The organism is Hadarchaeum sp. (SeqCode) (assembly GCF_038871235.1).
GTDB lineage: Archaea > Hadarchaeota > Hadarchaeia > Hadarchaeales > Hadarchaeaceae > Hadarchaeum.
The window spans coordinates 56753-112534 of record NZ_JAVZIN010000001.1 but is presented as its reverse complement, the minus strand read 5'-3'; the positions used below and the strand labels follow the sequence as shown (position 1 = coordinate 112534).

Annotated in this window: 61 protein-coding genes, 8 tRNA genes, 1 rRNA gene and 1 pseudogene (2 of these 71 only partly in view); 52 read left to right on the top strand and 19 right to left on the bottom strand. The window is 51.2% G+C overall.

Translation table 11 applies throughout. The features are described from left to right. Window positions 1-561, bottom strand: the 5' portion of a protein-coding gene (locus tag QXT02_RS00655) for an ABC transporter ATP-binding protein (RefSeq protein WP_342811378.1). It extends 126 nt beyond the left edge of the window; only the first 561 of its 687 coding nucleotides appear in the window; its start codon is at window positions 559-561; the stop codon falls past the left edge of the window. Between the two features lie 144 nt (window positions 562-705). On the opposite strand from QXT02_RS00655, the gene QXT02_RS00650 reads away from it, so the two are divergent. The 7 genes from QXT02_RS00650 (at window position 706) to QXT02_RS00620 (ending at window position 5166) form a co-directional block, all read left to right on the top strand. After that, a tRNA-Ile gene (locus QXT02_RS00650) sits at window positions 706-818 on the top strand. 113 nt (window positions 819-931) lie between these two features. Next, a complete protein-coding gene (locus tag QXT02_RS00645; RefSeq protein ID WP_342811376.1) occupies window positions 932-2053 on the top strand; it encodes an ABC transporter substrate-binding protein in 1122 nt (373 codons plus the stop codon). A 2-nt stretch (window positions 2054-2055) separates the two neighbouring features. Then, the gene (locus QXT02_RS00640) at window positions 2056-3027 is read left to right on the top strand and encodes an iron ABC transporter permease (RefSeq protein ID WP_342811374.1); all 972 of its coding nucleotides are present in this window, start codon (window positions 2056-2058) and stop codon (window positions 3025-3027) included. Further along, complete coding sequence (locus QXT02_RS00635) at window positions 3027-3815, top strand: ABC transporter ATP-binding protein (protein ID WP_342811372.1); 789 nt, start codon at window positions 3027-3029, stop codon at window positions 3813-3815. Before QXT02_RS00640 ends, QXT02_RS00635 begins: the two co-directional genes overlap by 1 nt. A 4-nt stretch (window positions 3816-3819) precedes the next feature. Continuing rightward, window positions 3820-4350 carry a nucleoside-triphosphatase gene (locus QXT02_RS00630; protein ID WP_342811371.1) on the top strand — a complete coding sequence of 177 codons (531 nt, stop codon included), beginning with the start codon at window positions 3820-3822 and terminating at the stop codon, window positions 4348-4350. Continuing rightward, complete coding sequence (locus QXT02_RS00625) at window positions 4337-5041, top strand: DUF364 domain-containing protein (RefSeq protein WP_342811370.1); 705 nt, start codon at window positions 4337-4339, stop codon at window positions 5039-5041. Before QXT02_RS00630 ends, QXT02_RS00625 begins: the two co-directional genes overlap by 14 nt. A gap of 47 nt (window positions 5042-5088) precedes the next feature. Continuing rightward, window positions 5089-5166 (top strand) — tRNA-Glu (locus tag QXT02_RS00620). Window positions 5167-5243: 77 nt separating this feature from the next. On the opposite strand, the gene QXT02_RS00615 is transcribed toward QXT02_RS00620, so the two are convergent. After that, window positions 5244-6719 (bottom strand): hypothetical protein, encoded by a 1476-nt coding sequence (locus QXT02_RS00615; RefSeq protein ID WP_342811368.1) that lies wholly within the window; start codon window positions 6717-6719, stop codon window positions 5244-5246. A 136-nt stretch (window positions 6720-6855) separates the two neighbouring features. Between QXT02_RS00615 and QXT02_RS00610 the strand changes: the two genes are divergently transcribed. The 14 genes and pseudogenes from QXT02_RS00610 (at window position 6856) to QXT02_RS00545 (ending at window position 15111) form a co-directional block, all read left to right on the top strand. Then, window positions 6856-7683: a methyltransferase family protein gene (locus tag QXT02_RS00610; protein ID WP_342811367.1), complete on the top strand. Its 828-nt coding sequence runs from the start codon at window positions 6856-6858 to the stop codon at window positions 7681-7683. A 70-nt stretch (window positions 7684-7753) separates the two neighbouring features. Beyond that, window positions 7754-8971, top strand: a complete 1218-nt coding sequence (locus QXT02_RS00605; RefSeq protein WP_342811366.1) for a S1C family serine protease — start codon at window positions 7754-7756, stop codon at window positions 8969-8971. A 63-nt stretch (window positions 8972-9034) separates the two neighbouring features. Next, window positions 9035-9334: an Hsp20/alpha crystallin family protein gene (locus QXT02_RS00600; RefSeq protein ID WP_342811365.1), complete on the top strand. Its 300-nt coding sequence runs from the start codon at window positions 9035-9037 to the stop codon at window positions 9332-9334. A 54-nt stretch (window positions 9335-9388) separates the two neighbouring features. Further along, window positions 9389-9577 (top strand): hypothetical protein, encoded by a 189-nt coding sequence (locus QXT02_RS00595; protein ID WP_342811364.1) that lies wholly within the window; start codon window positions 9389-9391, stop codon window positions 9575-9577. A gap of 48 nt (window positions 9578-9625) precedes the next feature. Beyond that, a tRNA-Leu gene (locus tag QXT02_RS00590) sits at window positions 9626-9713 on the top strand. Between the two features lie 71 nt (window positions 9714-9784). After that, on the top strand, window positions 9785-10024 hold the full coding sequence (locus QXT02_RS00585) for a DUF3096 domain-containing protein (protein WP_342811363.1): 240 nt from the start codon (window positions 9785-9787) through the stop codon (window positions 10022-10024). Window positions 10025-10142: 118 nt separating this feature from the next. Continuing rightward, window positions 10143-10508, top strand: coding sequence for a 50S ribosomal protein L18e (locus QXT02_RS00580; protein WP_342811362.1), 366 nt, complete (start codon window positions 10143-10145; stop codon window positions 10506-10508). Window positions 10509-10515: 7 nt separating this feature from the next. Next, entirely contained in the window at window positions 10516-10941 is a 426-nt protein-coding gene (gene rplM, locus QXT02_RS00575; RefSeq protein WP_342811430.1) for a 50S ribosomal protein L13, read from the top strand. Continuing rightward, window positions 10941-11339 carry a 30S ribosomal protein S9 gene (locus QXT02_RS00570; protein WP_342811361.1) on the top strand — a complete coding sequence of 133 codons (399 nt, stop codon included), beginning with the start codon at window positions 10941-10943 and terminating at the stop codon, window positions 11337-11339. The genes rplM and QXT02_RS00570 overlap by 1 nt, the downstream gene beginning before the upstream one ends. 9 nt (window positions 11340-11348) lie before the next feature. After that, window positions 11349-11540, top strand: a complete 192-nt coding sequence (locus QXT02_RS00565; protein ID WP_404980393.1) for a DNA-directed RNA polymerase subunit N — start codon at window positions 11349-11351, stop codon at window positions 11538-11540. 33 nt (window positions 11541-11573) lie between these two features. Beyond that, window positions 11574-12869, top strand: a pseudogene (gene rbcL, locus QXT02_RS00560) (type III ribulose-bisphosphate carboxylase); the annotation flags it as partial. 17 nt (window positions 12870-12886) lie between these two features. Further along, window positions 12887-13828, top strand: a complete 942-nt coding sequence (locus QXT02_RS00555; protein WP_342811359.1) for a hypothetical protein — start codon at window positions 12887-12889, stop codon at window positions 13826-13828. Between the two features lie 102 nt (window positions 13829-13930). Continuing rightward, window positions 13931-14935 carry a potassium channel family protein gene (locus QXT02_RS00550; RefSeq protein WP_342811358.1) on the top strand — a complete coding sequence of 335 codons (1005 nt, stop codon included), beginning with the start codon at window positions 13931-13933 and terminating at the stop codon, window positions 14933-14935. 98 nt (window positions 14936-15033) lie between these two features. Next, a tRNA-Pro gene (locus QXT02_RS00545) sits at window positions 15034-15111 on the top strand. 82 nt (window positions 15112-15193) lie between these two features. Here the strand turns inward: QXT02_RS00545 and QXT02_RS00540 are convergent. After that, window positions 15194-15796, bottom strand: coding sequence for a cytochrome c biogenesis CcdA family protein (locus QXT02_RS00540; protein ID WP_342811429.1), 603 nt, complete (start codon window positions 15794-15796; stop codon window positions 15194-15196). Here QXT02_RS00540 and QXT02_RS00535 point away from each other — a divergent pair. Further along, a complete protein-coding gene (locus tag QXT02_RS00535) occupies window positions 15770-15892 on the top strand; it encodes a hypothetical protein (protein ID WP_342811432.1) in 123 nt (40 codons plus the stop codon). The genes QXT02_RS00540 and QXT02_RS00535 overlap by 27 nt on opposite strands. Here QXT02_RS00535 and QXT02_RS00530 read toward each other — a convergent pair. Beyond that, window positions 15884-16162 carry a TlpA family protein disulfide reductase gene (locus tag QXT02_RS00530; RefSeq protein ID WP_404980399.1) on the bottom strand — a complete coding sequence of 93 codons (279 nt, stop codon included), beginning with the start codon at window positions 16160-16162 and terminating at the stop codon, window positions 15884-15886. The genes QXT02_RS00535 and QXT02_RS00530 overlap by 9 nt on opposite strands. Continuing rightward, window positions 16125-16256, bottom strand: a complete 132-nt coding sequence (locus QXT02_RS06735; protein ID WP_404980398.1) for a hypothetical protein — start codon at window positions 16254-16256, stop codon at window positions 16125-16127. Before QXT02_RS06735 ends, QXT02_RS00530 begins: the two co-directional genes overlap by 38 nt. On the opposite strand from QXT02_RS06735, the gene QXT02_RS00525 reads away from it, so the two are divergent. Next, a complete protein-coding gene (locus QXT02_RS00525) occupies window positions 16194-16331 on the top strand; it encodes a hypothetical protein (RefSeq protein ID WP_342811356.1) in 138 nt (45 codons plus the stop codon). The genes QXT02_RS06735 and QXT02_RS00525 overlap by 63 nt on opposite strands. A 249-nt stretch (window positions 16332-16580) precedes the next feature. Then, complete coding sequence (locus tag QXT02_RS00520; RefSeq protein WP_342811355.1) at window positions 16581-17060, top strand: ferritin-like domain-containing protein; 480 nt, start codon at window positions 16581-16583, stop codon at window positions 17058-17060. Between the two features lie 148 nt (window positions 17061-17208). On the opposite strand, the gene QXT02_RS00515 is transcribed toward QXT02_RS00520, so the two are convergent. Both QXT02_RS00515 and QXT02_RS00510 read right to left on the bottom strand, forming a co-directional pair. Further along, window positions 17209-18192 carry a radical SAM protein gene (locus QXT02_RS00515; protein WP_342811354.1) on the bottom strand — a complete coding sequence of 328 codons (984 nt, stop codon included), beginning with the start codon at window positions 18190-18192 and terminating at the stop codon, window positions 17209-17211. A gap of 93 nt (window positions 18193-18285) precedes the next feature. Beyond that, a complete protein-coding gene (locus QXT02_RS00510) occupies window positions 18286-19305 on the bottom strand; it encodes a zinc-dependent alcohol dehydrogenase family protein (RefSeq protein ID WP_342811353.1) in 1020 nt (339 codons plus the stop codon). A 133-nt stretch (window positions 19306-19438) separates the two neighbouring features. On the opposite strand from QXT02_RS00510, the gene QXT02_RS00505 reads away from it, so the two are divergent. From QXT02_RS00505 to QXT02_RS00460, 10 genes are all read left to right on the top strand, one after another. Then, a complete protein-coding gene (locus QXT02_RS00505) occupies window positions 19439-19762 on the top strand; it encodes an ArsR family transcriptional regulator (protein ID WP_342811352.1) in 324 nt (107 codons plus the stop codon). 36 nt (window positions 19763-19798) lie between these two features. Beyond that, the gene (locus tag QXT02_RS00500) at window positions 19799-21292 is read left to right on the top strand and encodes a radical SAM protein (RefSeq protein WP_342811351.1); all 1494 of its coding nucleotides are present in this window, start codon (window positions 19799-19801) and stop codon (window positions 21290-21292) included. 82 nt (window positions 21293-21374) lie between these two features. Beyond that, window positions 21375-22160, top strand: coding sequence for a hypothetical protein (locus QXT02_RS00495; RefSeq protein WP_342811350.1), 786 nt, complete (start codon window positions 21375-21377; stop codon window positions 22158-22160). A gap of 60 nt (window positions 22161-22220) precedes the next feature. Then, window positions 22221-23042, top strand: coding sequence for an aspartate dehydrogenase (locus tag QXT02_RS00490; protein WP_342811349.1), 822 nt, complete (start codon window positions 22221-22223; stop codon window positions 23040-23042). A 37-nt stretch (window positions 23043-23079) separates the two neighbouring features. Continuing rightward, window positions 23080-24012, top strand: a complete 933-nt coding sequence (gene nadA / locus QXT02_RS00485; protein ID WP_342811348.1) for a quinolinate synthase NadA — start codon at window positions 23080-23082, stop codon at window positions 24010-24012. Continuing rightward, complete coding sequence (nadC, locus tag QXT02_RS00480) at window positions 24005-24856, top strand: carboxylating nicotinate-nucleotide diphosphorylase (protein WP_342811347.1); 852 nt, start codon at window positions 24005-24007, stop codon at window positions 24854-24856. Before nadA ends, nadC begins: the two co-directional genes overlap by 8 nt. A 100-nt stretch (window positions 24857-24956) precedes the next feature. Continuing rightward, a complete protein-coding gene (locus tag QXT02_RS00475) occupies window positions 24957-25172 on the top strand; it encodes a transcriptional regulator (RefSeq protein ID WP_342811346.1) in 216 nt (71 codons plus the stop codon). Between the two features lie 169 nt (window positions 25173-25341). Beyond that, the gene (locus QXT02_RS00470; protein ID WP_342811345.1) at window positions 25342-26451 is read left to right on the top strand and encodes a DUF763 domain-containing protein; all 1110 of its coding nucleotides are present in this window, start codon (window positions 25342-25344) and stop codon (window positions 26449-26451) included. Between the two features lie 46 nt (window positions 26452-26497). Then, the gene (locus QXT02_RS00465) at window positions 26498-27238 is read left to right on the top strand and encodes a proteasome assembly chaperone family protein (RefSeq protein ID WP_342811344.1); all 741 of its coding nucleotides are present in this window, start codon (window positions 26498-26500) and stop codon (window positions 27236-27238) included. 19 nt (window positions 27239-27257) lie between these two features. After that, a complete protein-coding gene (locus QXT02_RS00460) occupies window positions 27258-27689 on the top strand; it encodes a CoA-binding protein (RefSeq protein WP_342811343.1) in 432 nt (143 codons plus the stop codon). A gap of 7 nt (window positions 27690-27696) precedes the next feature. Here the strand turns inward: QXT02_RS00460 and QXT02_RS00455 are convergent, their stop codons facing one another. Continuing rightward, a complete protein-coding gene (locus QXT02_RS00455; protein WP_342811342.1) occupies window positions 27697-28593 on the bottom strand; it encodes an MBL fold metallo-hydrolase in 897 nt (298 codons plus the stop codon). 108 nt (window positions 28594-28701) lie between these two features. Between QXT02_RS00455 and QXT02_RS00450 the strand changes: the two genes are divergently transcribed. The 6 genes from QXT02_RS00450 to QXT02_RS00425 all read left to right on the top strand — a co-directional run bounded on the left by QXT02_RS00450 (window position 28702) and on the right by QXT02_RS00425 (window position 32867). Further along, window positions 28702-28838, top strand: a tRNA-Tyr gene (locus QXT02_RS00450). Window positions 28839-28876: 38 nt separating this feature from the next. Then, window positions 28877-28997 (top strand): 5S ribosomal RNA (rrf, locus tag QXT02_RS00445). 154 nt (window positions 28998-29151) lie between these two features. Beyond that, window positions 29152-29250, top strand: a tRNA-Asp gene (locus QXT02_RS00440). Between the two features lie 114 nt (window positions 29251-29364). Next, window positions 29365-30153: a DNA-directed RNA polymerase subunit D gene (locus tag QXT02_RS00435; RefSeq protein WP_342811341.1), complete on the top strand. Its 789-nt coding sequence runs from the start codon at window positions 29365-29367 to the stop codon at window positions 30151-30153. Window positions 30154-30186: 33 nt separating this feature from the next. Continuing rightward, window positions 30187-30294: transfer RNA gene (locus tag QXT02_RS00430), tRNA-Leu, on the top strand. A 155-nt stretch (window positions 30295-30449) separates the two neighbouring features. Beyond that, entirely contained in the window at window positions 30450-32867 is a 2418-nt protein-coding gene (locus QXT02_RS00425) for a plasma-membrane proton-efflux P-type ATPase (RefSeq protein WP_342811340.1), read from the top strand. A 130-nt stretch (window positions 32868-32997) separates the two neighbouring features. Here the strand turns inward: QXT02_RS00425 and QXT02_RS00420 are convergent, their stop codons facing one another. From QXT02_RS00420 to QXT02_RS00410, 3 genes are all read right to left on the bottom strand, one after another. Beyond that, a complete protein-coding gene (locus QXT02_RS00420; RefSeq protein ID WP_342811338.1) occupies window positions 32998-33732 on the bottom strand; it encodes a SagB/ThcOx family dehydrogenase in 735 nt (244 codons plus the stop codon). A gap of 269 nt (window positions 33733-34001) precedes the next feature. Next, on the bottom strand, window positions 34002-34370 hold the full coding sequence (locus QXT02_RS00415; RefSeq protein WP_342811337.1) for a hypothetical protein: 369 nt from the start codon (window positions 34368-34370) through the stop codon (window positions 34002-34004). A 49-nt stretch (window positions 34371-34419) separates the two neighbouring features. Then, a complete protein-coding gene (locus QXT02_RS00410; RefSeq protein ID WP_342811336.1) occupies window positions 34420-35562 on the bottom strand; it encodes a radical SAM protein in 1143 nt (380 codons plus the stop codon). A gap of 137 nt (window positions 35563-35699) precedes the next feature. Between QXT02_RS00410 and QXT02_RS00405 the strand changes: the two genes are divergently transcribed. After that, a complete protein-coding gene (locus QXT02_RS00405) occupies window positions 35700-36635 on the top strand; it encodes an ExsB family transcriptional regulator (RefSeq protein ID WP_342811335.1) in 936 nt (311 codons plus the stop codon). Between the two features lie 19 nt (window positions 36636-36654). After that, a complete protein-coding gene (hpt, locus tag QXT02_RS00400; protein WP_342811334.1) occupies window positions 36655-37245 on the top strand; it encodes a hypoxanthine/guanine phosphoribosyltransferase in 591 nt (196 codons plus the stop codon). A gap of 12 nt (window positions 37246-37257) precedes the next feature. On the opposite strand, the gene QXT02_RS00395 is transcribed toward hpt, so the two are convergent. Further along, window positions 37258-38298, bottom strand: coding sequence for a deoxyhypusine synthase (locus tag QXT02_RS00395; RefSeq protein ID WP_342811333.1), 1041 nt, complete (start codon window positions 38296-38298; stop codon window positions 37258-37260). Between the two features lie 72 nt (window positions 38299-38370). Then, entirely contained in the window at window positions 38371-40596 is a 2226-nt protein-coding gene (locus tag QXT02_RS00390; protein ID WP_342811332.1) for an ATP-dependent DNA helicase, read from the bottom strand. Window positions 40597-40621: 25 nt separating this feature from the next. Here QXT02_RS00390 and QXT02_RS00385 point away from each other — a divergent pair, with 25 nt between their 5' ends. The 4 genes from QXT02_RS00385 to cofE are packed head-to-tail and all read left to right on the top strand — an operon-like array spanning window position 40622 to window position 45867. Further along, on the top strand, window positions 40622-42241 hold the full coding sequence (locus QXT02_RS00385) for a tRNA uridine(34) 5-carboxymethylaminomethyl modification radical SAM/GNAT enzyme Elp3 (protein WP_342811331.1): 1620 nt from the start codon (window positions 40622-40624) through the stop codon (window positions 42239-42241). Window positions 42242-42271: 30 nt separating this feature from the next. Then, entirely contained in the window at window positions 42272-44179 is a 1908-nt protein-coding gene (locus tag QXT02_RS00380; RefSeq protein ID WP_342811330.1) for a phosphoenolpyruvate carboxykinase (GTP), read from the top strand. A 52-nt stretch (window positions 44180-44231) separates the two neighbouring features. Beyond that, window positions 44232-45116, top strand: a complete 885-nt coding sequence (locus QXT02_RS00375) for a dihydropteroate synthase (RefSeq protein ID WP_342811329.1) — start codon at window positions 44232-44234, stop codon at window positions 45114-45116. 4 nt (window positions 45117-45120) lie between these two features. Then, the gene (cofE, locus tag QXT02_RS00370) at window positions 45121-45867 is read left to right on the top strand and encodes a coenzyme F420-0:L-glutamate ligase (protein WP_342811328.1); all 747 of its coding nucleotides are present in this window, start codon (window positions 45121-45123) and stop codon (window positions 45865-45867) included. An 81-nt stretch (window positions 45868-45948) separates the two neighbouring features. Here the strand turns inward: cofE and QXT02_RS00365 are convergent, their stop codons facing one another. Then, window positions 45949-46893 carry a DUF2877 domain-containing protein gene (locus QXT02_RS00365; protein ID WP_342811327.1) on the bottom strand — a complete coding sequence of 315 codons (945 nt, stop codon included), beginning with the start codon at window positions 46891-46893 and terminating at the stop codon, window positions 45949-45951. 169 nt (window positions 46894-47062) lie between these two features. Here QXT02_RS00365 and speD point away from each other — a divergent pair, with 169 nt between their 5' ends. The 3 genes from speD to QXT02_RS00350 are packed head-to-tail and all read left to right on the top strand — an operon-like array spanning window position 47063 to window position 48677. Next, window positions 47063-47410, top strand: a complete 348-nt coding sequence (gene speD / locus QXT02_RS00360) for an adenosylmethionine decarboxylase (protein ID WP_342811326.1) — start codon at window positions 47063-47065, stop codon at window positions 47408-47410. Then, entirely contained in the window at window positions 47397-48461 is a 1065-nt protein-coding gene (locus QXT02_RS00355; RefSeq protein WP_342811325.1) for a bis-aminopropyl spermidine synthase family protein, read from the top strand. The genes speD and QXT02_RS00355 overlap by 14 nt, the downstream gene beginning before the upstream one ends. 33 nt (window positions 48462-48494) lie before the next feature. Then, window positions 48495-48677, top strand: coding sequence for a hypothetical protein (locus QXT02_RS00350; protein ID WP_342811324.1), 183 nt, complete (start codon window positions 48495-48497; stop codon window positions 48675-48677). Here QXT02_RS00350 and QXT02_RS00345 read toward each other — a convergent pair. Continuing rightward, on the bottom strand, window positions 48674-49150 hold the full coding sequence (locus tag QXT02_RS00345; protein WP_342811323.1) for an ATP-binding protein: 477 nt from the start codon (window positions 49148-49150) through the stop codon (window positions 48674-48676). The two genes, QXT02_RS00350 and QXT02_RS00345, sit on opposite strands and share 4 nt — an antisense overlap. Window positions 49151-49211: 61 nt before the next feature. Here QXT02_RS00345 and QXT02_RS00340 point away from each other — a divergent pair, with 61 nt between their 5' ends. Continuing rightward, entirely contained in the window at window positions 49212-50009 is a 798-nt protein-coding gene (locus tag QXT02_RS00340) for an S-adenosyl-l-methionine hydroxide adenosyltransferase family protein (protein ID WP_342811322.1), read from the top strand. 6 nt (window positions 50010-50015) lie between these two features. Here the strand turns inward: QXT02_RS00340 and QXT02_RS00335 are convergent, their stop codons facing one another. From QXT02_RS00335 to QXT02_RS00320, 4 genes are all read right to left on the bottom strand, one after another. After that, window positions 50016-50549 carry an archaemetzincin family Zn-dependent metalloprotease gene (locus QXT02_RS00335; RefSeq protein WP_342811321.1) on the bottom strand — a complete coding sequence of 178 codons (534 nt, stop codon included), beginning with the start codon at window positions 50547-50549 and terminating at the stop codon, window positions 50016-50018. Between the two features lie 35 nt (window positions 50550-50584). Continuing rightward, a complete protein-coding gene (locus QXT02_RS00330) occupies window positions 50585-50872 on the bottom strand; it encodes a hypothetical protein (RefSeq protein ID WP_342811320.1) in 288 nt (95 codons plus the stop codon). A gap of 73 nt (window positions 50873-50945) precedes the next feature. Then, window positions 50946-51020: transfer RNA gene (locus tag QXT02_RS00325), tRNA-Val, on the bottom strand. A 32-nt stretch (window positions 51021-51052) separates the two neighbouring features. Further along, window positions 51053-51289 carry a hypothetical protein gene (locus tag QXT02_RS00320; RefSeq protein ID WP_342811319.1) on the bottom strand — a complete coding sequence of 79 codons (237 nt, stop codon included), beginning with the start codon at window positions 51287-51289 and terminating at the stop codon, window positions 51053-51055. Window positions 51290-51398: 109 nt separating this feature from the next. Between QXT02_RS00320 and QXT02_RS00315 the strand changes: the two genes are divergently transcribed. Together QXT02_RS00315 and QXT02_RS00310 are read left to right on the top strand one after the other, a co-directional pair. Then, the gene (locus QXT02_RS00315; protein ID WP_342811318.1) at window positions 51399-52583 is read left to right on the top strand and encodes an FprA family A-type flavoprotein; all 1185 of its coding nucleotides are present in this window, start codon (window positions 51399-51401) and stop codon (window positions 52581-52583) included. A gap of 465 nt (window positions 52584-53048) precedes the next feature. Beyond that, window positions 53049-55782: the 5' portion of a nitrous oxide reductase family maturation protein NosD gene (locus tag QXT02_RS00310; RefSeq protein ID WP_342811317.1), read on the top strand. 548 nt of this gene lie beyond the right edge of the window; the window shows 2734 of its 3282 coding nt (coding positions 1-2734); the start codon lies at window positions 53049-53051; its stop codon lies off the right edge, out of view.

Sequence of the window (55782 nt, the reverse complement as noted above, 5' to 3'; positions counted from 1 at the left end):
TAATAGGTCAATGATTTCTCTGCCCGAACGGGAGTCGAGGTTGCCGGTGGGCTCGTCGGCAAGCACGATCTTGGGGTTATTTGCCAAGGCTCTGGCTATGGCCACTCTCTGCCTCTCGCCTCCGCTCAGCTCGGAGGGCCGGTGTTTCATCCGATCCTTCAGGTTTACCAGCTCCAGAAGCTCGGCGGCGCGTTTTTTTCTCTCGCTTTCATTCACACCCGCGAACATCATGGGCAGTTCCACATTTTCCAAGGCGTTCAGCGTCGGGATGAGGTAAAAGAACTGGAAGACGAAGCCAATTTTGTGTCTTCTGATCTCGGCCAGCTTAGTGCCATTGAGCTGCGAGGTGTCAACACCGTCGATGTAGATCCTGCCACTGGTCGGCCTGTCCAGGCAGCCCATCAGGTGCAGCAGGGTGGACTTTCCCGATCCCGAGGGACCGATTATCGATAGATTTTCTGAGGGCATGATCTTTAAGCTCACTCCGTCCAGCGCCCGCAGGTCAACCTCACCCATGCGGTAGATCTTGGTTACCTCATCAACCTTGACCACTTCTTTCATCCGGCCCACCAGGCTTTTTACCATCAACCTATGTGGCGATGTCTATAAATATGTAGTATGGCTACATAACAGGTACGACTACTTTTTCAGCAGGGCTAGAGATTTGCAAACTTTTTTTAGCAGTGATTGCATATGGCTTTTTGTGGGCCCGTAGCTCAGCCTGGTGGAGCGCCCGACAACTGAAGAAGTTGGGCGAGGCTCATAGGTTGACCGGGGAAACCGGGTGGTCGAGGGTTCGAAGCCCTCCGGGCCCACCATCTGATTTTGAGTGCTCCAGCTGTAAACCTTTTTTAATTAACATATCTTTTTTTATACTATTATTGTTTAACAAAAAGTAGTGTTTGAAAATTAAGGAACTTGGTGTAAGGGAATGAAAAAGAATCTTATCTCTCCGATTGTCCTGATACTGGTCGTGGTGGTGGCCGCCTATCTGGTTATCGGACAGACATCCTATCCCCCGTTAACGGGGCCAATTTCCGTTGTCGATGCTCTCGGCAGGACGGTTCAGGTCGAGCTTCCCGTTGATCGTGTCATCATCACCGGCAAGAGCGCCTTTCCCATCACCAGCGTGGCCTACATGTTTTCCAGTGCCAGAAGTGTGTTGTATGGACTGGACCAGCGGACCGCCAGCGTGCCGCTTTTCCGTGCGGTCGATCCATCAATTGACGCCAAGACGGTGAGCAGTGATCTGGGCGCCGGCTCTGATGCCCCTAACGTCGAGGAGCTGGCCAAGCTGAACCCTGATCTGGTGATATTCAAGACGGTGGTAAAACTCCAGGTCGCTGAGTCCCTAGAGTCCCTCGGCATCAGCGTGGTCTATGTTGATCTGGAGAACATCGACAGCTATCTCCGCGATGTCAGGCTGATGGGGAAGTTGTTTGGTGAAGAGCCTCGAGCCAACAAAATCGCTGGCTACTATGAGGAGAAATACCGCTACGTTCTCTCCAAGACCTCCTCCTTACCGCTGTCGAATAGACCTCGAACTCTCTTCCTATTTTACAGCGTCAAGGGAGGAACCATCTCGTTCAACGCGCCGGGATCTCGCTGGCTGCAGACAATGATGATTGAAGTGGCCGGAGGTTACCCGCTGTCCAAAGAACTCGGCGGCGGGGGATGGAACACAGTGTCATTCGAACAGATTGCACAGTGGAATCCGGAGATCATCTTCATCGTTACCTATTCTGATAATCCTTCTCCAGCCAGCGTCAAGGAAAACATCCTCCATGATCCACTCTGGAGAGATGTGGCCGCGGTTAAGGAGGGCCGGGTTTATGCGGTACCGGATGATTCCCATTTGATCGCGATTGGAAGCTGGGATACTCCAAACTCCCGGTGGATACTGGGACAGCTTTGGATGGCCAAGAAAATCCAGCCTACCATCTTCACGGAGCTGGATCTGACGGCTGAGGTGAGGCAGTTCTACAGGGAAATGTATGGTCTCGATGAGGTAGGGGCCGGTGAGATCATGCAGCAGATCACCGGGGATTTGTAGAGATGGACATGAGGCACCACTTCCGCTTTCTGGCGATAACGGTCGTTTTGCTGGCGGTTTTCTTTGTTTCCCTATTCGCGGGCAGATACGCAGCGGATATTCGGGATTTGATCTCTAGTGGCTTGGGCGCGGAAATAATTTTCAACATTAGATTGCCGAGAATACTCGCCGCGGTTCTGCTGGGAATGGCGCTCTCGGCGGCGGGCGCGGCTTTGCAGTCGGCGTTTAAAAATCCGCTGGTGGAGCCAAGCCTGCTTGGCGTGAGCCAGGGTTCGGCCTTCGGTGCGGCGCTGGCCATCCTGTTTTTGGTAAACTCGCCGTTCGTCATCGAGGCGTCGTCAACCGTGTTCGGGTTGCTGGCGCTTCTGGTCGCCTACACGCTGTCTTCGTCAATAAAATACGGTGGAAAAATCCTCAGGCTGGTTCTGGCTGGGATTGCGGTCTCGGCGATGTTTTCCGGCGGGGTCGGGGTTATCAAGACCATGGCCGATCCGCTGAACCAGCTTCCGGCACTGACCTTCTGGCTGCTGGGTGGTCTCTCCGGGGTGCGGTGGAATGACCTGATTTACATGCTACCGCTGACTCTTTGTGGAATTACAGGGCTTCTGATAATTCGCTGGAGGATTAATCTGCTCACCTTGAGGGATGACGTCACCTTTTCACTGGGTTCCGATCCGGGGAAGCTACGCGCCGTGGTGGTTGTTTTTGCCGTACTGGCCGCTGCGGCGGTCACCTCGGTGGCCGGAGTTATCGCTTGGGTGGGCCTGATCGTACCACACATGTCTCGGAAAATATTCGGCGCCGATAACAGCCGGATTGTCCCGGCTTCTCTGATCTTGGGCGCCACGCTCATGATTGTCTTTGACACCATCGCCAGAGCCATTACCGCCGGTGAAATTCCACTGGGCATAATCACATCGCTTTGCGGAGCGCCGGTCTTTCTCCTGCTGCTTTCAAGAGGGGGTGAAAGCTGATGACAAAGATAGAGACCAAGGGAGTGAGGTTCCGATATTCGGGACAAAGCGAGGATGTTCTGAGAGGAGTTTCTACGGTCTTCTCTGGAGGCAGAGTCACCGCTTTGCTCGGACCCAACGCCTCCGGAAAGACAACGCTTTTCAAGTTAATCCTCAAGGTGCTGACCCCGACCGCGGGCAGCATCCATCTCAACGGAAGAGAGCTAAACCAGTTGAGTTTGTCTGAGCTGAGCAAAATCGTGGCCTGGGTGCCACAGGAGGAGGAGCCGCTGTTTCCCTACACGGTGCACGAATATCTCATGCTGGGCCGGGCACCGCACCTCGGCTTCTTCGACGTGCCGACGGGTGAGGACGAGCGGATACTCAGGCGCACCCTTGCTGAGCTGGGAATTTCGGAACTTAGCTGCCGAAAGACGACCGACCTGAGCGGCGGCGAGAAGAGGTTAATCTTCATCGCTCGGGCCCTAGTTCAGCAAACTCAGGTGCTAATCCTCGATGAGCCCACAGTACACCTAGATCTTAGGAATAAGGCTCGAGTGCTTCAGGCGATCAGAAAGGCGGCGAAGGCAGGAAAGACGGTGATCTTCTCCACCCACGATGTCAATGAGGCCTCACTAGTGGCGGATGAGGTCAAGATACTGAACGGGGGCAGGATAATCGCTCAGGGAGACCCGATCAAGGTGCTGACGGAACGGGTCTTGAAAGGGATATATGGCATGAAACTGGTGTTTAGAAAGGTGGAGAAGCGACCGATAGCGGAGCTGGCCCCGGAGAACTTCGCAGGGTGAGACGGTGAGGGTTATCTTAGCTGGAGAGAAGGGAGTTGGCAAGACAACGATTTGCCGGAAGATCATCGAGATCGCTGCTGAGATGAGGCTCATCTGTGCTGGCACGATAACTTCACAGCAGGGTGATGAACTCGTGGTCGAGGACATCGCCAGCGGTGATAAAAAGCTTCTTGCCGCCGTGACCGGTTCCCGCGAGATTCCGGGAGGGATACCACACTGTCACTTTGTCTTCAGTCCGGAAGGAATCGATTTTGGTAAGAGGGCGCTGGGAAAGAAAGGCGATCTGATGATAATTGACGAGTTCGGCAAGCTGGAGCTGATGGGAAGGGGCTTCGATAATGCACTGGAGACCTTCAAACAGCATGATAATGTCATCCTCGTAGTCCAAGACACTCTTAAGGACAGGCTGCTACGTGAGCTGGACGGCATCGACTTCAAGGTTGTTGAGGTCACAGAGGAGAACCGGGAGGAGCTGCCCCGTTTGCTCGTTGATTTGATGGGAAAATTTCAGGTGGACGTGGATGCTCATCGATGATCTGATCGCCAGCCTGCCGGACAAGGAGTGTAAGGTCAGGGAGGTCCGCGTCGGTTACCTCTGGATCGGTGTCGTGACCAAACACTGCGGGCTGGCGAAGAATTACGGTGGGCCTTACACCCCGGCTCCGGAGGGCTTCGGCAATCTGGAAAAGCTGGGGTGCTCTAAGCTACTGTCCTACGCTAAATCTTGGAACTTCCTTGAGGCGGGCATCGGCATCGCCACCCTGAACTCGCTGATCGATGTCAGAGGGAAGAGGAAGAACGCCTTTGACATCATCAGGGAGGTAGGCAGGAACAAGAGGATAGTGATGGTGGGGCACTTTCCCGATATCAAAGATTTGCAGAGGGTGGCCAAGGAGGTCTGGGTGCTGGAGAGAAACCCGCAACCCGGGGACCTCCCCGATACCGCGGCGGAGTACCTGATACCGAGAGCCGATATCGTCGCCATCACTGGGTCGGCGATCATAAACAAGTCACTGGAGAGGCTGCTGGAGCTGAGCCGGGGCAAGTTCACCGTGATCATGGGACCATCCACGCCAATGTCCGAGGTTCTCTTTGACTACGGGGCGGATGTGCTCGCCGGCGTCAGGGTGAAAGATCCCGCGAGCGTGATGAGGAAGATCTCGCAGGGTGGCGGGATGGTCAGCCAGCTCAAGGGTGATGTTGAGTTCAGGATCATGGAGAAATAGCTTTTGATGAAATCGGGTTTAATAATCTGAAGCGTAAAAGATAGTGGGCCCCGGTGGTGTAGGCCGGTCAATCATACAGCCCTTTCGAGGCTGCGACGCGGGTTCAAATCCCGCCCGGGGCACCAACTTGGCCAATGTTCAATTAAGTTAATCTCCAGCCATCCGGTTCCCTAGGTCTTTGGCGAAATAACAAGAACGGAAATTACCTGAGGTAAATTTTCGCGTTCGAAGTGAACTCTCTAGTCTCCGAAACCACATCAGAAAAAGCTTCAACCCTGAGGGTGTTTTCGTCGAGCATCTCCACGATGAGAATTCCCACTCTTCCACCGTAGTTAAACGGCCATCCACACTGGAACGAGTATAGTTTGTATGCAACCTTTCCTGAAGAAGGAGCAACGCTTTCAGGAGGTGGTCCCTCGGCCTTGTAAGCCGCAGGAGGCAGACCGACCATTTCGCTCCCGATTGAGATCATAACTTGAGATGGATCGTAGTTACTATAAACGAAAGCGATCGCATATTCCTCGAACTCGGATGTGTTCAAGACCTCTGGGGGGATGTTTTCGTAGAACCAGTTTCCGATCAGCTTTCCGGGGACGTCGGAGCAGAAGGTCCCGTTCTTGTCCTCCCCGGTGGTCGCCACCATCGAGTACAGCTGCGTTTTGATTGGCTCGACGAAGTACTGGAGAGGTTTATCTCCGTGTATTCCTTTGCTACTGTATCTTTGCGGATTAACAAAGGGATTTATCAAGTCTTTGTTGAGTACGCCTAGGTCCAACGCCGTCGGCGGTGCCAAGTTTCCGAGCCTTTGCCCGGCATCCACATAGTCTCCGACTTTTATTTTTTCGTCCACTATTACGTGGTCCAGATAGTAGGAAAAGCTGCTGGATACGCCGATGATGATCTGATTGTCGTCCGGGCCACTGGGTCTTATCTCTAAAACCTTTCCCGAGGTCGGAGCGAAAACATCACTCTTGGCCCCACCGTAAACGAAGTAGATGTGGTCCGTGGGCAGGGTATGGGCTGGTGGCACCAAGTTACCCAAGGGGATGATGTACTTGATTAAGTCGATTTCCACGGGCGAAAAGGTAAATTCAAGTTCTCCCGGAGGAAGAGCGGGATCAAAGCCAAATACTTTTTCCTCTTCGGCCTGCTCTTCTGCGGCTGGACCATACCCCAGAACAGCCGCCCAGGACCCAGTGACGATGCCAAATATCGTGCCTTCCATTTCAGTGGTCATTACCGCAAAGATGAATACACCGCTGTCACCAGATCTGTAGTACTGCAGATACACGGCAGTTTTGGTGTCAGGGAAAAAGCTGTTCTCCTTTACCAATTCCCATTCGCCCATGTGCTGGAGGTACCAGTCCACTACTTCTTCAGCATCTGCGCTTGTGGTGTATCCTTCAGGGCTGGCATCTGAAGGAATCCCCAGTCTGAGTTTCATCCAATCTGGTATCAGAAATTCGTTTGCGCCGGGATAAACAGGCACTTCCAGCTTTATGGTTCCAGTTGTGGTCGGCGTGTTAGATGGTGGCAACTCTGGCGGGAGGGATGTCAAGGTGGTTGTTGTGGATATCGTTTGAGTCAGTTGTCTCGGATTCATAAAAAATAAGTAAACACTGGTGCCTAACGCTCCTAATATCAGCAGGATCATGATGGTGAACATCACCTTGTTCATACATCCACCAAGAGCACTCAATCTGATATTTTTGAATAATATTTAAATTGGTTTTTCTAGTTGAGAATTTCAGCTTCGGTTTTTACGAATGATGTAATTTATTTATTCAACCACGTCAGTTAATTGGCTGTCTGAGATGAGAAAAACGCTTGCACAAACTGTTATCATCCTCCTGACGCTCTTTTCTGTCTTCTGGATCATGGGCAGCGTTCCGCAGCTGCTTCCGGCACTGTTAGTCGTAGCGCTTCTCGCCATCGGTTTGTTAGGAGTTCTATGGAAGCGTCGAATTTTGAGCTGGGCCGGAGCCGGAGCGGTGTGGGCGTTTTACGCCCCAGTCCTGCTAGCGCTCTTTCAGGTCTCGGTAGGCATGGCGTTGATCTACGGTGGACTGGTTGCTCTCATCTACGGAATCTGGGCCCCGCTGCTCTCCTCTGAGGCCACCGCTTGGCTGGTGAGAGGACGAACATCAGATCCGCAACTGTTCCAACTTATCGCCCCAATCCTCACCGTGTTAGGCTTGGCAATTTTTGTGGTCGGTCTTGTTCAAATCATCAGGTCAAAAATTCGCGGTGGCGGGCTGGTGACAGCTGGACTGTATTCGCTGGTCAGACATCCGCAATATCTGGGCGTCAACATCTTGGCCCTTGGCTTTGTGCTTTACGGCCTGAGGCCAATTGATTTCATTGCTTGGGCCAACCTAGTCTTCCTCCACGCAATCTTAGCCGAGGATGAGGAGGGGAGGCTCAAGGAAAAGTTTGGCCAGGCGTACTTGGAATATCAACGGCGGGTTCCCTTTCTACTTCCATTCGTTCCACATCGACTGAGGAGATTCTTCGGTGGACTTTTATCCACGGGCTGGAAGAGAAAGGCCGTTTTAATCGCAATTTATCTTCTGGCCCTAGCCATTTTGATCGCGGTTCTCTGGGCGGCATGGGTAGCAAACGGCGCCATGCTCATGAGGTAAAAACAACCCACGATCGCTAGATGATAAGGGTTAAAACAAATCGCAGCGAAATTGGGTTTTGGTGAATGGTTTGCCGAGACGCCGAGGCCGCTACTCAGGCCGGCTGCTGGTTGGGTTGGTCGTTTTGGTGCTGGCGGTCGGCATTTTTGCCGGTGCAGTGGCCGGTTACATGATAACCTGGCAGGAGGTTAAAAACCTCCAAGGCCAGGTGTCTTCACTTGAGGAGCAGCTCTTAGCGCTGGAAAACAAAATTTCGTCAATCAGCGACCAGATCTCTGGGCTGGCGAGGGAAAATGTCATTCACGTGGTGCAGGAGAATTTTTCTCTCCCTGACTTATATGAAAAGGTCAAGGACGCCGTCGTCGTGATTCGCTCCACACTTTCTGGTAGGGTGGCTCAGGGCTCTGGTTTCTGGTATAATTTTGAGGGCCAGCCAGTGATAGTGACCAACTACCACGTGGTCAGCGGTGCCAGCGAGATAGTGGTGACGCTCAGAAACGGCAACGCCTATCCCGCCACGCTGCTCGGCTCGGATCCATATGCAGACCTCGCCGTGCTTTCCCTCAGCGTCCCCAGCCATGAAATCAAGACGCTGGAGATCGTCAGCTCGTCCACGTTGAAGGTCGGTGATACGGTGGTGGCGGTGGGCAACCCCTACGGCCTCACCGGCTCGATGACGGTGGGGATAGTGAGCCAGCTCGGTCGCACAATACAGGAGTCAACCATTGGAAACTACTCAATCGCGAACATCATCCAGACCAGCGCACCAATAAATCCCGGCAATTCAGGCGGGCCGCTGCTGAACGTTCTTGGTCAGGTAGTTGGAATCACCACCGCGATTGTCGCCGATTCCCAGGGCTTGGGTTTCGCCGTTCCCTCAAACACAATTCTGCGCGAGATAGAGGCGCTGGTAAAAACAGGCACCTACAACAAACATCCCTGGCTTGGCATTTTGGGGCGCGACATGGACTACGAGATTGCCCGAGCCATGAACACCGACGTGACCTACGGTTGGCTGGTCGTCTCGGTAGTCCCTGGAGGCCCTGCTGATAAGGCGGGCCTGCGCGGTGGCACCAAGCAGTACTTGACTTCAACTGGTGCTGTGGTGACTATCGGGGGCGACATCCTGATAGCCGTCGACGGGCACCGCATAATTACCCTTGATGATCTGATGAGCTACCTTGAGGAAAACACCACCCCGGGGCAGGTGGTTAAATTCACGGTAGTCAGGAGCAACACCACCATTAATGTCTCCGTTGAGCTGGGCACTAGGCCGCCGCTCTCGTAGCCGCTCCTTGCGATGGGCAAAAAAAGATAAAAACATCGACTCGGATTGTTTATAGGTGAATAGTTGGTAAAACGACCTTTGGTTGCTCCCGAGGTCTGCGCACACTACCATTCGGGAAAAAAATACGAAATCCACGTCAGGTTGCCACAGGTGAAAAAGGAGAACATCGAGCTGAACTTTTCCAAGAATGGATTCTGTATCAAGGCTCAGAGGGATGATCTCGTCTTCGCCACCTGCCGTTCCCTTGATGTCCCCGTTGACCCGAACAAAGTCAAGACCAAGTACTACGATGTCGAGGGGCTGCTGGAGATAGTTGCCCCGCTGCTGAAGCCGATAAAGACCAAGAGAATTCCCATCAGGTAAATCTTAGACCCATGATTTATATGGGCGGGACCTGCCGTTTTGGTTGGTGAAGTCATGCCCAGCTGCGCTGTTTGCGGAAAACCGCTGGAAAAAGCCACGGTGAAGTGCGCCCGATGCGGTGCTGAGATGCATCGCCAGTGCGCCAAGAAAACCTTGGGAAAGAGCTACTGCCGGAGCTGCTACAAGGAGGGCAAAAAGCAGTCACGCTATGAGAGGATGGCCCAGCGCGATTATTGGAGATAATCAGCTCAACAAAATAAGTTTAATTCAGTGAGGAATAGATTCTCACGGGCAGGGGTATCCGAGCTAGGTCTAAGGAGCAGGGCTTAGAACCCTGTGGCTAAGGCCTTCGTGGGTTCAAATCCCACCCCCTGCACCAGTTTGGTCATCGGAGAAGACCAGAAGCTTTTTTGCAGGAGAGAAAGAGAAAAATATCGGAGGTGAAGGGAGATGGAAACGCCGGAAAAGCTTCTTAAAAAAGTTGGCATCCACGGGATGGCGGCAGCGATTTTGATGATAATCTTCGGTGCCCTGATCATCGCCTTTCCCGCGCTGATCTCCTGGCTGGTGGGTATTTACCTGATCGTCGTCGGTGCCCTGAATCTAGCCGGTGAGCTGGAGAAGAGAAGACCGGTTGAGCCCAGCCCTGCGGAAACGGGTGGTGCCCCAGCCGAGAAAACTGAGCAGTGATACAAAGTCGTTCCTTTCTATGGCCAGCTGCTGGATTGCGGGCAGGTGAGTTCGAGGTTATTGTCCTCAACCGTAGCATTTATTTGGGGTGAGTGGATAAGTTTGTGAAGCTGATACTATGCCTAAGCCCACGGGACCGACCAACCCCCAAGTAAGGAAGCTGTTGCGACTACTTCGCGAGCAGGGTAAAAAGCAGAAGGCGAAGATCTGGCTGGATCTGGCCGAGCGATTGGAGCGACCTCGGAGGTCTCGCGCCGAGGTCAACCTCAGCCAGATCAATCGCTATACTGAAAACGGAAGCTTCGTTGCAGTTCCTGGCAAGGTTTTGTCGGCGGGAAGGTTGGATCATCCCGTCAAGGTCGCGGCGCTGGCGTTCTCAGCCCCGGCGAAGCGCAAGATCTTGGCGGCAGGTGGCACCCCCATGACCCTGCAACAGCTGCTGGAGCAGAACCCGGTGGGCAAAGGTGTGAAGTTGATGGAGTGATATCATGATTATCGTTGACGGAAAGGACTTGGTTCTGGGCAGGCTGGCGAGTTTCGCAGCCAAGAGGTTGCTGGAGGGTGAGAAGGTCGTCGTGCTGAACGCGGAACAGGTGGTTATCTCAGGAAGGAAAGACGCTACTCTGGAGTCCTACCGGGCGTGGCTGGAAACGAGGAACGTCGCCAACCCAAGAAAAGGACCTCAACACCCCAAACGACCTGAGGACATCGTAAGACGCGCAGTCAGGGGCATGTTACCGTACGATAAGCCCAAAGGCAGGGAAGCCTTTCGTCGCCTTCGTGTTTTTGTTGGGGTGCCGGAGGAGTTCACCGGGAAGGAGACCGCTAAGGTGCCGCGAGCCAGTTTGGCGGACCTCGGTACCAGACGCTTTATAAGGGTTGGCGAGCTGAGCAAGTTGTTGGGCGGTAGGTTTTGATGAAGCCGGTTATTGCCATCGGGAGAAGGAAGGCGTCGCTGGCTAAGGTGAAGATCACACCTGGTAAGGGAAAAGTTATTGTGAACAATCGGGCACTAGAGGCCTATGAGCCGGAGCTGGCCCGCCTGAAGATCATGGAGCCGCTGCAGCTGGTTCCGGAACTCGCCAAGACTGTGGACATAAAAATTGAGGTGAAGGGTGGTGGGTTCATGGGACAGGCCGAGGCCGCCCGCACGGCGATTGCCCGGGGGCTTTTTGAGTGGTCCAAGGATCCCAAAATTCGCGAGTTATTCAGGCGCCATGACTGGACACTGATCAAGAGCGATGTTAGGTTCAAGGAGACGAAGAAGCCGGGAGGCCCGGGGGCTAGGGCCAAGTTCCAGAAGAGCTATCGTTGAGGTGTTGTGATGAGACCTGTGCGCTGTTTCACCTGCGGCAAGCTCCTCGCCGATAAATACGACATTTTCGAGGAGCGGGTCAAGAAGGGCGAGGAACCCGCCCGAGTGTTGGATGACTTAGGGTTGAAGCGCTATTGCTGCAGGACGGCGGTTATCACTAGCGTCGATTTCACCGAAGAAATCGCCAAGTTCAAGAAGTAGTCAAACAGCTTTTTAGCCGCAAAGGATCAATTTAAACACATGAGCACCGAGTGGTATCTGGACTTTGTTGACCTCGACTACCGGCCCTCTGGCGATGAGCTCGTCGCCCTCTTTAGAGTCGAGCCGGCTAAAGGCATCAGCATGCCTGAGGCAGTGGGCAGGGTGGCTTCTGAGAGCTCGATAGGGACCTGGACCAAGCTGACGACGATGACTCCTGAGAGGAGGAGGCTTATGGCCAAGGCCTTCGACATCAACAAGCCTTGGGTCAAGGTCGCCTACCCCTCTGAGCTTTTCGAACTAGGTAACATGCCGCAGGTGCTCAGCTCCATCGCGGGCAACATCTTTGGTATGAAGGCCATCAAAAACCTCAGGCTGGAGGACGTCAGTTTTCCGCCATCGTTGGTGAAATCATTTCCCGGGCCGCAGTTCGGCATTTCAGGAATCAGAAGTATCTTTGGAGTTAAGGATAGACCGCTGACGGTTTCGGTGCCCAAGCCCAAGGTTGGAATGAGTAGCGAGGAGCACGCCGAGGCTGGTTACGAGGCTTGGTCGGGCGGGTTGGACTTGTTGAAGGACGATGAGAATCTCTCCAGCCAGACCTTCAACCAGTTTGAAAGGAGGGCTAGGCTTTCTTTCAAGATGAGGAATAAGGCAGAGAAGGAAACCGGTGAAAGAAAGAGCTATCTCATTAACGTTACTGCCGAGACCCGGGAAATGCTGAGGCGCGCTAGGATGGTGAAGAGCCTCGGCGGCGAATACGTGATGGTTGATATCCTCACAGTCGGCTGGGCGGCGGTGCAGACGTTGCGAGAGGAGTGTGAGCGGCTAGGCCTAGCCATCCACGCCCACAGGGCCTTCCACGCGGCCTTCACGAGGAACCCGAAACACGGCATGTCTATGCGCGTGGTCGCCAAGATAGCTAGGTTGCAGGGCGTTGACCAGCTTCATGTAGGTACAGTGGTGGGTAAGCTGGAGTCACCCAAGGAAGAGGTGCTCGCGCTCAAAGAAACAATCACCAGCGATCGGGTAAAAGAATCTGATGGATTCTTGCCACAGGACTGGTGCGGGCTCAGGCCGATCTTTCCAGTCAGCTCCGGTGGACTTCATCCGGGCCTTGTCCCACAGGTTATGAGGCTTTTGAGTCACGACATCCTCATCCAGATCGGAGGCGGCATTTGGGGCCATCCTGATGGTGGCCGTGCTGGAGCTAGGGCGCTCCGGCAGGCGATTGAGGCCACCATGGATGGGATCCCATTGAGCGAGTATGCCAAGACGCACCAGGAGCTAAGGCGGGCTCTGGAAACCTGGGGATACACCAGACCGAAGTGAACAATGGAGAGGGAGCGATGTCGCCTTATAATGTTGAGCTGATCACTCCTGAGGAAAAGGATGAAATTTTCAACCAGAACCTGCACCGCTACCTCTACACCAAGAAGGCCAACATCTACGGCTGCTGCATAAAATTGCTCACCGAGCTTGAGGAGATCAAGGACAGGTGGGAGGAAAATTTTTACACGATGGATGAGAACATCCGCTCCCACGGCCGCCTTATCGTGCTGAGGGAAAAAGGTGGCGAACTGAACGTCAAGTACGATCCTTACACCAACACCGCCTTTCTCACCAACGTGAACTACTATGGGTGGGTGAAAAGCATCGCGCTGGCCGTGGCCGGAGATGTTCTCGAGGATGAGCACGGGATTTACTCGGTTCACGGGGCGGCGATAGATTTTGGTGGCACCGGTGTTTGCATTATCGCGCCTTCTGGGACGGGAAAGACGACGCACTCCTGGGGGCTGCTCAGACATCCTGAGGCAAGGCTGATCTCGGATGACTGGTTTTTCGTGAGGTTATTCGACCGGGGGCATCTGGCCTTCGGCTCGGAGAAGAACTGCTACATCGAGGCCGACATCGGCAAGATCTGGGGTGAATATCTACCGCTTGTGGAACGGTCGCACTTTGACGAGAAGGGCCGAGCGGTGGTAAACGTGAGGTGGATAGTTGGTTCAGGTGGCGTGATCCCCATGACCACGATTAGGAAGATCATCCTGTTGAAGCGGGATAGCACAGATGAGAGACGGGTCTACAGAATTTCGCCCGAGGAGGGACTGGAATACCTGCTCGCCAACGATTTCTGCAACCCCCACCAGCTGGTCAGGGACGCCAGGAAGATGGCGCTGCGAAAGAACTTCTTCAAAAGGCTCCTAGAAAAATCGGAGGTCTTCATGGTCAACACCGTGCCGCCACCGGCCGAGACGCATGAGAATATATTGCGCGTGATAAAAACGTGAATAGTTATACTAGAATTTAAAGCGGTGAATTATTGAAGTAAAACGATGCAAGGCACGGCAGATAGTTTTAAATTGTAGCAAACGGTATATTAGGGACAGGGCATGGTTTTTAGCAGGTCGTTTAAGCTAGCTGTTATAAAAACCCTGAAGGTCGGCGCCATTCTGGCTGCTATAATTTTTGTTCAAGCGATGCTGTTTTGGATATTTGAGGGTCAGGCCAATCCAGAGGCCAGTGATCCCTTTGAGGCATTTTGGTTCATAATCATCTATCTGGTGAGCGGGGCTGAGATAGTACCAGCGACAACAGCCGGACGCATCGTTTGCACGATGGTCGTCATTGAGGGTCTAGCCGTCCTCTCAATATTTATCGCTGCAGTTGCTAGCTATATCATGAAGGGTGGGACAATTACGAAGGGCAAGGGGTTTAAAAACCACATAATCTTATGTGGCCCGCCGGAAAAAGCCCGAAGGATAATTCTTCAGTTAAGGTCACCGGACATAAAGACCAAGCGTCAAATAGTTTACCTCTCCAAGGAGCCAAAGAACCCGCTCCCTGAGGAAGACATCCATTTTATTTCCGGTGACCCGACCAAAGACGAAGACATGAGAAAAGCCGGCGTCATGTCTGCTTATGCCGCTATAATTTTGGCAGATGAAAAGTCAGATAATCCCGATGCCCAAGCTATTCTCACCACGCTTACGGTGGAGAGTCTGAACAGGGATGTTTACACCTGTGTGGAAATATTGGACCCGGAGAACGAGCGACATCTAGCGAAGGCAAAGGTCGATGAAGTTATTTGTCCCAGTAAATTTGGGGAGTATTTGATTCTGCAGTCGTGTGTCAGCCCAGGCTTGTCGAAGATGTTCTCCTCGCTTTTAACGTTTGGGGAGGGTGATGAGGTCTATAGGATACCACTGCCCAACAGTTGCGTCGGAAAAAGTTTCAAGGAAACCTTTGTTAGATTTGGTAGAGAGAAAGACATCATCCTGCTGGCAGTGGAAAGAGGCGGTGAAATAAACATAAACCCAAAGGGTGAATTTAGACTTAAAAAAGGTGATTTTCTCTTCGTGATATCTGAAGAGGAACCAGTCGCTGAGAGCATCTAGGCATCCACGTCACTAAGTAATGTACGCACCAAAAACAGCGATTTTGTGGGCGATGTTCAGCAGAAAACATTTTCTTATACCAAGTTGTTAATCCTTAGGGGGCCGTGGGGTAGCTTGGTCTAGCCTCTCAGCTTGGGGTGCTGGTGACCCGAGTTCAAATCTCGGCGGCCCCACCAAACCTTTTGGATATTAAATTCCAAGACATCTCGGTAAAATCACATTGGCCGGGCTGGAAGCGCAGACAGCCATGAACTGACTTTAGTTAAAAAAAGGATCCAGCTCTGAAGATAGATGAGATAAGCTCCCGCGAGGATCAGGATTACTCCACCCTATTTTTCGCACCTGTGGTATAACCCGCTCAAAGCGATGCAGGATCAAATTTTTCGATGTTGAAACCGCTATCGTCAGTGGAACCATCAGCACGGCCATTCCTAGCGAATATGCCAAGAAGATTAAGAGTCCCGAGAGGAGTTCCCCCGAGCTTATCGCCGTGAAGACCACCATCAGAAAAACCGGGAGGGCACAAGCGGTGGATGCAATGGCGTAGCCGACTCCAAAGATGAAGAAGGACAGCAGACCTCCGCGAAGTGGCGCGGGGAGTGAGACAGAGAGGGAGAGCTTAACTCCGGCCAGCCAGAGGAGACCGAGCGCGATGAGGAATTCCCCAACTGCGATCATCGCCCAGGGAGAGTATGGTCCGATTTGGACGCCCAACAGTGAGACCAGTGTGCCCGTCATGAGAAAAACGGTGATGAAGCCGAAAGATACCGCGGCACCAACACTGGCTCCCTCGGCGACACTTTTCCGCATAGAGATAATTCCGCGTCGTCTGAAATGGTAAGCGACATATGCTGGAAGCAGGGCATAGGCACAGGGGTTAAAGAAGGTGACAAGGCCAGCTCCGAAAGCGAGCGAAAGGAGCGCAGTATCTACCATATCAACGACAACCTAGATTAACCTGTCGATTTCAGCCGATAGGACCGCGTAGGATGTCGCGCCCACGTTTTTATGTGAGATGCGCCCTTGCTGGTCAAGTATGTATATCGTCGGAATATAACTCACCGCGTAGGTTACTCCAACGTCTGGTCCACTTGCAAAGATCCACTCACCACCGTATCTCTCCTTGAATACCCGGATGGTCTCGTTTGTCTCATTTGTGTCGATATCGATCGACATTATCACAACTTTATTACCGTAGTTGCCATAAACTTCCTTGAGATGGCCCATCTGCGCAACGCAGGGGCCGCACCATGTGGCCATGAAAATCGATGATCACGATTTTGCCGCGATGATCGCTAAGGCTGAATGGGTGACCGTCGATATCAGTCAGGGTGAAATCCGGGGCTATTTGTCCGATTCCAATGCCAATGTCATTTTCCTCTGGTCGATTTTCTGAACCCTGAGGACTGGTTTTCCCCATCGTTAGAAAATATCCAGCCACCCCTGCTAGGGCAATCACCAAGACCATCGCGGCGGTTATGGACGTAAGTTTTTTCAATAAATCACCAAATTCATAAGTCTTTCCTAGTAGACTTTTTGTCCTCCATCTAATATCTTTTGACCATCTATCGGTTTTGCAGTCTCCGTGATCCTCAGTTTCTGCAAAATATTTATCAAACGAATTTACAATAAATATGGGAAATCCTTGAAATCAAAGGAAGCCTTAGTAAATTTCATTGAGGAACAAATTAAGATCGAAAAAGAGATCACTCGCTCGTTGAACCGCGCATTGGTTGAAATTGGAAATCCCGCCGTGAAGGGAGCTCTTAAAGGCATCTCCTTGGATTCGAAAAAGCACGCGGAAATGTACGATGCGGCCATTAAGTTATTAACTGGCATTACCCGCGCCCTTACACAGGAGCATCTCGACAAACAAAAGGAACTCGTGAAAAAACACATCCGCCTTGAGGCAGAACTGATTCAAAAGATCAGCGAAGTGATGCCAAGCATCGAAAATGAGAAGGTTAAACTCCTTTTAGATGCGATACTTTCGGACGAGAAGAGACATCACGAATTGCTAAAAAAGGTGTTGGAGATTCTCATTCGAGGTGAAACGGTAACTGAGGAGGACTGGTGGAGTGCCCTCTGGAGAGACGTTCCTTATCATGGAACTCCGGGAGGGTAAACTTGGCTGAAACTGTTAAGTAGTTTTAAAATCAAAAAAGTTTTGAGGTACAAATATACTTCTTGGTGCGTGTGGAAAATAAACTTTTTATCCCTCATTAGCTTCCTCAAATTAAACTCTGGACTTCCCGTTTGTAAAAATGAGGTTTTTACTTTGAGCCACTTGGTTTTTTCACAAGAAAACGTTTCCAAGTTTTCAGGTCATTGAGCGAGAAGGGTAGATGGTAAACAAATGAAGACGGTTCCCTGAAACATTGAACGAAACAATCATTACAACCAAATGGGTTGTATTTTTCCCAGCTCTTGTTCCTGTTCAACACCGTCCTCTTTTTAAAACAAGGGTGAACTTTTCCGGACCAATCAATCCAATAAACGACGCGCCCGCTGCCACAACGGCTCGTGTCACTGAAATTACCCTTTGCGTATGCTATCGCCTCGTGCAAAAAAATATCAGTGTTGATGATATCGTAACCCATTTTTTTCAGCCTGAGCGCGGCGCTGAAGAAATCTGCTATCTGCTCATTTCTCAGGCCACTGATGATGCTGTTGCACTTCGAAAAATATTCCCCGCCATTCGTTTCGGGATAGCAGAAACCAACGGGAATGCCAACTTCGTCGTTTACAAACCTGACATATTCTTCTATTTTTTCGATTATGTATCGGTTGGGTGGGGTGTTGGCAAAAGATCTTATTCCTAACTTTTTACAATTTCCCACGCTTTTCAAGCATTTTTCAAAAGCACCAGCGTGCCCCCTGTTTTGGTCATGTTCTGAACTCACATGGCTGTCGATGCTAAAACCGATCGCATCCACGTGGCCCTTTACTTCGTCGACTCTGTCGGGCAAGGTTCCGTTTGTCGCTATGTGTACGAAGATACCCAAATCATGGGCCCTCTTTACCAACGCAGGAAGATGGGGGTGGAGAAAAGGCTCACCTCCGGTGAGGGAAAGAAAGGCCACTTTATTTTCCACACACTGGCGCAGGAGTTCAAAGGCAGCGTCGATGGGAAGATTTTTAGGAGGCAGGTTTGGTATGTTGCACATCGAGCACCGGCAGTTGCAAGCGGAGGTAACACTGAAGATGGCAGTTTTCCATCTGGCACCAAGCATGCATTTGAGTATAGTTTCTATCATCTGGCTCTCATTACTAGTATCTCAGGAACAATTTATGAATCATAATATATTTTTGGATTTCGTCACCACCACGCTTAAAGAGGGTAAATAAAATTATCCGTTTATATTTAGTACCCCGGCGCCGCTAATTTTTCCCTGCTTGAGTAGAATCAAAGCGTCGTTTGCTTCTTCCAGCTTAAACAATTTGATCTGCGGTTTTATCGGTATTTCGGCCGCTAAGGGTAAAAACTCCCGCACGTCTCTCCGAGTCACATTGGCGACGCTTTTCAGCTCTTTCTCCCACCAGAGATGCTCGGCATAGTTTAGCTCAGGGATGGTGGTTATTTTTCTGATCGCATTGACCACGACTCTGCCTCCCTTCTGAAGGTTTCTTAACGCTTCCCGAACTGGTTCGCCCACAGGAGTAAAATCAATGGCGCAGTCAAGTTTGGCCGGAGGGGTATCCCCAGTGGCTCCAACCCAATCGGCTCCTAGCTTCCGGGCCAGTTCCTGATGTTCCGTTTGTCCCACTCTGGTGAAGACGAAGACCCTTGAGTTAGGTTGAAGGTGTTTGACCACCTGAATGACGATGTGGGCCGAGGCACCGAACCCATAAAGGCCGAGAACCTTTCCATCCGCCATCCCTGACAGCCTCAGGGCCCGGTAACCGATTACACCTGCGCAGAGCAGTGGTGCGGCTTGGAAGTCGGTAAATAGCTCTGGTATTGGGTAAGCGAAATCCTCGGAGACGACCGTGTACTGGGCATAACCTCCATCTTCATCCTTACCCGTCCATCTAGCCTCGGCGCATAGATTTTCCGCACCGACGAGGCAGAAGTGACATCTGCCGCAGGCCCAGTTGATCCAAGCCACCCCTACCCGGTCACCCACCTTAAATTTGGAAGCTTGGGGGCCAAGTTTTTCCACCCGACCAACTATCTCGTGTCCAGGCACCATGGGAAATCTTGTCGGTGGCACTCTGCCCTCGATTTCGTCCAGTTCGGTGTGGCAGATTCCACAAGCGGATATCTTGATCAGAATCTGATTGCCAGCGGGAACGGGGTCGATCAGGTCGACTAGTTCCAGTGGATTTTCTTCGACAGGAGCAATCTTTGTGATCACCGCTGCCCTCATCAGCTCACCAAAGTTTGTTATAAAATCGTGTTGCGGAACCTAAAACTTTTACCCCGATAATTTCTGATGCAGATATTTTTGCACACGTGTGCATTTATAAGTGACTTTTTTTATCATCATATTGGGTAAGGTTATGAATGACAAAGGCATGATTCATGAAGCGGCAAAGATATTAGGGATAAAGTCCACAGGAAGGAGAATTTTGGACCTCTTGGCGCGAACTGAGAAAAAACTCTCAGTGGCGGAAATTGTCGCTGGCACGAAAAGATCGGAGCGGGCCGTTAAAGAGCACCTGAAGAAGCTGGTTAATTTGAAACTAGTTCAGAGAGAAATCTCAGTGACAAAGGAAGGGCGGTTAGCCTATCGCTATTTCAGGTTGCATTCTGATGATTTCATCCGGGCAGTGGGATGTGAGATACGCCGGCGTCTATACTATCTGAAGAAGATTTCAGGGTGAAAAAAGAGCAACGTAACATCTTAGCGACTAGTTAAAATGGGGGTAGTTGCTCTGAGCGAGATAGTTCTGACCGCGGAGTATTCCCTGATGAGCGATTACCGCGGTTCAGAGTTTCTCGGCTTTGCCGCCTGCGCCCCGAAGATAGTGCCAGATTGGTTATACAGGTTGGTGGTATGTCCCCCCGTGCCCCGGCACAACGGGGTGGTGAAATATGCGCCCGGAGGAACGAGAAAGATCGAGGCCGCCCTATTAGAGAAGGGCTTCGATGTGGTGGTGGCGCATCCGGATCAGTTGAATAAGGTTATCGATAACGAAACCAAGGTTTTGGGCATTACCTCGAACGACCCCTTAGGAATAGGTCCCGCTTCCAGTACTTTTTCCAGCCTGATGGGTAAGGAGACCTATTCGGCAATCTTCTTCCGGAAACTGATCACCAATCCCATAATTAAGGACAATGGTCTAAAGACGATAGTCGGTGGCCCTGGGGCGTGGCAGCTGGCGGACGATTCGGTGCGAAAACAATTGGAGATAGATTGTGTGGTTGTAGGGGAGGGAGAAAGAACCGCTGTGAAGGTATTTGAAAAGGCATTGAAAGGTGAGACGCTCCCGGGGATTGTAGAGGGTGAAGTGGTACCCGTTGAGGAAATCCCATCCATAAAACACGCCACGATAAATGGGATAGTTGAAATCGCCCGAGGTTGCGGCAGGGGATGTGAGTTCTGCGTTCCCACCCTCCGCTATTTCAGATGCAGACCGATCGACAAAATTCTGGAGGAGGTGAAGGTCAACCTCGATGCCGGGCTCGACAGAATCCTCCTGCATGCCGAGGATGTGCTGAGATACGGGGCGAAAAGTATCATCCCTGATGAAGCTAAGGTCCTGAAGCTGTTTGAAGAGGTGAAAAAGGTCACGGGATGGGGTGCCTATATCTCTCACTTTGCCTTCGCCTCGGCTATGGCGAAACCCGAGCTGATAAAGCAGCTGAAGGAGCTCATGGAGGTGCCGAGCAGAAAAATACCATGGATCGCGGGACAGGTTGGCATAGAGACCGGGTCGCCCCGTCTCATAGAAAAAAATATGCGGGGAAAGGTGGCACCATTCAAACCAGAGCAGTGGCCGGAGGTGGTGATTGAGGCCCACAAGCTGTTGCACGATAACTGCTGGGTGCCCTGTTCTACGCTGATCATGGGGTTGCCCGGGGAAAAACCAGAAGATGTTGTAAAGACGATTGAACTGGTGGAGGAACTAAAGGAGTACAAATCCCTCATCGTTCCCCTCTTTTTCGTGCCGCTAGGGGTGCTCAGTGAAGCGAGGAGATTTACCGTTAACGACATGATGCCAGAACATTGGAAACTGCTGGCCGCTTGTGTGAAACATGACCTGAAATGGATTGACGAGCTAGCTAAGGATGAATTCAGGTCGTTCGTCCATCGAATCATGCTGGAGAAGGTTTTCATCGGGTTCATCAAGCGTGGGCTCAAGCCATATCTGAGGGCGATGGAACAGGGATTAAACCCGTTGCAGATGTGAGGACCCGCTCGCGGGAAAAAGGCAATTTAGCTGGTTGACACAACAGCATTTAAAACGAAAAAACAAGTCATTTAGGACATACATGAAAAGGCTTGGTCCCACAACTGTAGGCTTAGCGATTGCCTTTTTGGTTGATTTGCTTCTCCACATTTTTCAGCCCCTAGGCGACGACTTTTCCCTCGTAAGCAATATCATCACTATGTTTTTCTCACTTCTTGCAGTAATTTTCGGCGCTGCTTCCTGCAAACTGCATGGTCTCTCTAACATCAGAGGCAGAATCATGATTTTCTTGACGGCGGGGATATTTTTCTGGTTTCTTGGGGAATTAAGCTGGAGCTTATATAAAATCGTTCTCGGTGTTGAAGCGCCCGTGGCCAGCATTGCTGATGTTTTTTGGATTGCCGGCTATCCTCTATTTATACTGGGAATTTTGCTCGTTTGGAACTCGACAAAAATAAAGCGCGATTATAAAAGGCTGATTTTCAATCTGATGCTGTCAGCGATTATCTTAGTCTTCTTTTTTTACCTTTCGTTGCCAACACTCACAGCGGTCGACATGCCCGCTGTGGAGAAGGCAACCACCGCAGGCTATATCATTGGTGACGCCTTTTTGTTGATCGCCCTCATCACCACGATGATCCACATTTCGGGAAAAGAGCTTTTCAAGCTGTGGGTGACAATTTTAGCTGCTCTGTTATTAATAGCGGTCGCAGACGTCCTTTACACCCTTATATTGAGCTCCTACCTGAGCGGCCACATTATCGACGTTCTCTGGGATCTGGGCTACCTCATACTTGCCGTTGGGTTCTTTAACTATAATGTAAAATACAGAAAACTTCTGGAAATCGCTTTTAAGAGCCCGCATTAAAGTAACTAGGATGCCCTCAATGGAAAAATGACCTATGAGCTCAAAACTTTGGTGGATGAGATGAAGGTTGGCCTGATAGGTTGTGGCGCAATTGGCGCGGCATTGGCACAGTTGATTGATTCAGGTGAAGCAGGTGGGGTGGAGCTGGGCTGGGTCTATGACTTGAAGCTGGAGCGCTGCAAGAGGCTGGTTTCCGGCTTAAAAAACAAGCCCAGAATTTTGCGCAGGGTTGCCGAAATTTACGAGGACGAGGATGTCGACATAGTTGTCGAGGCCGCTTCTCAGGAGGCGGTCAGACAATATTCGCTGGACGTCCTCAGGTCCGGAAAAGACCTCATCATCCTTAGTGTGGGCGCTCTTTCTGGTGAGGACCTCCTCAACAGTCTGCGAACCGAAGCCATGAACTTGGGCAGGAAGATCTACATCCCCTCCGGCGCCGTGGTGGGAATTGACGGAGCAAAGGCTTCGTCGCTACGGGAAATTAAAGAGGTGAGGCTGACAACGCGAAAACCTCCTTCTGCTTTTAAGAATAACGAATATCTCAAAAGAAAAGGAATAAAGCTAAGCGGACTCAGGGGACCAAAGGTGATCTTTAGTGGAACAGCCCGTGAGGCTGTGAAGTTCTTCCCAGCCAGCGTCAACGTGGCCGCCACCTTGAGCTTGGCCGGTGTCGGCTTTGATAGAACATTAGTGAGGATTGTTGCCGACCCGCGAATCAAAAGAAATATCCACGAGATTAGAATCCGCGGCGAGGCAGGCGAACTCTTGACTAGGTCGCTTAATGTGCCCTTTCCGGAGTCACCGCGAACCAGCTATCTGGCAGCACTTTCAGTAGCACGAACTTTAAAAAATCTAAGCGAGACAGTTCAAGTTGGCACATAGTTAATAACCTCTGCCCACTTGTTTTCTTAGTGTCAGTATGCAGCAAGAGCAACTTCGTGACGAAATTTTGAGGCTGAAGGCCGAGCGTGAGGCCATCATCCTCGCCCACAATTATCAGCGGGAGGAGATACAGCTACTTGCGGACTACATCGGGGACTCGCTTGATTTAGCAAGGTATTCTGCTAAGGTAAAGGAGAAAGTAGTGCTCTTTGCCGGAGTTGATTTCATGGCCCAGACCGCGGCGATGCTGAACCCGGATAAAACAATTCTGATCCCGGACCCAGATGCCCGATGCCCGATGGCCGCCCAGCTGCCCCCTGAAACGGTCCGCGAGGTCAGGTTGAAGTATCCCGGGGCGGCGGTGGTTCTTTACATCAACACCCTCGCCGAAACTCGCGCCGAGGCCGATGTTGTCTGCACCTCAGCTAACGCGGCTCAGATAGTCAATGCTCTCGATGAGGAGGAAATCATTTTTGGTCCTGACAAAAACTTGGCCTGGTATGTTCAGCAGAGAACTGACAAGAAGATTATTCCAATACCAGATTTCGGCTACTGTTATGTTCACAGAATGTTCACTCCCGCTGACATCCTCCTCAAAAAGGAGAGGTTTCCGGACGCCGAGGTACTGGTTCACCCTGAATGCGACCCCGAGGTACAGAAGCTGGCCAGCCACATGTGCAGCACCAGCCAGATGGTGATCAGAGCCAAGGCCTCCCCAGCGAAAAGGTTCATCATCACCACCGAAGTAGGTATGGTGGAGCGCCTCAGGCGGGAGTTCCCAGAAAAGGAGTTTATACCCGCGCTGGGGACTGCTGTCTGTCAGCAGATGAAAAAACACAACCTGCAAAAGCTATACGAGTCATTGCGGGATATGAAACACGTGGTGACAGTTCCGCCGGCCATCGCCGCAAGGGCTCGACGAGCGACGGGAAGGATGTTGGAGCTCTCAGGGAGGGCTACCCGTGACTGAAAACTATCTTAGAAAGAAAATCCGGGAGATGCTGGCCGAGGACCTAGGAAGCGGAGATGTGACCTCAAACGTTCTGATTGATCCGAAGCTCCGCGCTAAGGCTGAAATTATCTCAAAACAGGACGGGGTGCTGGCCGGTGTGAAGGAGGCCGCGATGGTCTTCAGGGAAGTTGGCGTTAGGGTGAAAATTTTGCGTCGTGATGGAGAGAGCATCCGTCCCGATGAAGTGATCATGAGATTGGACGGCCCGGCGAGAAAGATACTGGCCGCCGAAAGAGTGGCGCTGAATTTGATGATGAGAATGAGCGGCATAGCCACGGCAACGCGTGAGCTGATCGAGTTGGCGAGAGAAAAAAATCCCAAGGTGATAATCGCGGCGACGAGGAAAACGGCCCCACTGTTAAAGTATTTTGATAAACGCGCAGTGGAGATTGCTGGCGGCCATCCTCATCGTTTCAACTTGAGCGACCAAGTTCTCATTAAGGACAACCATCTCAAGCTGGTGGGTTCCATCGCTGCCGCGGTGAAGAAGTTTAAGGAGGTAGGCAAGTTCGGAAAGATCGAGATTGAAATCACCACGCCAGAGGAGGTGCTGGAAGCGGCGAGTGCCGGTGCCGATATTGTGATGCTGGATAACATGACACCGGACCAGATAAAACGTACTATCACGTTGCTTGAAAAGGCAGATTTGAGAAAGAGAGTCTCCTTGGAAGCCTCTGGGGGGATAACTCCTGCAAATATCGCCGATTATGCGGCAACTGGCGTTGAAATAATATCGACTAGCTACATGACAATGCGCTCGCATTCAATAGATATGACGCTAAAGATAAGGGAGGCCCTTTGAGCGAGGTGGTATTCAAAACCCGTCTTTTGTGACTGGAGACCGCAACAGTAAGCGTTTTTAAGATAATCGGTGACAGAATAGCAGAAAATGAGGTGATCATATGGCCGAATTGACACCCAATGCCCAGAAGGTCTACGATGCGCTTAAAAAGCTAGGCGCGACAAGCCCTGAGGTGCTGAAAACAGCGGACGATGTGATGCGAACCGCGCACCTACCCAAGGGTATGGTGAACAACGCGCTGATGGAGCTCGTCGCGAAAGGCTTTGCCAAGCGCGTGGCGAGAGAAAAGGCGGCGGGATATCATTTGTTAAAGTGACTCCACCCCCCTGCTTTTTTGTTTTTTTATCTTGCCTTAGTTGTAACTAGGTTATAGACAATCACAGCATTCTTTTTCCCAAACACCATCGAAAATAAAAAAACAGACCAAGATAAAGGATAGTGAAAAAGCGTGCAGTTTCCACCCATGAAAATGATTGGGTGTTGAAATGAAAAGAACCGGAACCGCGGAACTACCTCTGCATTATGGGGCTTGCCCCCCTTGGCTATTCCGGCGCATGGTTAAATTATCGGGTGCAATAGTTGAGGCCATTGTGCTGGAACACGGCACGGAGGAATTTTTGCAGAGGATGGCGGACCCATTCTTCTTCCAGTCACTTGGTTGTATCGTGGGTTTTGATTTCCACTCCTCAGGTCTGACCACGACGCTCACCGGCGCCCTGAAAGAAGCACTAATGCCCGAGGAGCTGGGAATAGCTGTCTGTGGTGGCAAGGGAAAAGTGTCAAAATTGGTGCCACAGGAAATTGAAGGATTGACGGATATCTTCTCATTCACCACGGCAAAGACGGAGCGGCTCAAATATGCCAGCAGGATGGCCGCAAAGGTGGACAACGCCTGCGTTCAGGATGGTTATCAGCTTTACCACCACGCTTTTTTCGTCGATGAGAACGGAAATTGGGCCGTGGTTCAGCAGGGGATGAACGAAAACTTTGCGCGGCGATATCACTGGCTTTCCGAGGGATTGAGAAGCTTTGTGGAGGAGCCCCATTCTGGAATAATTGGTGAACGTGCCGAGGAGGTAGCGCTGGATATGACTGCTCGGGATAGTGAGGAGGCAAGGAGGACAAGCGTGGATCTAGTACGCGATGGTCCAAAAAGGATTTTGGCCGAAATTCGCGAGTTCGAGCAGCGCTCATTGGATGATTTTGTGGGCAAGGAAGAGCGGACCATGAGACTCGTGATGCCCCGCAGCCATAGAATCACCGAGCTGCCCAAGCGGACCATCGCCGCCCTGCAGCGCGCCTATGAAATCCAACCGGAGAACTATGAGGAGTTAATAGCCATCTCCGGAATTGGACCTAAAGCGATTAGGGCCCTAGCTCTGGTTTCAACCTTGATCTACGGAAAACCCCCGTCTTGGCGGGATCCGATTAGATATTCCTTTGCCCACGGCGGTAAGGACGGTGTTCCATTTCCTGTGGACAGGAAGACCTACCAAGAAACAACCGAGATCCTGGAAGGAGCCATTGAAGCGGCTAAGTGCGGGCATGAGGAAAAGTTGAAAGCGATCCGCAGGCTTCATGAGTTCATTGGTTGATCTGAGGCCCTTTAATATTGGCGGCGAAAATTGATTTGGGATATCCATGACAAGGGGATCAAACGCGGCGGAAGTTGAGATAGTAGAGGTTAAAGATCTGGGCCTGAAGAACCCGCTGATTATCGCCGGTTTTGTCGGAGCTGGTTTGGTGGGCTCAATTGCCGTGGATCAGATAATAACTAAGCTGAAAATGGAAGAGGTGGCTTATATCAAATCTAAACACCTGCCTCCGGTGGCGATATTTGTTGGGGAAAAGTTGAGGCATCCTTTTAGGATCCACGCGAGCAAAAAGGACAACCTCTGTGTGGTTATCTGCGAGATTCCACTGAAAGAGGAGGGGCTCTACTCAATATCTTCGGCACTTCTCGATTGGGCCGAAAAGCATGACACCAAAGAAATTCTGGTTCTTGAGGGCATACCGGTGCCGGGATTACCTACGGATCGCCAGCCCTTCTGCGTGACCGAGCTGGGCAAGTGCGAACACTTCAAGGATCGGGGAATCAATCTGCTTCGAAAGGGCATCATCTACGGAATTGCCGGTGCTATACTCAGCGAATGCCTGACGAGAAAAATAGAAGGAACGGCCATCCTCACCCCAGCGATGGCTACCATTCCTGATCCCGAAGGTGCCGCGGTGCTGATCGAGGCGCTGAACAGAACCCACGGGCTGAAAATTGACACCGCCGAATTGATCGCGGGTGCCAATGAGATTCGGGAGAAGCTGAGGGAGATCGCGGAGAACTACGAGAAGGCCACTGCCACCGAGCCAGAGAAGATGTATGCCTGATTCCGAGGTAACGAGGTAAATGGCCGTAAGTGATGAAAAGTTAAGGTCACTTTTGAGCGCTAAGGTGATCGCAGTAGTGGGAATGTCAAAGGACCCCTTAAAATATGGCCACAAGGTTGGAGCCTACCTGAAGGGTCACGGCTACCGCATAGTTCCGGTAAATCCATCGGCCGAGGAGATACTTGGTGAAAGGAGTTACCCGAGCCTTTTGGACGTGCCTGAGCAGCTGCAGAAGGAGATAGAGCTGGTCGATATCTTCCGGCCATCGGACGATGTTCCTCCAATCGTGGCACAAGCAGTTGAGCTGAGAAGAAGGCACGGCAAAGTCAGGGGTGTCTGGATGCAACTGGGCATCGCCAACGAGGCGGCAGCTGAGATGGCCGAAAAAGCCGGACTCGAGGTCGTCATGGACCGCTGCATCATGCTCGAGCACAAGCGACTCAGGCGCTAACTAAGGATTAATTGGCCAGCTCTTGTGATACCATTTCAATTGAGTTCTTAAGGTAATCAACGACGTGTTTGCCGTAATAAGTTTGGTTGTGGCCCGGCATAATCGCTTTGACTTGCCTGTCGCCCGTTAGCTCAAGAAGTAAGTTGAGAGAATTCAACTGCATCTCCAAACTTGTGTCATCGGTTGCTTGCAAGGTCATGTATTCGAGTTCAAAAGTCATGTCCTCAGGTGCCACATCGTCACCCGGATAGGATATCGTGACATCGCCGCTGAAAAGTAATTTAGTTTCCACTTCCAGAAAACTTAGACATCCATAAGTGTGCCCGGGAGTCGGGATCACGTTTAGACCAAAAAGATGTTCGCCTCCATAGAGCAGCTGGGTCGGCGTGTAGCCAGTATAGGTAAAGTCGATCGGCACTCCCGGGAAGTTCATCCCCATCTGAATCAGATATGAATCCGCGAAGGACGCGTAAACTGGGATTCCAGCGTCTATGAAATAGTGTCCGGCTCCGGCATGATCGGCATGTCCATGCGTCAGCAGCACGGCTAGAATTGGTCTACTGGGTAACTTTTTGTTGATTGCCACCATGAGATCGGAGTAAAGATCCTCGGCGCCGCAATCGATTAAAACAATTCCTCCCTTGAAGTTAACAGCGTAAACATTGGCCTTGTAGAAAAATCCTGGTGGAACGCCCAGTTGGGATGAGAGCGGGGTATATTCCTCGAACCTAGTTACGCCATCACGTTCTTGATAAACTTTTACCGCAGCAGTGCTCTTTGATTTAGCTTGGGCAATCGATGGGGCGGTCACCAGAAGAATCACGACGACCATCAGAACAGCGATCATGGGTTTGAAAAACCTGCGCCGCGCAGCGTCTCCTTTTTGGGCCAATTCGGTTGACATCGTCTATGAGGTCTCCTCACTACTTTATAAACCAATCTTTTCTGAAGATGAGACTCGTAAGTGCAGAGGTTAAACCTTAATAACGGAGATTCCAGATTCTTAAACGGTCCCGCGGTAACTCAGCCTGGTAGAGTGGTCGGCTGTAGACCCAAACCGCGCTGAAACCGACAGAATCTAGAGGATTCCGGTAAATGTCGGGAGTTCAAACGCGGATTAAGCCGCTGAAACTCTCCCCCGCGGGACCACACAAGCTTTTAAAACTGAGTGGACAACAATAATTTCGGTTGGCGGCCATAGCGGCGAGGAAATACCCGGTCTCGTCAGATCCCGGAAGTCAAGCTCGCCTGCGTATCGGGTTGTACTTTTGTGCGCAAGCCAAAGGGAAGCCCGGTTCGCTGCCAACCGTTGATTTTAGTTCTTTTGTCAAGGTTTACCATATGGTGAGTTACTCGTGAGTTTAGCACCAAAAGAGCGCGGGCCAGCTGGTTGGGTATTTACTTCCGCGGACCTCTACCTGACATAAGCGTCTTAAACCGAGACATTATTTAGTGAGTTTGGGCCCTGGTGGTGTAGCCCGGTCTAACATGGAGCCCTGTCGAGGCTCCGCCCCGGGTTCAAATCCCGGCCAAGGAGCAATAGCTCTGCCGAAGGGCGCCATTTTGACCCAGGGCCCGATTTACCGTCTCATGGCCCTGGTGTGTGTTTTTAAACCCCACCGAAAGCAATATTTAAGCTGAACACAACATCTTGAAGGACGATTTTGGTGTCGGTATGCAGATAGAAATCAGAAAACTCGACGGGGACGAAATGGAGTTCATGCTCTCAAACGCGACCCCGGCCTTTGCCAACTCCGTCCGTAGAGCAGCCTTGCGCGATGTGCCGATCATGGCGGTCGACGAGGTGGAGTTCAAGGTGAATGATTCCGCAATGTACGACGAGATCATTGCCCACCGACTCGCCATGGTGCCGCTTACCACCCCACCTAAGGGCTATGTGTTGCCCAGCGAGTGCGGTTGTCGCGAGGGGCGTTGTGAGAAGTGTTCCGCGGAACTCGAACTCAAAGCAGAGGGCCCCGGCATGGTTTACAGCGGTTCACTTAACCCATCGGATGAGGAAGTAAGGCCAGTCAATAGTTCTATTCCGATAGTGAGGCTGGAGAGTGGGCAGAGGCTGGAGCTAGTGGCTATCGCTCGTCTAGGTCTTGGTAAGGAACATGCCAAGTGGCAACCCGGAATCGTGGCTTACAAGTACATGCCGGTGCTTGAGTTTGATCCCAAACTCTGCAATGCCTGTGGCGACTGCGTCAAGGCCTGTCCAAAGGACATTCTCGAAATCGAGGAAAGAAAGGTTCGGGTTAAGGATTTGACCCAGTGTACCATGTGCAAGACCTGCGCGGAGGCCTGTCACTCCAAGGCGGTTAAGGTTTCAGGTGACCCGACCAAGTTCATCTTCAGAGTTGAGTCAACGGGAACACTGCCACCGGACCAGATAATACTTAAGGCGGTTGAATCCCTTCAGGCGAAGTTTGAGGAGTTCCCCAAGCTGGTCAAAAAGCTCTGATTTTTAAAAGGCAAACGCGATAATTCTGCTGGCGCGGGGGTAGCCTAGCCAGGTCAATGGTCTCAAAAGCCGGCCTAAGGCGCCAGCTTGAGGGGCTGGTCTCGAAGGAGTTCGGGGGTTCAAATCCCCTCCCCCGCACCATTCTTCAACGACCAACTGAGCAAGATTTAGGCAGATTTTAGGCAAAGTCATGTAATTCCTTGCCTCAACGGCTATTTTTAGAAGTCGAATGCTTTATGACAAACTTTTGCAAAGGCTTCTTCAGGTGAAATACAAAAAGTGGGGGGCATGATTTCTTGAAACCCACAGGAACATCCGATTTCAAGAGCATCTCCGTCGAAGAAACAATACGCCTATTAGAGACTTCGGCTAACGGCCTCACCGGTGCCCAGGCCAATGAAAGGTTAAACAAATTCGGATTCAACGAGGTGATGGAAAAGGAGAGAAGCCCCGCCTTGGACTTTCTGTCTCGCTACTGGGGACCTATGCCTTGGCTATTGGAATTTGCTATGGTGCTTTCGTACATTTCTGCTCATTATCTCGAGTTCTTGGTGATATTCTCGCTGCTCACGATAAACGCGTTGATAGGATTCTGGCATTCTCGCAGTTCTCGAAAAGCGCTGGAACTGTTGAAGCAGCGGTTAGCGGTCAAGGCAAAAGTCATGCGAGATGGTAAGTTAGTGACAATCCCTGCAAGGGAGCTAGTCCCTGGGGACGTAATCGCCATTGGTCTCGGCGACTTGGTGCCAGCTGACGCCAAAATAATAAGCGATGATGAAGTTACTCTGGATCAATCAGCCCTTACTGGGGAATCTCTACCAGTAAAGGCTCGCAAGTCCGACATCGTATACTCCAGCTCCATAGTAAAAAGTGGGGACGCGAAGTGCGTCGTAATCGCCACCGGAGCGAAAACGTACTTTGGCAGGACCGCAGAACTAGTGAGGACAGCCGGGCCCAAGTCCCATCAGCAGCAAGTAATGATGGCCGTCGTAAAGTACAGCATGTACGTCGGCGTGGCTGCGCTGATTCTAGTTGTCGCGTACGCTGCCCTATTGCATACAGACATTATGATGATACTGACATTCACATTAGTTTTCCTGATGGGAGCGGTCCCGGTGGCGTTGCCGGCCGTTTTCGCGGTGGTCCTCGCGGCGGGCGCAATTGAACTATCAAAGAAGAAGATCCTCGTGACCAAGCTTAGTTCAATCGAAGACGCGGCATCCATGGAGGTACTGTGCCTGGACAAAACGGGGACAATCACTCAGAACAAGCTATCAGTTTTCGATTGCATGCCTTTCTCGGAATTCAAGAAAGATGACGTTGCGCTCATGGCAAGCCTGGCATCCAGAGCTGAAACTGGAGACCTCATAGACATCACCGTCATCGAGCACGCAAAATCTGTTGGCGCCGAGATGACCAGATACAAGCAGATTTCGTTCACGCCTTTTGACCCGACAACGAAGAGATCGGAGGCGATAGTCGAACATGAAGGGCATCGCTTCAAAGTGGTCAAGGGTGCCCCGCAAGTGATAGCATCACTATGTCAAGAGACGGATCCAGAGTCCTGCAGTAAAATTGATCCACTCGTGCTTGAGTTGTCTTCAAAGGGTTACAGAACTCTAGCGGTAGCTAGGTCCCGAGGAGCCGACTTCGACAATCTTCAGCTCGTGGGTCTGCTGCCGCTGGCCGACCCTCCAAGGCCCGATTCAAAAGAAATCATAGAGGAGCTAAAAGGGCTAGGCATAGCGGTGAAGATGCTGACCGGGGATAACATCGCGATAGCCAAGGAGGTAGCTCGGCAGGTTTCCATTGGGGACAAGATCGTCCGAATGCCTGATCTGAGAGGACTAAGTGAAGAAGAGCAGTCAAAAATCATAGAGGAATACGATGGCTTCGCTGAGATATATCCCGAGGACAAGTATAGAATCGTCAGGCTCCTGCAATCCAAAGGCTACGTTGTCGGGATGACCGGCGACGGTGTGAACGATTCCCCCGCATTGAAGCAGGCCGAAGTCGGCATAGCGGTGAGCAACTCTACCGACGTGGCAAAGGTCTCGTCGAGCATAGTCCTGACCGAACCGGGAATGAAAGGAATAATCGACGCGACAAAGACCAGCAGGCAGATCTACCAGCGCATGCTCACGTGGGTGCTGAACAAGATCAGCAAGGTGATTCAATTCATAGGATTGCTGGTCTTGGGCTTCTTCTGGTTACACGATTTTTTGCTCACCGCATTGGGCATGGTTTTGCTGATATTCGCAAACGACTTCGTGACGATGTCGCTTGCGACGGACAACTCCAAGAGCACGATCAGCCCGAATCTGTGGAATGTTAAGAACATCTTCCTAGCGTCTCTTTTGGTTGGGCTCTTACTCGTAATAGAAGGTGGCATAATTGTGTTTGTCGGCACGAGTTATTTCCGCTTGCCGCCGGCCGCTCTACAGACCCTTGTTATGTTGGCTCTCGTGTTCACAAGTGTGTTCAGAGTTTACATCGTGAGAGAAAGAGGGCACTTCTGGCACTCAAGACCCGGCAGGGAGCTTCTCATTTCCAGCATCGGTGCAACAGCTGGATTTGCGCTGTTGGGCGTGTATGGATTAATCATCCCGCCCGTCACGGCACTGGAGGTTGCTTTTGTCTTGGTATTCTCTGCCGCGTTCACGTTAGCCATCGATTTCCCAAAGTACTATGTGTTCAGAAAGCTTGGTCTGTGAAAAGGCAGAACTCGAATGTCCACACTGGTGAGATCCCAAAATCGCAGCCAGCAGCGGGCGCTAAAAATCCCCCTTTCTTGCCCTATTTCAGCACTGCGTGGTTTCAGTAGCTTCAAACGATAGTATAAACCTATTCCCCCGCACCACCCCGAGTAGGTCTGCCCACGGGCATCACGTACAGCGGTTTCTCATTCTCCGGGGCCATTAGGACTTTCTGCACTTGGTCATCATAAAAACCTCCGACGGTTACCGTGCCAAGCCCCAACGCGGTCGCCTGCAGGCAAACGTTCTGCGCCGCGTGACCTGCCTCCAGGTGTACGTATTGAACTCCGCGGTCACCGTACTTCACCGTTGTCCGCTCATAGATTCCCACGATAACGATATCTATCGCGGCCTCTTTTACCCAAGCCTGTCCCAGCGCGGCCGTGCAGAGCACCTCTCTTAGATCACCGGTTTGTATTTTGACCAACTCATGGCTCTGAGGCCGGTACCGGTAAATACCCGCCTCCAAGTTCTCCACATCTCCGGCCACCAAGTAAACCTCAAGAGGGTAAAGCCCGCCCGCAGAAGGCGCCGTCCTAAAACCGCGGGGATCCGTTATTCCCTGCGCCGCCCACAGTAGCTGGGAGACCTCACTTAAGCTCAGCGGTTCACCGGTATACTCCCTAACCGATCTCCTCAAGAACAGCGCTTTCTCGATTGAGAAGTCGCTGTCAAGACGTGGCGGTGGTAGCGTTACGCCAATCTCGTTTTCCGTGGTCGGCTCAACTGCTGGCTTAGGATAAAGTTGTGCAAATAAGGAAGCAAGCACCAGCACAGAAGCGCCCACGACGACCAAGACTGCCCCAATCACTTTCCTTACCAATGGTTATCACCCCATTAACAATATCTCATGGATGATTAATTAGGGGTCGGTTGGGAAATTCATTTTCCAGTTTTGAAACAAAAAATTGAACTGGCTTTGCCCCAAGTTGTACTGGTGCTGTATGAAATTTTTAAAACGGAATAAAAAGCATCCTTACTGGTGGGATAGGAAGACCCCACAAAGACCGCAGAAATGACTTCCGAGTGCTTATATCGGAGGTTTTCGAAGCAGGGAGAGCCTAAATCCCTGAAGATTTTCTTTGGCCGCCATCAAAAACGGCGAAGGGCCAGCTTTTTGTCCCTCGCCAGAGCCGTGTAGGCAGCGTGTAGGTCAACTATCGAGATCAGTTCATCCTCCACGCCACTACTGGACTGCAGGGTTGCCCTCAGCGCTTTTTTAATCTTCACGATACCTGATTTTTCCAGTTCGTGAAGCCCCTTGTCGAGCTGCCCCATGTCCGGCCCTTCAGAACCGGTTGCTGCGGCCTGCAGGGTCAATTCCTGAACAAGTTCAGATTTCCAGATGGCACCGTGGTAGTGAATCAACGCCCTGACAGTATCTAGCTTGGTCTTGATCAAGCCCCCCTCTTGCTCGCGGGAAAGCATCTCCAAGATAAGCTGCTCAATTTTTGCCCCCATAGGCATCGTTTTTTAATCTCTTTGAGAATGTTTAAGCCTACTCCATTCGTTATACCAAGAGCCATGGATTCCCAATCCTGACTCTTTGCAAGCCCTCCTCCCGGCAAATTTTGAGAAACCTCTCAGCGTCCTCCTTCTTGGTTAACGGCATGTCCTCCATATGGTAAAGGGGGTGAAAGGCAAGAAGCGAGTAGGGTATGGTAGGATCAAGGTTGGCTATAAATGAAGCCAGCGATCGAATCTCTTCTTCGTCGATGTAACCTGGCACAAGCAAGGTGCTGGCACGAGCGAGCGGCACCTCAGGACGCCGGGAATGCTGCTTCCCCAACCAAACGAAATTATCGTAAGCCGCGCGGTGTTCGATGCCGGAAAGCGCGTAGAGGATTTCAGACGACCAGCATTTCAGATCCGCCTTTATTCCCCCGCCGCTGTTAATGGATAGTTCGGTGAACTTTTCCAGAGTTTCATGGTTCATGCTGAGGTTGGTCTCGAGACAGACCCTCAGGATGCGTCCTTCCTTTTCAGCGTCGTCGCGCATCATCCCTGCCGAAGCGATCACAAAGGGCATCTGGCTGGAGGGGTCACCGCCGAAGTAACAGACACAGCCGACGCTTTCATCGGCCTTTTCTGCAAGCTGGGCCGCGTTCATGGTCGGGGAGCCGGTGACGGTCAGATCGCGGTAGCCGTAGTTCTGACAGTAGAGGCAGCTGTAGGTGCAACTGCCCATGAAGATGGAGAGGTTGTAGTAACCGATATCACCACGAGGTGTTCGACACCACTTTGGATAACCAGCTCCGCTAGACCCGGCGCAAAAATCCGCCGGTACACAGTTGGTTGGGAGTGGATCGTAGTACCAGCTCAGAAGTCCCCGTTCAGGTGTTCCAAATCTCCTGACCAACTTACCCTCAAAATTTTCTACCATGCCGCAGAATCCCTTCCCTCCTCGGGGTATCTTACAGAGATTACCGCAATCCCGGCATTCAATCCCGTTCTTGTCCCTTGGCGGCTCAGGCGGCAGCCCGTATCTCTTCCGAATTTTGGCATGGGCCGTGGCGAGGTAAGGCCTAGCTTCATCAAAACGGTTGCGGACACAGCTAGGACACACACCCAAGGTCTCCGAGACGTAATTGGCCTCTAGGCCGCAGAGCACACATCTGCTTTTATAGCCGCGTCTCGACGTGAAAAAATCCATGCACAATCAATTGAAGATCTCCACCGAGACGATAAAATTCTTCCGCGAAAATCGTTTTTTGCCTTGGAAAGGCACCACAGCAAAGGCTAAAATATGGAAGTTCAACCTATCAGTGTATTACCGAGGAGAGTTGTTGAATGTTTGATGCCAAAAAATTTGTTCGAGAAAAGGTTGAATGGTTGAAGGAGACGATTGGGGATGAAAAAGCCTTTGCTGCCGTTTCCGGAGGTGTGGACAGCACGGTTGCTGCGGTGCTCGGACACATGGCCGTCGGTGACAAACTGACGGTGGTTTTTCTGGACGACGGACTGATGAGGGCCGGTGAGCCACAGCAGGTCTACAATCGCCTGAAGCAACTGGGACTAAATACTAGGATCTACCGCCTCTGGGACGATTTCTTCGCAGCCCTGAAGGGACTGATTGACCCTGAGGAAAAAAGGAAAGCCTTCCGGGAGGTTTTCTACAGGTCCCTAGGAAAAATATCTGAGGAGCTCGGTGCCAAGTTCATGATTCAAGGCACCATTGCCGCCGACGTGGTTGAAACCAAGGCGGGGGTGAAAACTCAACACAATGTTCTGGAGCAGATAAATGTTCATCCGTTGGAAAGATATGGGTTGAAGATTCTTGAACCCCTGAAGGACATTTACAAGCATGAGGTGAGGGCCGTCGCCAAGGCGCTTGGGATGAAGCCGGAGTCAATGAGGAGACCCTTCCCTGGTCCGGGACTTTCCATTAGAGTCATCGGCGAGGTAACTCCGGAAAGGGTGGAGCTGGTCCGGAGGGCCACCAAGGTGGTTGAAGAGGAAACGAAAAACATTCCCTGCTTCCAGGCTTTTGCAGTGCTGCTTCAAGACCGGGCCACGGGAGTCACCAAGGATCTCAAGAGAAAATATGGTGAAATCGTAGTTGTCCGGGCGGTGAAATCAAAGGACGCCATGACTGCTGAGCCCGTGGCCTTGCCTTGGAAAATACTGCGCCGGATCGAGCGGAGGATAAGGGAAGAAAATCCTTCTGTTACTCATGTCCTCTATGATCTAACCGGCAAGCCTCCAGCCACTATAGAGTTCGAGTAAAAATGTTCTGGTAGGTGAAATGACCAAATTACCTCTTCTCAAGGAAGCGCTGGAAAATGCTATCGTCGTCAAAATGGGCAAATATGAGTACTTCGTGAACCCAACGCAGGGGGTCGCACCGCCCCTAAAGCCGGAACTCTTGATGGAAATCGCCCAGCGAATAGTTGAAAGAGCCGATTTCAACGTGGATAGGATAGTAACAATCGAGGCTATGGGCATACATGTCTCGGCCTTGGTGGCCACGATGACCAAGGTGCCAATAATTATCGTCAGAAAGAAGAAGTTCAACCTGCCTGGGGAAATCGAAGTTGAGGTAAAAAAGAGCTACCGCAAAATTGCCGGGAAGGAAACGGTGCAGAAATTCTACATTAACTCGGTCAGAAAGGGCGATCGCGTGATAATAATAGACGACGTCATGTCAACTGGCGGCACCGTTTCCGGGGTCATTCAAGGATTGAAGAAGGTTGGTGTAATCGTTAAAGACGTGATCATAGTGATGAACCGCGGTCAGGGCCCGGAGAGGGTAAAACGAGAAACCGGATTGGACGTTAAAACTCTAGCCGACGTAGAAATAAAAAATGGAAGGGTTCACGTCCTCAGGATTGATTAAACGTTATTTGGTTTAAAGCGACCTCTTCTCGTACTTTATCGTCAGGGTGCCATTTCTACCCCACTCGAAGACCGGGACATCCCTTCTTAGTTTCTTGAACTTCTCCCCGAGCGCATGTGCGACTATTGGCAGCGCTATGGTGGCGTCGGCGTAGCACATCACTTTCTTGGCGCGGAGATCAATTTTGCCCCATGACTGCGCCTCTTCAAAAGTGCATCCTGACAGCCCACCCCACATCGGCGCATCCATCGATATCTGCAGGGCATATTTGTGGCTTCGGTCATGACGCGTCTGATAACCCGCTATCACCGCCGTCTGCTGGATGAAGTTCTTGGGCACGCCCCCACCAATGTAGACAACCGAGGTCGTGCCAGCCACTTCAGTTATCCTTGAACTCTCGTCGACGTCTTTGAGGGAGTCCAGTATTATTCTCCTCCCGCGCCTTCTATTGGCAAACATCAGGGAAAAGCCAAGCGAGCTGTCGTTCAGGGCCGGGCAGAACACCGGAACACCGCTGTGGTAAGCGCTCAGGATAATGGAATCCTTTTCCGCGCCCCAGCTGTCGAGGAACTTGCCCAGCTCATAGATTATCTCACGCGAGGAATAGCGATACATATCAGAGAGGTGGGGGCAGAATTCCTTTTCTATCCAGAGATCAGTCCTGTAAAACTCGGTTTCATCTGCGAAAACATCGTATATACGATCCACATAATGCTTTCTTAGCTTCACATCGTCGACTAGGTGGCTGCCAACGTAGTGCCTCTTTCCCCTGGCTTCATGGAGATCGTGGTAAAGGTTGGCTCCGGTTGAGACCAAGACATCGATCATGCGGCGTTTAATCAGGTAGGAGATTACTTTCCTCATTCCCGCCGGGACCATCGCCCCAGCTAAGCCTAGCCAAATTATGTTCTGTTTTTCCCGAAGCATCTTGGCCCAAACTTCAACGGCTTCGCCGAGCTTTCTGCCCTGGAAGCCGGTCGCGAGCAGCCCTTCGGTCAAATGGCTGATGCTGCGCCCGGGCTGAACTTCTATCGGGTGGGTAGGGGTTTTCAAAAATTTTGATCGCATAAAATAAAATAGGAAAGGCTGATTAATAGTCTTTCTATCTTGAAACTTTTCCGAAAATTAAATTTCAGGTTGTGGTATTTCTGGTTCAATTTTCTGTTCCACTTGCCGCTTGATGCTGCGGGCAATTTCGGTGCCGATGTAGGGGACGCGAGCCAGTTCCTGCTCGCTTGCTCTCTCGATATCCGAGAGCTTGCGGTAGCCGGCATGGAACAGACTTCGCCCTCGGACTCTTCCGATTCCTCGCAACTGCACCAGCTCGAGAAGTTCTTCCCTAATTCCATATTTGATCCGCTGCTCCAACTTTCTCAGTGGAGCCAGGGTCGCCTTGATCCTGAAAAGGCTGGAAAGCTCGTGCGCTGAATAGAGCAACCACTTGGCGGTATCGGCGGCCCGGCGGATATCACCGGCACCAACGCCGAACATCTCGTGAATGTCATCCTCCTTCATCTCGTTTATCCAAGACTGAAGCATTCTCGCTGTTTTTAACTCCGCCAGCAACGATTCAAACTTTTCCGGCTCGCTCCGTCCATCAGGTATTGACGTCAGCAGATCGTCCGCATGCTCCAAGAAAAATGCTTCCATTTCTGCATAATCTTCTTGCCTGAGGTACAACAGCTCCATATCTGGAGTATGGCAGACTAGGTGAAGCAGACCGATCTCAGTGGGCGCCTTGGAAATTGCCCCGCGAAGGCCGTCGCGAAGTATCACCGCGGAAAGAGGATCAATATAGAGCATGGAAACCCGCCTCCCGAACTCAGTCGCGAGCAACAACTTTTCCTCCCGTTTAATCATCCCCTCCCGATCAAGAAAATCAAGCACGCGATGAACCACTCTCTCGACATCAGTCACGCCGTACTGATGGGCGAAGAAAGTTCTCGACATGAATTCGAGCAAAGCGTTTTCATCGCTCACGTATCCGGCCGCGATCGAGGCGAGAACGTGCGTCCTAAGGGCGGGCTCTGTTGCCAGCTTAGAGGTAATCCGCTCCGGCTCGGCTTTGATGAACTTTTCAAAAAGTGCCTCGACCTCGCTCTTGCTCTTCGCAATCAGGACCGCCTCCCCATGCTTATCATACTGGGGCCTGCCAGCTCTCCCCGCCATCTGGTAAAACTCCAGCACGGGGATGAAAACTTGACCGTATGGTTCCACATATCTACGGTAATCTCGAACGATGGTCCTGCGGGAGGGCAGGTTGACTCCCATGGCCAAGGTGGGCGTCGCGCAGACCACCTTGATTAAGTTCTTCCTAAAGGCATCCTCGATAGCTTTTCTCTGCACATGATGGAGGCCGGCGTGGTGGAAGGCAACGCCCCTGCGGACACAGCTGGCCAGCTCTCGGCAGGTCCGCGAGGGTTCACCTAGAGCGCTCTCCACAGTTTTGGCAACGGCGTCAAGCTTCTCCTTATCCTCCTCTGAGAGTAAGGTGGCTATGGTTTCGGAAATCAGAGCGGCGGCGGCCTGGGCGGAGCGCCGGGTGTTGACAAAGACTAGAGACTGACCCCCTTCCCTCACCGTGCTGGTCGCTAGTGCCGTGAGGTCGTCCATTTCTCCAACCTCCAGCTTAAGTTTGCTTCCGTCGTCAAACGCTATCTTTCCCTTAAAGTAGATCCCTTTTTTGAGCGGGACCGGGCGCCATTCACTCCTGACTAGCTCGGCCCCCAGCCACTCAGCTATTTCGTCGGCATTTTTCACCGTCGCGGAAAGTGCTAAGATCTGGACATCGGGATTTACCTGTCTGAGCCTAGCCGTCAGGACCTCAAGCGTTGGACCTCGCCCCGGGTCGTCGATAAGATGAACTTCATCCAAAACCACCACGGAAACGACGTCAGCCAGCCACTTAGCCCGGTGGCGCAACAGTGAATCCACCTTCTCCGAGGTGGCGACAAGAATATCATAATTGGCCAGTCTGGGATCGGCAAAATCAAAATCACCGGTGCTTATGCCCACCTTAATTCCCAGCGGCTCGTATTTCTCCTTAAAGTCTTCATACTTTTCACTGGCAAGGGCGCGCAGTGGGACGATGTAAAGACACTTGCCCCTACCGCCCAGCGCCGACCGGAGCATGCACAACTCAGCGATGAGAGTCTTCCCGGCCGCGGTTGGTATCGCCATCACTAGATTCTTGCCATCGAGGGCTCCCTTTTTCACGGCCTCCCGCTGCGGTGGATAAAGGGTGGAAATGCCTGACCTTTCTAATATCTGCGGTATCTGAGCGTCTAGTCCGTATCTTTTGCATACTTCACTGATGTGCAAGCCAACACCGTCAAGAAGATTAGCCACCATGTAGATTAATCTTAGGGGTGGTTGGATGGAGGCCTTTACAACTGCCAGCCGCGAAGCAATTCGGAGAATTCTGAGGCAGGGAACTATTGATCCTCAAGGTTTGTCAAGAATCAAAACTGAGATCTGCCGGGAATTTAAACTTCCCCGCCCGCCGAGAAACTCGGAACTGCTAGCTCTCGCCACCCCTGAAGAAAGGTCTAAGCTCATCACAATCCTCCGGCTTAAGCCGGTGCGATCCATTTCAGGCGTCACCGTGATCACCGTCATGCCCAAGCCCTATCCCTGCCCGACGGAGCAAACCTGCATTTACTGTCCCGGGGGCCCTGATTACAACACCCCGAAATCATACACGGGGAAGGAGCCCGCCGCGGCCCGGGCGCTTCAGCACAACTATGACCCCTACGCTCAAGTAAGCAGCAGGATTGAGCAGCTGCGCGCCATCGGTCATGAAGTGGACAAGGTCGAGCTGGTAGTCTTCGGCGGGACTTTAACCTGCTATCCAAAGGATTACTTAGAATGGTTCATCACGCAATGCCTGAACGCCATCACAGGGGGGAGGGCAAAAAGCCTGCACGAGGCCCAGACGGAGGCCGAGAAGTCTGCCATCCGCGTCAGCGACATAGCTATAGAAACTCGTCCGGATTACTGCAGAGAGTCCCAAGTTGATTTCCTTCTTGGTTTGGGAACCACGAGGGTGGAGTTGGGCGTCCAAACGGTTTACGATGATGTTTATCAAATCGTGAAACGTGGCCACACCGTTGAGGATGTCGTGGAGGCCGTGCGGATAGCTAGGGATTCTGGCTTTGCCATCGTCTTCCACATGATGCCCAACCTCCCAGGATCCAGCTATGTGCGGGATCTAGAAATGTTCAGGACAATTTTCAGCGATGAGAGGTTCAAACCCGACGCTCTGAAAATTTATCCCACGCTAGTTTTGCCGGGGACAGGTCTGTATGAGATGTGGCGCCGTGGAGAGTACAAACCCTACTCTTTTGAGAAACTTGTTGATTTAATCATAGAGGTAAAGAAAATGACGCCGAAGTGGATTAGGATCCAGCGAATCCAGCGGGACATACCGGCAAATCTGGTGGCCGCGGGCGTCAAACGTGGTGATCTCAGGGCCTTGGTTCAAGAAAGATTAAAGCAACAGGGTCGGGCTTGTCGTTGCATCAGGTGTCGAGAGGTCGGGCATGTTAGCTACAAAACGGGTTTTGAGCCCCGACCCGAAGACATCGAGCTGGTAACTGAAAAGTATCGTGCCTCCGGGGGTACCGAGATTTTTCTCTCCTTTGAGGATATGGCAAATGATGTGCTGATCGGACTATTGCGGTTGAGGGAGCCGTCGGAAAAAGCCCATCGGCCCGAGGTCAGACTAGGCGATGCCACCATCGTCCGAGAGTTACACGTTTACGGCCCACTGGTGGGGGTGGGTCGAGTAGCTGGCCCGAGCGAATGGCAGCACCGAGGCTGGGGGGAACGGCTTCTGCAGGAGGCGGAACGAGTCTCCCGAGAAGAGATTGGGGCTAGGAAGATCTTAGTACTGGCCGGGATTGGGACGCGAGAGTACTACCACAGGTTAGGATACGACCGGGAAGGGCCCTATATGTCCAAAAGGCTGGTCCCAACCCATGACAGTAAAACTTAAACGAGGGGGCTTTCAGTAGCAATCGATACTATGTGTGAAGGAACTGGTCTAAGTATCCTTGAACGGAAGTTGAGCAAAGAAAACCTTGGCAAACTGCTGGCGATAGATAACCCAGCTCTACATGAGTTTGTGGCCAAGTATGTGGGACATTGTAACCCCGACGATGTCTTCGTCAGCACGGGCACGGATGAGGAGCTGAAGTTCATTAGAGAAGAAGCCATCAGGACGGGTGAGGAAAGAAGGCTCGCGATAGAGGGGCATACTATTCACTTCGACGGTTATTATGATCAGGCTAGGGACAGAAAAAACACCCGGCTGCTCCTGCCTAAAGGTGTCGACTTAGGACTGGGGGCGCTGGCTGCCGGTGAGAGCCTCGGTCAGCTGGAAAGGGAAGCCGGACTGAGGGAGATCCACGTCCTGCTGAAGGACATCATGAAAGGACACAGGCTTTACGTCTTATTTTTCTGTCTTGGCCCACTTAACTCTGATTTTTCTATCCCCTGTCTTCAGCTGACCGATTCTCCTTATGTGGCCCACAGCGAGAACCTGCTCTACCGGCAGGGATACTCGGAGTTCAGGAGGCTGGGCAGAAAGGCGAGGTTCTTCAAGTTTGTTCATTCGGAAGGTGAACTCGTTAACGGAGTCAGCAAGAACATTGACAAGCGCAGGATTTACGTTGACCTTACTGATGAGACGGTCTACAGTGTCAACACGCAGTATGGCGGCAACACGATTGGGTTGAAAAAGCTGGCAATGCGGCTGGCGATAAAGCGGGCTTCAGAGGAAGGTTGGCTAACCGAGCATATGTTCATTATGGGAGTTCACGGCCCGGGTGGTAGGTTGACCTACTTCACCGGGGCCTTCCCCTCCCTCTGCGGCAAGACTTCCACCTCGATGATGCGTGGTGAAAAAATAGTTGGGGATGATATCGCCTATCTGAGGATAAGACACGGGAAAGTCAGGGCCGTCAATGTCGAGTGCGGGATGTTTGGGATAATCCAAGGCATTAACTCCAAAGACGATCCGATACTCTGGAAGGCGCTTCACAGTCCCGGGGAAATAATTTTCTCCAACGTCTTGATGCTGGACGACGGCAGCGTTTACTGGATCGGTCACGACGGCGAGGTGCCCAAGCGGGGAATCAACCATTCTGGGGAATGGTATCCAGGAAAGAGGGACGCCGAGGGCAATGAAATCCCCCCCTCACACAAGAACGCGAGGCTAACGCTAAACATGAGGCTCTTGGAAAACCTTGACCCCAGAATAGAGGATCCTGAGGGGGTGGAGATCTCAGGAATCATTTATGGTGGAAGAGATTCAGACACCTGTGTGCCGGTTGAGGAGGCGTTCAACTGGGTTCATGGGATAGTGACCAAAGGAGCCTCGCTGGAGTCCGAGGTCACAGCGGCGGTCTTAGGAAAGGAGGGCACGAGGGAGTTCAACCCGATGGCCAATCTGGATTTTCTCTCCATCCCGCTGGCGAAATATATTGAGATAAACCTGAAGTTCGGCGCCAAGCTGGAGAAGCCGCCCAAAATATTCTCGGTGAACTATTTCCTCAAGGAGGGCGGCAATTACCTGACCGATAAGCTTTACAAGGCAGTTTGGCTGAAGTGGATGGAGCTTCGCTGCCACAACGAGGTCAAGGCTAGGAAAACACCCACCGGACTCATCCCGCTCTATGATGACCTCAGGGTGCTCTTCAAGCGGGTGCTCAACATCGACTACGCCAAGGAGGACTACCTGAAGCAGTTCAAGCTGAGAATACCGGAGCATTTGGCCAAGATAGACCGGATCTTAAAGATTTATTCCGCCAAGGTGCCGAACACCCCGCGAGAGGTATTTGTGGAGCTGGAGAACCAGAGGCAGAGGCTGACTCAAGCTAGGGAAAAGTATGGGGACTATGTTTCACCCGAGAACTTTGAGATAGTGGCTTAATTTCTTGGGGCATCGTTTTATTGCCTTGGATCAAAGTGATTATGGTGCTTTAGTGGTCATTGCAAGGCTAGATAAAGTTGTGGTCGGGAATGGTCAGCCCACTGTGATCATTGGGGCGATCAACCTCAGCGAGGGTTCCTTTTATCCGGGATCTGTTGTTGGGAATCTCCGAGACGTCGTTAAACGGGCGGGGGAGATGGTGGATGAAGGTGCCCAGATCATCGACATCGGTGCCATGGCCACCGGGCCCAGGTCACAACCGATTTCAGAACAACAGGAAATGCGGAAGCTGATACCAGCCATCAGAGCCGTTGCCGGTGAGGTCGATGTTCCGATTTCAGCCGACACCCAAAGGGCCGCTGTTGCCGAAGCTGCAGTTGCAGCGGGGGCTTCGATAATTAACGACGTCAGCGGACTCAAGGCTGATGAAGGCATGGCTGAAGTTATATCGAAAACCGGTTGCTCAGCTATTCTGATGGCCGCTAAAAAATTTCCTGGAGATGTATATACAATTGCCGAAATCAAAGAAGCGCTCCTGTCAAGTCTTGAGATTTGTCGCAGACATAACATCTCGTTAAAAAAAGTCGTCGTTGACCCTGCGTTTGGGCAATGGCCGGCAAGACTTGACCGGTTAGGTCCTCGAGCGAGAAAAAAGTTTGGGGACGGTGATTATAGTTTGGCAACCTACCTAGACCTCCGGATCCTGGTAAAACTAAGGGAAATTAAAACTGGCCGACCCATCTGCCTTGGTATATCGAGAAAATCTTCAATAGGCGAGATACTAAATCTTCCTGACCCTAGAGAGAGGCTCTACGGCTCACTGGCCGCGGCCGCCATTGCCGTCGTCAACGGAGCCCACGCGCTGCGGACCCACGACCCGCTTGAAACACTGCAAGCAGCTAGAATCGCTGAAGCGATCAGGGACGCGGTAGGGTGAGATTGTGGAAGTTCTGGGACTGAGCCTACCCATAATCGAGTCAGGAGATGATCTTCCATCAATGATACTGAAAGCAGCCGATCAGATCGGGGGACTGCGCGACGGCGACATTGTCGTGGTTTCTTCAAAGGCAGTGGCCGCAGCCGAAGGAAGAATCAAAGATCTGTCAAAAATCAGACCGTCACAGAGGGCAAAAAAAATCGCGGCTAAAAGCGGACAACCACCCGAGTTTGTGGAACTGATTCTGCGCGAGGCAGACAGGGTGCTCCGGATCCACAGAGGAGTCGTGCTGACGATAAAGGACGGAATAATCTGCGCCAATGCGGGAGTAGATCTATCCAATGCCCCGAAGGGTAAGGCTATACTTCTACCGCGGTATCCCCAAAAATCCGCAGAGAGACTCAGGCTTGCGCTGATCTCGGGGGCGAGTGTCAAGGTCGGAGTGGTGATCTCTGACAGCATCGTTCACCCGCTGAGGCTTGGCACCGTTGGTCAGGCGATAGCCACCGCGGGAATCGAGCCCGTCATTGACTGCCGGGGCAAGCTTGACATCTATGGAAAGCCGTTGAAGATAACTTACCGGGCAACGGCTGACCAGCTCGCCACGGCCGCGCAGCTGGTGATGGGAGAAGCGGGTGAACGAATTCCCGTTGCCGTCGTGCGAGAGGCAGAGGTTGAATTGACCGATAGCCCCAAATATTCACCAAAGATCCCGCTTCATCAATGTCTATATTATGGCAGCAGCAGATAGTAAAAGTCCGGTCGGGTTTATTTAAGCTTAATTTCTCCCATCATTTCTTACCCCTAATTATGGTCAGATTGGACTAGCTATTTATCTAAACATCATTTTAAGGGTGATTTTTATACCAAGGAGAAGCCCAACCAGCGTGTCCATTCCGGAGGTGCTGCCGAAATTCATTAAATTGGATATCAAAACATTCAAGGTGGAAAGTTCTCCTGATAGTATGGCCTGATACAGGTTCACCAAAACCTCATTTACTTCCCCGTGTGCCGCAAGCCTCAACAGTTGGGAACCAAGAAGAGTTGTGGCTTCCGCAGGGGAAATTATGGCTTCGTTAATCTTTCGGAAAAAATCATCCCACTTATCAAAAGATTGGGAAACCCAATGGATAGCGCTGATGTAACCAATGAGCAAATCATCGGCTGACGGAGTCAGTCCGGGTCCTAGCCCGATAAGCTTGTTGACCGCAGTTTTGATGCCATGGATATCCCCCTCCGTGGTCGCCCGCACTAAATCGACCAGTTGTGGTAGCGCTGCTTGGGAAACATCGTTAACCGCAACTAAATGGGGTGCTTCTAAGTTGAGTATTGAATCCAGATAGGGCAACAGCTGCCCTAAACCCTCGGATCGCGGCCGAGCTAGAGCGACTTCCTCTACTTTGCTTAAGGCTTTTTTAATCTGGGTCGGGTCCGCTGGATCTTTGACCCTGTTTGGAGGTCTCCAGACTCCAGCCTCGGTGAGGTCGATATGGAGAACATCACCCACCGACACAAAATCTCCGGACACTTTGGCTTGCAAGCCCTTTTTAATACCCAATTCCGGTATTTTTTCCGGGGGAGAAATATCGGTTCTCAGGTCCATTGGGCTAAGGGGCACTTCGCTTCTCGTGATGCCTACCAGGCCATTATCGAACAAGACGTTGAATGTTCTTTCGAAAACGCTGTAAACTTTACCATCCCTCTGAGCGCCCAATAAATCGGATGCGAATTTGCCGGCCATCAGACCCTTGGCCTGCCTCATTTTGCTCAGAACCACCACCTTTTTCGGAGGATTACCGAAACAACTTCATCTTAAGCCTAGTTATTATTAGCGCCGGTTTCTTCAGAAAAATTTTAAAATAAATTTTTTGAAATAACAATAATGATGAGTAGTTCAAAACTATCCACAACCCGCAAAAATTCGACGGTTACATGGGGTGTGAGCCATGAGCATCCATGTTATCGCCGAATTTTTGGGCGTGGCGGCGCAGAAGATTTCCCGAGTAGAACCACTCCGGGAAATCCTAGACCGAGTGATAATTAAATCAGGTTTAAAACCCATTAACTCCGCTTTTCATCAGTTTGAGCCGCACGGTGTTTCTGCCTTCTATCTTTTGCGAGAATCCCACCTAAGCATTCACACGTGGCCGGAACATGAATATGCAGCAATTGATATTTTTTGTTGCGGTTCCGAGAAAAAGGCCATCAAGGCGCTTGATCTTCTAATAAAGTGGCTGAAGCCGAAAAAAGTTAAAAAGCGGCTCTTGAGGAGGGATCCTAATGAAAAAGGTTGAAGAATATGTCCTCTGCCAGTTGACCTCTGGAGTTGATTCTTTCTGGGGCCTATGCGAGCGTAGCCCATTTCCACTAAGTGAGATTATCAGGACAATAGACTCGCTGAAAAGAAATGGTTACATCAGTATCAATGGAGCCGGTATCAAGCCCAATAAAAAAGGAATTAAAGCGATTGATTGTGGTTCTGGGGTTCGTGCCGGCGAAATCTGCCATTGTTGTGATGGAAAAGGAGTTGTGGTGGGTGAGAAATTCCAAAAAATTATCGCTGATTTTAGGGAAATCGTGAAGGATAGGCCGGTTCCGTCACTTAAATTTTTTCAGGGCTACATGAGGGAGGAGGACGTTATTGTAAGAGCGGCCTTGATGCATCGGCATGGTGATCTTAGAAGCCGGGAAATCGTATTGATGGGAGATGACGATCTGCTGAGCGTCGCTTTATCGCTCACCAAGATGCCGGCAAGGATCTGCGTGCTTGATGCGGACGAAAGGTTGGAAGAATTCCTCAAGGCAGTAAACCGGGAGCACGGGTTTGAAATAGAATTCATTAAGTACAACGTGGAGGATCCCTTGCCCAAAAAAATGATAGGGGCCTTTGATGTCTTTTCCTCAGAACCCCTTGAAAGCATTAGCGGATTGAAGGCCTTTGTTGTCCGTGGGGTCAGCTGCCTGAAGGAAAACGGGGTGGGATACTTCGGTTTAACTACTCTCGAGGCCTCGCGCAGTAAATGGCTACAGATAGAAAAGCTGCTGGGTAAGATGAACTGTGTGATTACGGATATCATCAGGGATTTTTCAAGGTACCCGATGAAATACGACGCGGTGGATTACGAGATCTTCGCCAAAGAGCTTCCATTTCCTGTGGGGCCGAATCCGGGGATAGACTGGTATCGATCAACGCTGTTTAGATTCGAAGTGGTTAGCCGGCCCAGACCCTGCATCTCTCCATATCAGCGTTTCAGGATTAAATCGGTGGACGAGGAAGAAGATCTGACTCATCCCATGGGCTTCAAAACCATCAGAAAACTAAGCCCACCCGAAAGAGGAACTTAAATACTCACGTTAACCTAACAATTGGTGACCTAAATGAAATGTCCCAAATGCTGGGATGAGATTGAGCTGGTAAAGTGTCCTAAGTGCGGCGGCGGAATCTCGGTGGATGAACTCAAGACTTTATTGCTGACGTATCTGCCCTGTTCAGTTCCCGAGCACATGGAAAAACGCATGGCAGGGCTCAAAGTCCGACCATTAGGACCCCCCGTTAATTAAGTCCCGCCGTCGCCTGAAAAACCGACCCTTGAGGCCATGTACTTTAATATTAAGTCAACAGCGTCATCAGCCACCAAAGTATCTGTGTCTATGACGATTTCTGGAGACTCTGGAACCTCCATCTGGCTGTGTATGATGCGAACTGCCTTTTCATCAATCCTATCCTTCCTGAGCTCGTTTCTCTTCAGGCAGGTTGGCAGCGAACATCTGAGATAAATGGTGATGGTCTTCTCACCATTTCTTTTCGCAATCTCTTCAATTTCGTCCCTCCAAGCCCGTTTGTAAAAGGTCCCATCCAAGATGAGATATTTTGCCGAACGGATGTACCTTTCCACTTCAGCAAACAGGTGCCGATAAACCTTTCTCCTGAAATTAGCAGTTGAGATGAGCTTGGAACCGCTAAGCTTCTCGGCGAGCTTTCGGGCAATCTCCGTCTTGCCTGAACCCGGTGGCCCGCAGAAAACCAATATCATCACAATTCATTTTGAAAGCTGATAAATTATTAACTTCTCCAAAATAATCTTTGGGCGAAACATGCCGGTTATAGCTCTTCTCTCGGATTTGGGGGAAAAGGATTACTTCGTTGGGGCAATGAAAGGAGCAATACTTTCAATAAATCCCAAAGTGACGATAGTTGACATTACCCATGAAGTGCCTAGGCATGATATTTTCACTGCAGCGTTCATGCTGGTAAACGCCGCCGAAACTTTCCCAAACGGAACCATTTTCGTCGTCGTGGTGGATCCCGGAGTTGGTACAGAGAGGAGGGACATTCTGCTCCGCACTAATAACGATTTTCACTTCATCGGCCCTGACAATGGGGTTTTCACCTTGGTTGCCCGGCGGTTTGGTGTGAAGGAGATCAGGGAGCTGACCAATCGAAAGCTGATGAGGGAAAGTATATCTGCCACCTTTCACGGGCGCGACGTCTTTGCCCCAGTAGCCGCGCATCTGAGTTTGGGGGTCAGGACATCGGAGGTGGGTCCCGTTCTGCCAAATCTGAAAAAATTGGACTTGGCAGAGGCAGAAATGGTGGGAGGGGAAATAAGCGGAGAGGTGGTGGCTATCGATGGATTTGGGAATCTTCTGACCAACATCGGTCGTAATCTCATCGAAACATTTGCGAGACTTGGCGACGTCTTAAAGCTAGAAATATCCGGGAAAAATTTGCCCGCGAAGTTCGTCAGGACCTTCGGCGAAGTCGGCCCGGGCGAGGTTCTCTGCTACGTAGGTAGCGCTGGTGTTCTTGAAATCGCAAAGAACTTGGGAAATCTCGCTGAAGATCTCGGTGCTCACGCCCACCTTAAAATCAGGTTGAAGAAGACAGGATAACATCTTTCAAAACCGATGGAGGAGCTTCGCACGACATCTGGAGCAAAAATGGGAAGATTTTCTATCTACCTCCAGAATGCTATTTGAAAAATTCATAACACACTTCGGGTCATCACAGTGGTTGAGTCCGAAGACATGGCCCAGCTCATGAATTGCTTCTTTCCGAGTTCGATTCCAAAGTAGCTCAAAATCCGGAGCTTGCCCGTAGAAACTAGGGTTCAGACGATGTATTGATACCAGAGCCCCTCGTCCCAAGAGTTGAGACAGCCCAAAAACGAAATTAAGTTTCGGTACGTAAAGATCCACGCCAACAATCCCGAGGATGACATTGTCCCTATCCGCTCCAAAAAGCAAATGGCGAAGAACACTCTCAGCTCGGTACTGCCGACGCTGAGCATCAAACGCGGTCGATGGGATACTCTTCCGTGTAGTTACCCCACATTCATCAGCAAGAGGCTTGAATGTCTCGATCAGCATTGCTGGCAGTCGCTGAAGGAGTAGGTCTGGTATACTGCCGATAGCGACGATTTCAATTTTCATGCTCTCAGATCACTTGGTCCTATCAGTCCAAATCTTTATCGAGACGATCCTGTTGATTTCTTCATTTTCAAGTAGAGAACTCTTAACAAACGCTTCGTGTTCAGGAAAGCGAGATAAAACCAATCGCTAACGCTGGCGTAGGTGAACGGAACTTCAATTCCAAGCTCCCGGGCAATTTCATAGCGCAAATTTCCATCGATGATGACGCCGCCGATTTTCGAAACCTTGATGGGCTCCCTTATGCCGCATTTGGAGATTTCTTTCTTCAATCTTCTCCTCTCCTCATCGGTATGGATGACCCACCAGAGGGGAAAATGCCTCATGATCTCGCCTCGTTCTCGTCAAAATCTGTCGAGCGTGGCTTCCCCAGGAGTCATAAAGCACGCGCGCAGTCTCTGGTGGGCCCGCGGGGATTCGAACCCCGGTATCTACCGTGTGAGGGTAGTGTCTTGACCACTGGACCACGGGCCCAAGCTAAATCTTTCCTAGCGCTATTAATCCTTTTATTTTTCCAGCTCCTCAAATAGGCGCTCCAGCCTGGCCAACATCTCGCGCTTCAGTCCTATGAAGACCCCGCCCTCTTTGCCGCTGGCGTAGGTGGACTCATTCGGTCTTATGATCTCATTCAAGATTGGTGCCTCGATGTCGATGTGGGGGATCTTCGAGCGCGTGAGCGGGTCTCGCTTGTGGATGTAAACTTTCGCTGGAATTTCTATCTTGCTCTCCGCCGGCCCAGTCATTATATCACCGAACCCACTTCTCTCGCGGCTCCTTAACCATTAACGGTGAACTAATCCACGCAGAGCAAGACATTTATCCTCAGGAAATTAATTAGCTTTGGAAGTTTGCATGCCACCGGTTAAAGTTTTGGAGGACATCTACTGGGTCGGGGCCGTGGACTGGAATATTAGAAACTTCCATGGTTTCACCTACACCACCCACCGCGGCACGACCTATAATGCCTACCTGATTCTGGATGAGAAGATCGCCCTGGTGGATACCGTCTACGGTCCGTTCGCCGGGGAGATGATGGAGAGGATAAAGGAGGTGGTCGACCCCGCAAAGATAGACTACATCATCGCCAACCACGTGGAGACCGACCACTCCGGAGCGATTGCCGAGGTCCTGAAACACGCGTCACGGGCCAAGGTCATCGGCACGGCCAGGTGCAAGGCAGGTCTGGAGAAGCACTACTTCGGTAACTGGGACTTTCAGGTGGTCAAGACAGGGGATGAGCTCAACCTCGGCAGCAGGACCTTGAAGTTCATTGAGGCGCCGATGCTGCACTGGCCCGACAGCATGTTTACTTACATCGAGAAGGACGCGCTGCTGCTGCCCAACGACGCCTTCGGCCAGCATCTCGCCTCCTCGGGCCGTTTTGACGACGAGGTAGATGAGGCAGTGCTGATGGCCGAGGCCGCCAAGTACTACGCCAACATCCTCTGGCCCTTCAGCACCCTGATCCTGAGGAAGATTGAGGAAATTCAGAAACTTGGGTTAAAGATCAACATGATCGCGCCCAGCCATGGGGTCATCTGGAGAAAGGACCCGATGAAGATCGTCCAAGCTTACATCAGCTGGGCCAAGGGTGAAGCGAAGAGAAAGGTGCTGGTCGTCTACGACACGATGTGGGGCAGCACCGAGAAGATGGCCAAAGCGATGGTCGAGGGGCTGAGGAGCGAGGGGGTGGAGGTGATGCTGTTCCGGCTTCCCTGCTCCGACCGCAGCGATGTCGTCAAGGAACTCCTCGACGCCCGGGGGCTGGTGGTGGGCTCGGGCACCATTAACAACGGCATCTTACCGACGGTGGCACCCTTCCTTGAGGATCTGGTGGGCCTGAAACCGCGAGGTAAGGTGGCCGCGGCCTTCGGCTCCTACGGCTGGGGCGGCGGGGCGGTGAAGCACATCGAAGAATCGCTGACGAAGGCGGGGATGAAGCTGGTCCTGCCGGGATTATCCGTCAACTGGGTGCCGAACAAAGAGGAGCTGCAGAGGAGCTTCGAGTTCGGGAAGGAGTTCGCCAAAAAGCTGTAATTTTTAATTTTTGACAACCCGAAGATAGCGGGCAGTCTAGAAAATCTCAATTAGATGTTAATTGAAACCTTTATTAATGCGTCATTTAAACTACGTTGGTCTAAGGATTATTCTTGTGCCAAATTTTGGTCAAAGTTAACTACTCACCTCCTTAAATAGTTCTTCTTTCATAAATAAATACGTAAAAGGTAAAGATCTGGAAACGTGTATATCAATAAGATGATTTTTGCCGCGGTCGGACCACTACCATTGATCTTTCTATCGCCTAGCCGCATCCACTCCATAGCTACGAAAACTCCGAATGCTCGCCTAGCAATTCCGAGCTGTAGCTTAAAGGAGGAGGTTAAGCCACGAACAAGAGGCTTTTGATCCCTTATTTGGGGACAATTTGTCTCTTTACGTTGCTGATACTTACCTTTCTTCCTAAATCCCAAGCTCAACCTTCATCACGGGGACCGATCTTCATTGAGAACGACGATTTTTTTTAACCCGGAGAACGGCGTCAACGGCGGCGGCTCTGGCACCGTTGACGATCCTTACATCATCGAAAACTGGGCCATCGACGCGTCGAGCGCACACGGAATATGGATCGAAAACACGACTAAATATTTTGTCATCCGGAACTGCTTGATCGAGAACGGAGGAGTTTCCCACCACGGAATCTACTTGTATAACGTTAGGAATGGAAAAATCGAGAACAACACCTGCACAAACAACAATTACGGCATCTACTCACACTACTCGTCTTACGATAACCTGACCAACAATGCTTGCGAGAATAACGACTACGGCATGTACATATACAACTCGGTAGAAATCATCATTGAGAACAACACTTGCTCGAACAACATCAGCTGCGGAATTTACATGGAGTCCTCGTCCCACGATAACCTGATCAACAACACATGCTCCAATAACACCAGTGGCTACGGCATCTTCCTGAATGATTCAGACTATAACGTCATAGACAACAACACATGCGATTATAACAACGACAGCGGCATCTACATATACGCGGATGAATCCTCGGACAACGTCGTTCTCGAGAACAATCTATGTGAGGGCAACGGTTCCTCAGGCATATATGTAGATTACTCCTCCACCACCCTACTCAATGCCACGTTCAGAAACAACACTTGCTCGAACAATATCAATGGCTACGGCATTTACTTGTCATCGAGTGAATCTTCGAACAACGTTGTCTTTGAAAACAATACCTGCGAATATAACTCATACGGAGTCTACATATATTACAGCTCGGCTCCTCTGCTCAACGCAACATTGAACAAAAACACTTGCTCAAACAACTCCGGCTATGGCATCTACGTATTTTCAGTTGGATCTTCGGAGAGCGCCACTATTGAAAACAACACCTGCGAATATAACTCCAGCCACGCCATCTATCTATCCTATCCCTCCGTAGTAACATTGTCCTACGCCACTATCAGGAATAACGTGTGCTCACACAACTCCGGCGATGGTATCTGCTTGGAGCACTCAGATAACACCATCGTCGAGAACAACACCTGCGAATATAACTCCGCTAATGGCATCGAGCTGTACTACTCCACAAACAACACCTTGTACAACAACACGTGCTCCAACAACACCAACGGCTACGGAATCTGCATATATTCTGACTCTCAGGTCGAAGCCACGCTAGAGAACAACACCTGCGAGGGCAACGGCTCCCATGGAATCTACCTGAACACAAATGGTGACCTGTCTTACGTCACCATCAGGAACAACACATCCTCTAACAACCTTAACGGTTACGGCATATACATAGGGTGCAATTCTCTTTCAAACGCTATACTCGACAACAACACTTGCTCTAACAACGTTTATTCTGGCATCGGCATATATCCAACATCCTGCGACGGCATCACACTTGAAAACAACACCTGCGAATTCAATGATTTGAATGGCATCCACATAAGAAGCTCCAATTTCTTATCAAACATCATCGTCATGAACAATGCTTGCTCCAACAATGATTGGCACGGTATCCACGTAAGGAGCTATGATTCACTCTCTAACCTCACCTTGAGCAATAATGTATGCTCCAACAACTACTACGAAGGCATCTTCTTGGGTTCTTGGCATTCTTATGTGCCCATAGACAACGCCACCATCGAGAACAACATTTGTAATTATAACGGTGAAGGCGAGGGGGGTGGGGATGGTATTTACATAGGTTGTGACTACCTATCACTTGTCACGATAAACAAAAACACATGCTCAAACAACGACGGCTATGGTATTTATATATATTCGGAGAGCTTTTCCGAAAGTGCCACGCTCGAGAACAATACCTGCGAGGGCAACTACTACGATGGCATATATATAGCGGCATACCCCCTACTCAGCTCCACCCTCAAGAACAACACATGCCCCAACAACGACTACGGGATCTACATATATTCTGGAGATTCCTCAGACAACGCAGTACTTGTGAGCAACACTTGCGAGAACAACAATGACGGTGGTATCTACTTGGAATACGCTTACGGCGTGTCCAACGCTATTCTCAGGAACAACGACAGCAATAACAACACCAACGGTTACGGCATCTACGTGTATTCGGATGGAACCGAGGACAACGCCACCATTGAAAACAACACGTGCAAGAACAACTACTACGGCATCTACATACAAAGCTTTGAAAAAACGAATATCCTCAAAAACACATGTTCAAACAACTCCAGCTACGGTATCTATCTGAACAATTCTTACAGGAACTTCATCAAGAATAACTACATCGACAACAATGCCCACGGAATATATATTGATGGGAGCACCTCATTTGCCATAATTCGCTTCAACCGCATCACAAACAACACAGAGGTGGGCTCTGGGATTCACGTTGAGACTGGAGTTAACAGCACGGGAATAACTGTGAACCACAATGACATCGTCGGCAACTCCAAAGCGGGTAACTACGGGATCTACAACGGTGGTGATGGAGAACTCAACGCCCGCTACAACTGGTGGGGTCACTCCAGCGGGCCGGGCGGAGTCGGTCCGGGCACAGGAGACAACGTCAGCGCGAACGTGAACTACGCGCTTTGGCTCACGGCTCCCTTTGAAAATACCGTTTCAAAACAGACGTCTCAGAATGTCGTACAAGGAACTAATACTGTCAGCTTATCGAGCGTGGCCGACATCACCTTGGACGCTGCTCAAGCCGGTGAGGTCT

Coding starts and splice junctions, on each gene's coding strand:
- QXT02_RS00645 (WP_342811376.1), top strand. CDS start 932: ATGAAAAAGAATCTTATCTCTCCGATTGTCCTGATACTGGTCGTGGTG.
- QXT02_RS00640 (WP_342811374.1), top strand. CDS start 2,056: ATGGACATGAGGCACCACTTCCGCTTTCTGGCGATAACGGTCGTTTTG.
- QXT02_RS00635 (WP_342811372.1), top strand. CDS start 3,027: ATGACAAAGATAGAGACCAAGGGAGTGAGGTTCCGATATTCGGGACAA.
- QXT02_RS00625 (WP_342811370.1), top strand. CDS start 4,337: ATGCTCATCGATGATCTGATCGCCAGCCTGCCGGACAAGGAGTGTAAG.
- QXT02_RS00615 (WP_342811368.1), bottom strand. CDS start 6,719: ATGAACAAGGTGATGTTCACCATCATGATCCTGCTGATATTAGGAGCG.
- QXT02_RS00610 (WP_342811367.1), top strand. CDS start 6,856: ATGAGAAAAACGCTTGCACAAACTGTTATCATCCTCCTGACGCTCTTT.
- QXT02_RS00595 (WP_342811364.1), top strand. CDS start 9,389: ATGCCCAGCTGCGCTGTTTGCGGAAAACCGCTGGAAAAAGCCACGGTG.
- QXT02_RS00585 (WP_342811363.1), top strand. CDS start 9,785: ATGGAAACGCCGGAAAAGCTTCTTAAAAAAGTTGGCATCCACGGGATG.
- QXT02_RS00580 (WP_342811362.1), top strand. CDS start 10,143: ATGCCTAAGCCCACGGGACCGACCAACCCCCAAGTAAGGAAGCTGTTG.
- QXT02_RS00570 (WP_342811361.1), top strand. CDS start 10,941: ATGAAGCCGGTTATTGCCATCGGGAGAAGGAAGGCGTCGCTGGCTAAG.
- QXT02_RS00565 (WP_404980393.1), top strand. CDS start 11,349: ATGAGACCTGTGCGCTGTTTCACCTGCGGCAAGCTCCTCGCCGATAAA.
- QXT02_RS00555 (WP_342811359.1), top strand. CDS start 12,887: ATGTCGCCTTATAATGTTGAGCTGATCACTCCTGAGGAAAAGGATGAA.
- QXT02_RS00550 (WP_342811358.1), top strand. CDS start 13,931: ATGGTTTTTAGCAGGTCGTTTAAGCTAGCTGTTATAAAAACCCTGAAG.
- QXT02_RS00535 (WP_342811432.1), top strand. CDS start 15,770: ATGGTAAGCGACATATGCTGGAAGCAGGGCATAGGCACAGGGGTTAAA.
- QXT02_RS00530 (WP_404980399.1), bottom strand. CDS start 16,162: ATGGGCCATCTCAAGGAAGTTTATGGCAACTACGGTAATAAAGTTGTG.
- QXT02_RS00525 (WP_342811356.1), top strand. CDS start 16,194: ATGAAAATCGATGATCACGATTTTGCCGCGATGATCGCTAAGGCTGAA.
- QXT02_RS00515 (WP_342811354.1), bottom strand. CDS start 18,192: ATGATAGAAACTATACTCAAATGCATGCTTGGTGCCAGATGGAAAACT.
- QXT02_RS00510 (WP_342811353.1), bottom strand. CDS start 19,305: ATGAGGGCAGCGGTGATCACAAAGATTGCTCCTGTCGAAGAAAATCCA.
- QXT02_RS00505 (WP_342811352.1), top strand. CDS start 19,439: ATGAATGACAAAGGCATGATTCATGAAGCGGCAAAGATATTAGGGATA.
- QXT02_RS00500 (WP_342811351.1), top strand. CDS start 19,799: ATGGGGGTAGTTGCTCTGAGCGAGATAGTTCTGACCGCGGAGTATTCC.
- QXT02_RS00495 (WP_342811350.1), top strand. CDS start 21,375: ATGAAAAGGCTTGGTCCCACAACTGTAGGCTTAGCGATTGCCTTTTTG.
- QXT02_RS00490 (WP_342811349.1), top strand. CDS start 22,221: ATGAAGGTTGGCCTGATAGGTTGTGGCGCAATTGGCGCGGCATTGGCA.
- nadA (WP_342811348.1), top strand. CDS start 23,080: ATGCAGCAAGAGCAACTTCGTGACGAAATTTTGAGGCTGAAGGCCGAG.
- QXT02_RS00475 (WP_342811346.1), top strand. CDS start 24,957: ATGGCCGAATTGACACCCAATGCCCAGAAGGTCTACGATGCGCTTAAA.
- QXT02_RS00470 (WP_342811345.1), top strand. CDS start 25,342: ATGAAAAGAACCGGAACCGCGGAACTACCTCTGCATTATGGGGCTTGC.
- QXT02_RS00465 (WP_342811344.1), top strand. CDS start 26,498: ATGACAAGGGGATCAAACGCGGCGGAAGTTGAGATAGTAGAGGTTAAA.
- QXT02_RS00460 (WP_342811343.1), top strand. CDS start 27,258: ATGGCCGTAAGTGATGAAAAGTTAAGGTCACTTTTGAGCGCTAAGGTG.
- QXT02_RS00455 (WP_342811342.1), bottom strand. CDS start 28,593: ATGTCAACCGAATTGGCCCAAAAAGGAGACGCTGCGCGGCGCAGGTTT.
- QXT02_RS00435 (WP_342811341.1), top strand. CDS start 29,365: ATGCAGATAGAAATCAGAAAACTCGACGGGGACGAAATGGAGTTCATG.
- QXT02_RS00415 (WP_342811337.1), bottom strand. CDS start 34,370: ATGGGGGCAAAAATTGAGCAGCTTATCTTGGAGATGCTTTCCCGCGAG.
- QXT02_RS00410 (WP_342811336.1), bottom strand. CDS start 35,562: ATGGATTTTTTCACGTCGAGACGCGGCTATAAAAGCAGATGTGTGCTC.
- QXT02_RS00405 (WP_342811335.1), top strand. CDS start 35,700: ATGTTTGATGCCAAAAAATTTGTTCGAGAAAAGGTTGAATGGTTGAAG.
- hpt (WP_342811334.1), top strand. CDS start 36,655: ATGACCAAATTACCTCTTCTCAAGGAAGCGCTGGAAAATGCTATCGTC.
- QXT02_RS00390 (WP_342811332.1), bottom strand. CDS start 40,596: ATGGTGGCTAATCTTCTTGACGGTGTTGGCTTGCACATCAGTGAAGTA.
- QXT02_RS00385 (WP_342811331.1), top strand. CDS start 40,622: ATGGAGGCCTTTACAACTGCCAGCCGCGAAGCAATTCGGAGAATTCTG.
- QXT02_RS00380 (WP_342811330.1), top strand. CDS start 42,272: ATGTGTGAAGGAACTGGTCTAAGTATCCTTGAACGGAAGTTGAGCAAA.
- speD (WP_342811326.1), top strand. CDS start 47,063: ATGAGCATCCATGTTATCGCCGAATTTTTGGGCGTGGCGGCGCAGAAG.
- QXT02_RS00355 (WP_342811325.1), top strand. CDS start 47,397: ATGAAAAAGGTTGAAGAATATGTCCTCTGCCAGTTGACCTCTGGAGTT.
- QXT02_RS00350 (WP_342811324.1), top strand. CDS start 48,495: ATGAAATGTCCCAAATGCTGGGATGAGATTGAGCTGGTAAAGTGTCCT.
- QXT02_RS00345 (WP_342811323.1), bottom strand. CDS start 49,150: ATGATATTGGTTTTCTGCGGGCCACCGGGTTCAGGCAAGACGGAGATT.
- QXT02_RS00340 (WP_342811322.1), top strand. CDS start 49,212: ATGCCGGTTATAGCTCTTCTCTCGGATTTGGGGGAAAAGGATTACTTC.
- QXT02_RS00335 (WP_342811321.1), bottom strand. CDS start 50,549: ATGAAAATTGAAATCGTCGCTATCGGCAGTATACCAGACCTACTCCTT.
- QXT02_RS00330 (WP_342811320.1), bottom strand. CDS start 50,872: ATGAGGCATTTTCCCCTCTGGTGGGTCATCCATACCGATGAGGAGAGG.
- QXT02_RS00320 (WP_342811319.1), bottom strand. CDS start 51,289: ATGACTGGGCCGGCGGAGAGCAAGATAGAAATTCCAGCGAAAGTTTAC.
- QXT02_RS00315 (WP_342811318.1), top strand. CDS start 51,399: ATGCCACCGGTTAAAGTTTTGGAGGACATCTACTGGGTCGGGGCCGTG.